Origin of the sequence: Haloarcula sp. KBTZ06 (assembly GCF_048595605.1) — an archaeon.
In the GTDB taxonomy this organism is placed as follows: Archaea; Halobacteriota; Halobacteria; order Halobacteriales; family Haloarculaceae; genus Haloarcula; species Haloarcula hispanica.
Window position 1 is genome coordinate 115,344 of record NZ_CP184339.1, and the last position, 54,695, is coordinate 170,038.

61 protein-coding genes and 1 pseudogene (2 of these 62 cut by a window edge) are annotated in these 54,695 nt (G+C 62.0%); 34 read left to right on the forward strand and 28 right to left on the reverse strand.

What is annotated here, in order from left to right:
- On the forward strand, positions 1-856 hold the 3' portion of the coding sequence (locus ACNO8S_RS17110) for a TrkH family potassium uptake protein (protein ID WP_014031104.1). It extends 704 nt beyond the left edge of the window; the window shows 856 of its 1,560 coding nt (coding positions 705-1,560); its start codon lies beyond the left edge, outside the window; the stop codon is at positions 854-856.
- 205 nt (positions 857-1,061) lie between these two features.
- On the opposite strand, the gene ACNO8S_RS17115 is transcribed toward ACNO8S_RS17110, so the two are convergent.
- From ACNO8S_RS17115 to ACNO8S_RS17140, 6 genes are all read right to left on the reverse strand, one after another.
- Positions 1,062-2,072, reverse strand: coding sequence for a hypothetical protein (locus ACNO8S_RS17115; protein ID WP_420182971.1), 1,011 nt, complete (start codon positions 2,070-2,072; stop codon positions 1,062-1,064).
- Positions 2,073-2,189: 117 nt separating this feature from the next.
- Positions 2,190-2,849 carry a cytochrome c biogenesis protein CcdA gene (locus ACNO8S_RS17120; protein ID WP_420182972.1) on the reverse strand — a complete coding sequence of 220 codons (660 nt, stop codon included), beginning with the start codon at positions 2,847-2,849 and terminating at the stop codon, positions 2,190-2,192.
- 1 nt (position 2,850) lies between these two features.
- Complete coding sequence (locus ACNO8S_RS17125) at positions 2,851-3,378, reverse strand: TlpA family protein disulfide reductase (protein WP_050007886.1); 528 nt, start codon at positions 3,376-3,378, stop codon at positions 2,851-2,853.
- A complete protein-coding gene (locus ACNO8S_RS17130; RefSeq protein ID WP_420182973.1) occupies positions 3,375-4,052 on the reverse strand; it encodes an SCO family protein in 678 nt (225 codons plus the stop codon). Before ACNO8S_RS17130 ends, ACNO8S_RS17125 begins: the two co-directional genes overlap by 4 nt.
- Before the next feature lie 440 nt (positions 4,053-4,492).
- Complete coding sequence (locus ACNO8S_RS17135; RefSeq protein WP_008311884.1) at positions 4,493-5,221, reverse strand: universal stress protein; 729 nt, start codon at positions 5,219-5,221, stop codon at positions 4,493-4,495.
- A 2-nt stretch (positions 5,222-5,223) separates the two neighbouring features.
- The gene (locus tag ACNO8S_RS17140) at positions 5,224-6,654 is read right to left on the reverse strand and encodes an APC family permease (protein ID WP_420182974.1); all 1,431 of its coding nucleotides are present in this window, start codon (positions 6,652-6,654) and stop codon (positions 5,224-5,226) included.
- 170 nt (positions 6,655-6,824) lie between these two features.
- Here ACNO8S_RS17140 and ACNO8S_RS17145 point away from each other — a divergent pair, with 170 nt between their 5' ends.
- The gene (locus ACNO8S_RS17145; RefSeq protein ID WP_420182975.1) at positions 6,825-8,066 is read left to right on the forward strand and encodes an inorganic phosphate transporter; all 1,242 of its coding nucleotides are present in this window, start codon (positions 6,825-6,827) and stop codon (positions 8,064-8,066) included.
- 80 nt (positions 8,067-8,146) lie between these two features.
- Here ACNO8S_RS17145 and ACNO8S_RS17150 read toward each other — a convergent pair whose 3' ends face one another.
- Entirely contained in the window at positions 8,147-9,772 is a 1,626-nt protein-coding gene (locus tag ACNO8S_RS17150; protein WP_420182976.1) for a potassium channel family protein, read from the reverse strand.
- 102 nt (positions 9,773-9,874) lie between these two features.
- On the opposite strand from ACNO8S_RS17150, the gene ACNO8S_RS17155 reads away from it, so the two are divergent.
- Positions 9,875-9,997, forward strand: coding sequence for a hypothetical protein (locus ACNO8S_RS17155; RefSeq protein ID WP_255355560.1), 123 nt, complete (start codon positions 9,875-9,877; stop codon positions 9,995-9,997).
- A 66-nt stretch (positions 9,998-10,063) separates the two neighbouring features.
- Here the strand turns inward: ACNO8S_RS17155 and ACNO8S_RS17160 are convergent, their stop codons facing one another.
- Positions 10,064-10,237 (reverse strand): hypothetical protein, encoded by a 174-nt coding sequence (locus ACNO8S_RS17160; RefSeq protein ID WP_014031096.1) that lies wholly within the window; start codon positions 10,235-10,237, stop codon positions 10,064-10,066.
- Between the two features lie 188 nt (positions 10,238-10,425).
- On the reverse strand, positions 10,426-11,628 hold the full coding sequence (locus ACNO8S_RS17165) for a PQQ-dependent sugar dehydrogenase (RefSeq protein ID WP_050038344.1): 1,203 nt from the start codon (positions 11,626-11,628) through the stop codon (positions 10,426-10,428).
- 157 nt (positions 11,629-11,785) lie between these two features.
- On the opposite strand from ACNO8S_RS17165, the gene ACNO8S_RS17170 reads away from it, so the two are divergent.
- A complete protein-coding gene (locus ACNO8S_RS17170; protein ID WP_151104181.1) occupies positions 11,786-12,460 on the forward strand; it encodes a ribonuclease HI family protein in 675 nt (224 codons plus the stop codon).
- Between the two features lie 121 nt (positions 12,461-12,581).
- On the forward strand, positions 12,582-13,655 hold the full coding sequence (locus tag ACNO8S_RS17175) for an NAD(P)/FAD-dependent oxidoreductase (protein ID WP_050007604.1): 1,074 nt from the start codon (positions 12,582-12,584) through the stop codon (positions 13,653-13,655).
- Positions 13,656-13,720: 65 nt separating this feature from the next.
- On the opposite strand, the gene ACNO8S_RS17180 is transcribed toward ACNO8S_RS17175, so the two are convergent.
- Positions 13,721-14,146 carry a ribbon-helix-helix domain-containing protein gene (locus tag ACNO8S_RS17180; protein ID WP_014031092.1) on the reverse strand — a complete coding sequence of 142 codons (426 nt, stop codon included), beginning with the start codon at positions 14,144-14,146 and terminating at the stop codon, positions 13,721-13,723.
- 231 nt (positions 14,147-14,377) lie between these two features.
- Here ACNO8S_RS17180 and ACNO8S_RS17185 point away from each other — a divergent pair, with 231 nt between their 5' ends.
- The 3 genes from ACNO8S_RS17185 to ACNO8S_RS17195 all read left to right on the forward strand — a co-directional run bounded on the left by ACNO8S_RS17185 (position 14,378) and on the right by ACNO8S_RS17195 (position 16,940).
- Positions 14,378-15,733, forward strand: a complete 1,356-nt coding sequence (locus ACNO8S_RS17185; RefSeq protein WP_420182977.1) for a sulfatase-like hydrolase/transferase — start codon at positions 14,378-14,380, stop codon at positions 15,731-15,733.
- Positions 15,734-15,853: 120 nt separating this feature from the next.
- Complete coding sequence (locus ACNO8S_RS17190; RefSeq protein WP_050038346.1) at positions 15,854-16,288, forward strand: universal stress protein; 435 nt, start codon at positions 15,854-15,856, stop codon at positions 16,286-16,288.
- A 454-nt stretch (positions 16,289-16,742) separates the two neighbouring features.
- Entirely contained in the window at positions 16,743-16,940 is a 198-nt protein-coding gene (locus ACNO8S_RS17195; protein ID WP_014031089.1) for a heavy-metal-associated domain-containing protein, read from the forward strand.
- Positions 16,941-17,049: 109 nt separating this feature from the next.
- Here ACNO8S_RS17195 and ACNO8S_RS17200 read toward each other — a convergent pair whose 3' ends face one another.
- Complete coding sequence (locus tag ACNO8S_RS17200) at positions 17,050-17,313, reverse strand: MTH865 family protein (protein WP_420182978.1); 264 nt, start codon at positions 17,311-17,313, stop codon at positions 17,050-17,052.
- Between the two features lie 61 nt (positions 17,314-17,374).
- On the reverse strand, positions 17,375-17,587 hold the full coding sequence (locus ACNO8S_RS17205; protein ID WP_008311863.1) for a hypothetical protein: 213 nt from the start codon (positions 17,585-17,587) through the stop codon (positions 17,375-17,377).
- A 230-nt stretch (positions 17,588-17,817) separates the two neighbouring features.
- On the opposite strand from ACNO8S_RS17205, the gene ACNO8S_RS17210 reads away from it, so the two are divergent.
- A complete protein-coding gene (locus ACNO8S_RS17210) occupies positions 17,818-19,008 on the forward strand; it encodes a PQQ-binding-like beta-propeller repeat protein (RefSeq protein ID WP_420183003.1) in 1,191 nt (396 codons plus the stop codon).
- Positions 19,009-19,257: 249 nt separating this feature from the next.
- Positions 19,258-19,641: a hypothetical protein gene (locus ACNO8S_RS17215; RefSeq protein WP_044952865.1), complete on the forward strand. Its 384-nt coding sequence runs from the start codon at positions 19,258-19,260 to the stop codon at positions 19,639-19,641.
- Positions 19,642-19,682: 41 nt separating this feature from the next.
- Here ACNO8S_RS17215 and ACNO8S_RS17220 read toward each other — a convergent pair whose 3' ends face one another.
- Together ACNO8S_RS17220 and ACNO8S_RS17225 are read right to left on the reverse strand one after the other, a co-directional pair.
- Positions 19,683-20,981 (reverse strand): DUF6498-containing protein, encoded by a 1,299-nt coding sequence (locus tag ACNO8S_RS17220; protein WP_064289089.1) that lies wholly within the window; start codon positions 20,979-20,981, stop codon positions 19,683-19,685.
- Between the two features lie 319 nt (positions 20,982-21,300).
- Positions 21,301-22,068 (reverse strand): SHOCT domain-containing protein, encoded by a 768-nt coding sequence (locus tag ACNO8S_RS17225; RefSeq protein ID WP_420182979.1) that lies wholly within the window; start codon positions 22,066-22,068, stop codon positions 21,301-21,303.
- On the opposite strand from ACNO8S_RS17225, the pseudogene ACNO8S_RS17230 reads away from it, so the two are divergent.
- Positions 22,043-22,237 (forward strand): annotated as a pseudogene (locus ACNO8S_RS17230) (DUF393 domain-containing protein); the annotation flags it as partial. The gene ACNO8S_RS17225 and the pseudogene ACNO8S_RS17230 overlap by 26 nt on opposite strands.
- 893 nt (positions 22,238-23,130) lie before the next feature.
- Positions 23,131-23,889, forward strand: a complete 759-nt coding sequence (locus tag ACNO8S_RS17235) for a creatininase family protein (RefSeq protein WP_044952791.1) — start codon at positions 23,131-23,133, stop codon at positions 23,887-23,889.
- Positions 23,890-24,143: 254 nt separating this feature from the next.
- Here the strand turns inward: ACNO8S_RS17235 and ACNO8S_RS17240 are convergent, their stop codons facing one another.
- The 7 genes from ACNO8S_RS17240 to ACNO8S_RS17270 form a co-directional block, all read right to left on the reverse strand.
- The gene (locus ACNO8S_RS17240; protein ID WP_129756328.1) at positions 24,144-24,587 is read right to left on the reverse strand and encodes a MaoC family dehydratase; all 444 of its coding nucleotides are present in this window, start codon (positions 24,585-24,587) and stop codon (positions 24,144-24,146) included.
- Between the two features lie 207 nt (positions 24,588-24,794).
- The gene (locus tag ACNO8S_RS17245) at positions 24,795-26,210 is read right to left on the reverse strand and encodes a sodium-dependent transporter (protein ID WP_420182980.1); all 1,416 of its coding nucleotides are present in this window, start codon (positions 26,208-26,210) and stop codon (positions 24,795-24,797) included.
- 173 nt (positions 26,211-26,383) lie between these two features.
- Positions 26,384-27,082 carry an ABC transporter ATP-binding protein gene (locus ACNO8S_RS17250; protein WP_151147564.1) on the reverse strand — a complete coding sequence of 233 codons (699 nt, stop codon included), beginning with the start codon at positions 27,080-27,082 and terminating at the stop codon, positions 26,384-26,386.
- Positions 27,082-27,888: an ABC transporter ATP-binding protein gene (locus ACNO8S_RS17255; protein WP_420182981.1), complete on the reverse strand. Its 807-nt coding sequence runs from the start codon at positions 27,886-27,888 to the stop codon at positions 27,082-27,084. The genes ACNO8S_RS17250 and ACNO8S_RS17255 overlap by 1 nt, the downstream gene beginning before the upstream one ends.
- Positions 27,888-29,042 (reverse strand): urea ABC transporter, permease protein UrtC, encoded by a 1,155-nt coding sequence (urtC, locus tag ACNO8S_RS17260; protein ID WP_420182982.1) that lies wholly within the window; start codon positions 29,040-29,042, stop codon positions 27,888-27,890. The genes ACNO8S_RS17255 and urtC overlap by 1 nt, the downstream gene beginning before the upstream one ends.
- The gene (gene urtB / locus ACNO8S_RS17265; protein WP_014031074.1) at positions 29,043-29,981 is read right to left on the reverse strand and encodes an urea ABC transporter, permease protein UrtB; all 939 of its coding nucleotides are present in this window, start codon (positions 29,979-29,981) and stop codon (positions 29,043-29,045) included. It abuts the gene before it with no gap.
- 2 nt (positions 29,982-29,983) lie between these two features.
- Entirely contained in the window at positions 29,984-31,291 is a 1,308-nt protein-coding gene (locus tag ACNO8S_RS17270) for an urea ABC transporter substrate-binding protein (protein WP_420182983.1), read from the reverse strand.
- A gap of 633 nt (positions 31,292-31,924) precedes the next feature.
- Between ACNO8S_RS17270 and ACNO8S_RS17275 the strand changes: the two genes are divergently transcribed.
- The 7 genes from ACNO8S_RS17275 to ACNO8S_RS17305 are packed head-to-tail and all read left to right on the forward strand — an operon-like array spanning position 31,925 to position 37,204.
- Positions 31,925-32,329, forward strand: coding sequence for an urease subunit beta (locus tag ACNO8S_RS17275; protein WP_064289084.1), 405 nt, complete (start codon positions 31,925-31,927; stop codon positions 32,327-32,329).
- Positions 32,326-34,032, forward strand: a complete 1,707-nt coding sequence (ureC, locus tag ACNO8S_RS17280; RefSeq protein WP_420182984.1) for an urease subunit alpha — start codon at positions 32,326-32,328, stop codon at positions 34,030-34,032. Before ACNO8S_RS17275 ends, ureC begins: the two co-directional genes overlap by 4 nt.
- The gene (locus tag ACNO8S_RS17285; RefSeq protein WP_014031070.1) at positions 34,029-34,415 is read left to right on the forward strand and encodes an urease subunit gamma; all 387 of its coding nucleotides are present in this window, start codon (positions 34,029-34,031) and stop codon (positions 34,413-34,415) included. Before ureC ends, ACNO8S_RS17285 begins: the two co-directional genes overlap by 4 nt.
- Positions 34,412-35,035, forward strand: a complete 624-nt coding sequence (ureG, locus tag ACNO8S_RS17290; RefSeq protein ID WP_050038356.1) for an urease accessory protein UreG — start codon at positions 34,412-34,414, stop codon at positions 35,033-35,035. The genes ACNO8S_RS17285 and ureG overlap by 4 nt, the downstream gene beginning before the upstream one ends.
- Positions 35,035-35,934: an urease accessory protein UreD gene (locus ACNO8S_RS17295; RefSeq protein ID WP_420182985.1), complete on the forward strand. Its 900-nt coding sequence runs from the start codon at positions 35,035-35,037 to the stop codon at positions 35,932-35,934. Before ureG ends, ACNO8S_RS17295 begins: the two co-directional genes overlap by 1 nt.
- Positions 35,934-36,518, forward strand: a complete 585-nt coding sequence (locus ACNO8S_RS17300; protein ID WP_151147542.1) for an urease accessory protein UreE — start codon at positions 35,934-35,936, stop codon at positions 36,516-36,518. The genes ACNO8S_RS17295 and ACNO8S_RS17300 overlap by 1 nt, the downstream gene beginning before the upstream one ends.
- Complete coding sequence (locus tag ACNO8S_RS17305; protein WP_014031066.1) at positions 36,515-37,204, forward strand: urease accessory protein UreF; 690 nt, start codon at positions 36,515-36,517, stop codon at positions 37,202-37,204. Before ACNO8S_RS17300 ends, ACNO8S_RS17305 begins: the two co-directional genes overlap by 4 nt.
- A gap of 91 nt (positions 37,205-37,295) precedes the next feature.
- Here the strand turns inward: ACNO8S_RS17305 and ACNO8S_RS17310 are convergent, their stop codons facing one another.
- Both ACNO8S_RS17310 and ACNO8S_RS17315 read right to left on the reverse strand, forming a co-directional pair.
- On the reverse strand, positions 37,296-37,856 hold the full coding sequence (locus ACNO8S_RS17310; RefSeq protein WP_420182986.1) for a class I SAM-dependent methyltransferase: 561 nt from the start codon (positions 37,854-37,856) through the stop codon (positions 37,296-37,298).
- Position 37,857: 1 nt separating this feature from the next.
- Complete coding sequence (locus tag ACNO8S_RS17315; protein WP_014031064.1) at positions 37,858-38,298, reverse strand: DUF302 domain-containing protein; 441 nt, start codon at positions 38,296-38,298, stop codon at positions 37,858-37,860.
- A 455-nt stretch (positions 38,299-38,753) separates the two neighbouring features.
- On the opposite strand from ACNO8S_RS17315, the gene trxA (ACNO8S_RS17320) reads away from it, so the two are divergent.
- From trxA (ACNO8S_RS17320) to ACNO8S_RS17350, 7 genes are all read left to right on the forward strand, one after another.
- Entirely contained in the window at positions 38,754-39,167 is a 414-nt protein-coding gene (gene trxA, locus ACNO8S_RS17320; RefSeq protein ID WP_014031063.1) for a thioredoxin, read from the forward strand.
- A 265-nt stretch (positions 39,168-39,432) separates the two neighbouring features.
- A complete protein-coding gene (locus tag ACNO8S_RS17325) occupies positions 39,433-40,683 on the forward strand; it encodes a M20 family metallopeptidase (RefSeq protein WP_191449099.1) in 1,251 nt (416 codons plus the stop codon).
- A gap of 94 nt (positions 40,684-40,777) precedes the next feature.
- The gene (locus tag ACNO8S_RS17330) at positions 40,778-40,996 is read left to right on the forward strand and encodes a YgaP family membrane protein (protein ID WP_008311830.1); all 219 of its coding nucleotides are present in this window, start codon (positions 40,778-40,780) and stop codon (positions 40,994-40,996) included.
- 2 nt (positions 40,997-40,998) lie between these two features.
- Positions 40,999-41,592: a class I SAM-dependent methyltransferase gene (locus tag ACNO8S_RS17335; RefSeq protein ID WP_420182987.1), complete on the forward strand. Its 594-nt coding sequence runs from the start codon at positions 40,999-41,001 to the stop codon at positions 41,590-41,592.
- Between the two features lie 147 nt (positions 41,593-41,739).
- The gene (locus ACNO8S_RS17340; RefSeq protein ID WP_420182988.1) at positions 41,740-41,976 is read left to right on the forward strand and encodes a sulfurtransferase TusA family protein; all 237 of its coding nucleotides are present in this window, start codon (positions 41,740-41,742) and stop codon (positions 41,974-41,976) included.
- Positions 41,973-43,118 (forward strand): NAD(P)/FAD-dependent oxidoreductase, encoded by a 1,146-nt coding sequence (locus tag ACNO8S_RS17345; RefSeq protein ID WP_420182989.1) that lies wholly within the window; start codon positions 41,973-41,975, stop codon positions 43,116-43,118. The genes ACNO8S_RS17340 and ACNO8S_RS17345 overlap by 4 nt, the downstream gene beginning before the upstream one ends.
- Positions 43,119-43,120: 2 nt before the next feature.
- Positions 43,121-43,747, forward strand: coding sequence for a DUF1641 domain-containing protein (locus ACNO8S_RS17350; RefSeq protein WP_151104196.1), 627 nt, complete (start codon positions 43,121-43,123; stop codon positions 43,745-43,747).
- Positions 43,748-43,783: 36 nt separating this feature from the next.
- Here the strand turns inward: ACNO8S_RS17350 and ACNO8S_RS17355 are convergent, their stop codons facing one another.
- The gene (locus ACNO8S_RS17355; RefSeq protein WP_050038361.1) at positions 43,784-44,356 is read right to left on the reverse strand and encodes a DsrE/DsrF/DrsH-like family protein; all 573 of its coding nucleotides are present in this window, start codon (positions 44,354-44,356) and stop codon (positions 43,784-43,786) included.
- A gap of 2 nt (positions 44,357-44,358) precedes the next feature.
- Positions 44,359-44,604, reverse strand: a complete 246-nt coding sequence (locus ACNO8S_RS17360) for a sulfurtransferase TusA family protein (protein ID WP_014031056.1) — start codon at positions 44,602-44,604, stop codon at positions 44,359-44,361.
- Positions 44,605-44,852: 248 nt separating this feature from the next.
- Between ACNO8S_RS17360 and ACNO8S_RS17365 the strand changes: the two genes are divergently transcribed.
- From ACNO8S_RS17365 to ACNO8S_RS17400, 8 genes are all read left to right on the forward strand, one after another.
- Positions 44,853-46,094 (forward strand): MBL fold metallo-hydrolase, encoded by a 1,242-nt coding sequence (locus tag ACNO8S_RS17365; RefSeq protein WP_420182990.1) that lies wholly within the window; start codon positions 44,853-44,855, stop codon positions 46,092-46,094.
- 8 nt (positions 46,095-46,102) lie between these two features.
- Positions 46,103-46,594, forward strand: coding sequence for a YeeE/YedE family protein (locus ACNO8S_RS17370; RefSeq protein WP_014031054.1), 492 nt, complete (start codon positions 46,103-46,105; stop codon positions 46,592-46,594).
- A 67-nt stretch (positions 46,595-46,661) separates the two neighbouring features.
- Positions 46,662-47,123: a YeeE/YedE family protein gene (locus ACNO8S_RS17375; RefSeq protein WP_014031053.1), complete on the forward strand. Its 462-nt coding sequence runs from the start codon at positions 46,662-46,664 to the stop codon at positions 47,121-47,123.
- 143 nt (positions 47,124-47,266) lie between these two features.
- Positions 47,267-47,671, forward strand: coding sequence for a helix-turn-helix domain-containing protein (locus tag ACNO8S_RS17380; RefSeq protein ID WP_014031052.1), 405 nt, complete (start codon positions 47,267-47,269; stop codon positions 47,669-47,671).
- Positions 47,672-47,833: 162 nt separating this feature from the next.
- On the forward strand, positions 47,834-48,193 hold the full coding sequence (trxA, locus tag ACNO8S_RS17385) for a thioredoxin (RefSeq protein WP_420182991.1): 360 nt from the start codon (positions 47,834-47,836) through the stop codon (positions 48,191-48,193).
- 141 nt (positions 48,194-48,334) lie between these two features.
- On the forward strand, positions 48,335-48,691 hold the full coding sequence (locus ACNO8S_RS17390) for a DsrE family protein (protein WP_014031050.1): 357 nt from the start codon (positions 48,335-48,337) through the stop codon (positions 48,689-48,691).
- Positions 48,692-48,841: 150 nt separating this feature from the next.
- Entirely contained in the window at positions 48,842-49,627 is a 786-nt protein-coding gene (locus ACNO8S_RS17395) for a TSUP family transporter (protein ID WP_420182992.1), read from the forward strand.
- A gap of 180 nt (positions 49,628-49,807) precedes the next feature.
- Positions 49,808-51,232, forward strand: coding sequence for an FAD-dependent oxidoreductase (locus ACNO8S_RS17400; protein ID WP_014031048.1), 1,425 nt, complete (start codon positions 49,808-49,810; stop codon positions 51,230-51,232).
- A gap of 162 nt (positions 51,233-51,394) precedes the next feature.
- On the opposite strand, the gene ACNO8S_RS17405 is transcribed toward ACNO8S_RS17400, so the two are convergent.
- From ACNO8S_RS17405 to ACNO8S_RS17415, 3 genes are all read right to left on the reverse strand, one after another.
- Positions 51,395-53,980 (reverse strand): calcium-translocating P-type ATPase, PMCA-type, encoded by a 2,586-nt coding sequence (locus ACNO8S_RS17405; protein ID WP_420182993.1) that lies wholly within the window; start codon positions 53,978-53,980, stop codon positions 51,395-51,397.
- Positions 53,981-54,069: 89 nt separating this feature from the next.
- A complete protein-coding gene (locus ACNO8S_RS17410; RefSeq protein ID WP_014031046.1) occupies positions 54,070-54,504 on the reverse strand; it encodes a pyridoxamine 5'-phosphate oxidase family protein in 435 nt (144 codons plus the stop codon).
- A 126-nt stretch (positions 54,505-54,630) separates the two neighbouring features.
- Positions 54,631-54,695, reverse strand: the end of a protein-coding gene (locus ACNO8S_RS17415) for a universal stress protein (protein ID WP_420182994.1). Its footprint extends 838 nt past the window's final position; 65 of the gene's 903 nt are visible here — the last part of the coding sequence; its start codon lies beyond the right edge, outside the window; its stop codon occupies positions 54,631-54,633.

Sequence of the window (54,695 nt, forward strand, 5' to 3'; positions counted from 1 at the left end):
GATGACCGGTATTGCGACGGGCGGCTTCTCCGTTCACTCGGCGTCGATTGGCTTCTACGACAGCCCGTTGATCGAGTACGCGACGGTGCCCGTCATGGTCGCGGGTAGTATCGCCTTCCCCATCCACTATCTGATCTTCAAAGGCGAAATACGGAACCTGTACGCCGACTTACAGACCCGGTGGGTGTTTATCTGGTTTACCGCTGGCTCCCTCGTCCTGACGGGGATTCTATACGCGAACGGTCAGTACGCGACACTCGAAGAGACGTTCAGGGTTGCGCTGTTCCAGTTCGTCTCCGCGACCTCAAACACCGGCTTCGGAAGCGCGTCAATCGGCGGCGGGACCGAGCAGGTATGGAGTGCGGGCGCGACACTGTGGGCCTGTCTCGGGATGCTCACTGGCGGTGCAGCAGGGTCGACAGTCAGCGGCCTCAAGCTCATCCGAGTGGTAACATTAGTCAAGGGGACCGTCTGGCAGATACAGGACGTGTTCCGCCCGCAAACCGCTATCAAGTACTTGCAGATCGGCGAGCGCCGTCTCAGCGAAGAACAGGCACAGCGCGAGTACACCGAAGCGACGGTCGTGTTCATCCTCTGGATTACGTTCCTCGTCATCGGTGTCGCGGTCCTGCTCCGCGTTCTCTCACCGGCTCACCCACTCGAATACGTCATTTTCGACGTGATGAGCGCACAGAGCAACGTCGGCCTCAGCAGTGGGATCACCGGCCCAGATATGCCCGACACTGCGAAGGCCATGCTGATACTCAATATGTGGGTCGGACGGCTCGAAATCATTCCCATCGCCGTGCTGATCGGGTCGGTCCTGCAGCGCCTCGATCTGTACCGACGAGGGTGATTGCTGTTTTGCGTTTCGGGTGTTGGTCATAGCTGATCTGAAGCCGTGATCTGGAATAGAACGCTAACGCACACCGACTCCTGTCCAGACGACCCCGACCTCCTCATCGAAGGTGCTGTCGAGGCTGGTGTGTTGGAACAAGAGCGATTCGCTGCACAGGTATATGGGGTGAATACCTCGAGGGGTTTCAGCCGCCGACCGCAAGTCAGGGTGTCACGATCAGACTAAACCGATAGACTGTGCCCTGGTATTCGGCGACGACACCCCGGAAGTCGACTCGGTCGTCGTAGCTGTCTATCGGCTGGAGGTCACCGGCGATGCCGAGCGCGTCCAAAACCTCGGCGAGTCCGTCGGAGGGCGGTGCGCCCTCTTCGTAGCGGCGAGGCTCCTCGCTGATCGCGTCGTCTATCACGCCACGAGCGGATTCCGAGAGGTCCAGTGAACTCAGATCGAGTTCCAGAATCGCCGTTCGTGCGTACTCCTGGAACGCTTCGCGATTGTTCGTGATTTCGTCGAGAGTGTACGTCCATTCTGGGACGGTTACCGTCCGCTGCTCTGTGACGGGGCGAAAGTATTCGTCTTCGTACTCGATGTAATCGAACGGTGGCGACGGGACGAGCTCACTGGCTTCGGCGTCAAGATGGTGGTGATATTCGACGGCCTGCAGGTTTTCGAATTGAGGCTCGCCGAGAAACCCATCGTTGCCCGCGTAGACTGCGTCGAGCGCTGCCTCAAGGACGCGTTTGTCCTGTGTCGAGCGGTCGAAGGGGGTGCGTTCGACCGTGGCGTCGTCTGGCGGTGTCTCGTCAGTCCGTGTGACTGCGAAATGCCAGCGTTCCCGTTCGAGATGCTGTTCCTCGCTGATTTGTACTTGATAGAAGATCCCGTCCCGCCGGAGGAACGTTGGGCGCGGTCGCGTGTCTTTGCCCCATCGGTCTCGTCCGACGAGCGGCCACTGTTGGACGGTGACACTGCCGGTGTCGAACAGTTCGGACGTATACTGCTGTTTCGTCTCGGCAGTAAAGTCGACCCTGGTGGTCGCATCAATTGTGGTTGGGTCGGGCCAGAGATACGGCCGTCCGATTGACGAGAGGTCCTGTTCGGTGGCGATGAGCGCGTAGTTGTCGAGACTGCCGGGATTGAGACAACCGGCGGTCGCGGTGATGACCCCAGACGCGCCGATGAGTCGGAGGGCGTGGCGGCGGGAACAACGCATTGCTGTGCCGAAATAGTTAATATATCGATAAATTGCTTGTGGTGTAAATCTGCGTGTCCCCGTGTGAATGCCACACGAATCCTCGTTGGAGAGGAGCCAGTCACCACTCGATTGAACCTACAACACGCCGAGTTCGAACACTGCGAGGTAAATCTGTCCGCCGCCGGCGAGTATCATCACGACGGCTGCGAGCTGGTGCAGTCGTTGCAGGTGCGTGCCCGCGGTGCGCCAGAGTCCGATGCCAACACCCGCAAGGAGTGTCACGCCTACAAGCGGAAGGGCGACCCCGAGCGCGTACACCGCCAGTACGAGAACGCTTGTCCGGGCTGGCAACGCGAGTGCCTGGGCCACCACACCGAAGAACAGCGGGACGACACAGCCCGCCGCAGCGACCGCGTACACAGCCCCAAACACACCGAATCCGGTTACCGACGCCGGTCGCTGCGGCAGCGGGACGCGGAGTTCGGGCTCGCGATTCAGGAGCATCGCGACGCCGAACGCGATCAGACCGAGTCCGATCACCGGTTCGAGCATCGGGAGTGCGTTTTTCAGTGGCTGCCCGAGTACGAGGACGAGCAGCGCGACGAGGGTAAGCGCAAGGAGTGCCCCACCAGCAGCGGCGGTGGCAGGTGGTAGCATACCGACATCTCGGTCGCTCTCGTTCATGTAGTACCCGATATACCCCGGGAGCAGCGGGAACGCACACGGCGCGAAAAACGTCGTGATGCCTGCGCCCGCGGCGAACGTGAGTGTCCCGAGTACGGCAACTCCGGTCATCTCACACCAGTGCGTCGAGTTCGTCTCGAAGCGTCCCTTCCCCGGCGAGTCCGCTGTGGCCGAACTGGACGGTCCCGCTCTCGTCAGTAATCGCGATGTACGGGAGTCCGTCCGCCCCGAGTGCCGCCAGCAACTCGCTTCCGGGGTCGAGGCCGACAGTCCAGACACCGCCGTTCCGGTTCCACCACGCGCTGATGTCAGCCCTCGTCAGTGTCTCGCTGGGCCGCTCGTTCGTCACTGAGACGAACGACACGTCAGTGTACTCGGGCTGCATCGCGTTTAGTATCCGGAGTTGGTCGTCACAGGGCGCACACCACGTAGCGAAGAGGTCGATCACCGTGACAGTTCCCGGGGTCGGCACGGCTGTCTCGCCTGCCGACGAGCCGTGTGCATCTAGCGTCTCCACGCGGATCGGAAGCTGTTCTGTGTTCCCGGTCTGGCTACCCGACAGCCCGTTCTGGGCAACCCATAGACTCCCACCGGTGAGACCGAGCCCTGCCATCGCTGCCACGACCTGTCGGCGGTTCACGCGTTTCTCACCGTGTTCAGGTCGGAAATGATGGTTTCTTCGTCCGGCGACTTCGAGCGGTAGGCACGCTCGACGAACCCATCAGCGTTGACCAGGAGCGTCAGTGCTGTGTGCGTGAACATGTACATATCCATGTCCTCAGGTTCGGTTCGCTGGAACACAACCCCGAACTGTTCCTGTATGACATCCTTGGCTCGCTGCTTCGACGCTGGCCGAAGGAACTGCCAGTTCTCGCTATCGACGTCGACGTTCATCTCGTCCGCGTACGCCCCGAGTCGTTCTGCAGTGTCACGAGCGGGGTCGAAGGTCATCGGGAGGAACCGGACCGCATCAGCGTAGCCGTTGTTCTGTGCGTGGCTCTGAATGTTCCGCTGGGTCGAGATGAGAACGGGGCACACGGTCTGGCAGTGGCTGTAAAAAAACGTGAGGAGGGCTGGGGTTTCAACGTCGCGCAGTCGAATCTCTGTGGATTCGGCCGGCGCAGGGACACTCACGTCCGGAATCTGCTCGCCCCACGCAGGATACGGAACGTCGCTGCTCTCGAACTCGCGGTCGGGCTCTTCGAGGATGACATCGGGGTTCGAATCCCCGAAGCGACCACCACCGAGACACCCGGCGACTCCAACAATCGTTCCAACCGCACCGGTCGATTTGAGAACCGTCCGTCGGCGCATACGCAGTAGTTGTGCCCTCGGATATTTGGCTAATCTGGTGTGACTGTCGTAAACCCTCTCTCGCCTGCTATCGCATTATTTCGGGCTGTGAGAGTGGTAAGACCACAGCGCAGTGACAGAGACGTTTTCCGGACCCGGTCGGGCTCCGGAGGCCTGGGGCGGCCCTCGTATTAGCAGTATGTATCACAGCGTACAAGCGGCTGTGTACCACCTGCAGCCTGGCCCGCTCTACCCATGGTTCACAGTCCGTCCTGAAGGGTCTGGCCGTTCGCTGTGTGCCGTCGCCAGCGTCTCCGGATTCCCACTGAAGCAGTACGTCGTCCCCGTTGTACCGTGGGATGACAGGAGCGTGAGCGTGGCAGGCGTCTATCCGTGGTCGGTGGTGAACTGAACCCGGGAGGGCTATCATGCACCAACGACCACCCAGCCGACTGGCTGAGTTACTCGTCCTCCGGAGCGGGTTCGCGCTGGACCACGAACACCGGTCCGAGAAATCGCTCGGCGATCTGGTCGGCAGGCATCCCGAACACGAACGTCGCCAGGGACGGGTCGGTTTCACCCATGACGACCGTATCGAACGAGTCAGCTATGTCTGCAATCGCGTCGAGGGGATCCTGGTCGCGGTCGATCCGTGTCTCGATAGTCGACGGGTCCATTCCGAACTCCACCAGTCGGTCCGTCATTCCACCGAGGAGTGTCTGGATGTCGTCGTCCGTCGTGTCTTCGTCGGCAACGTGATACAACGTCACGTCGGCGTCCATCTCTCCGAACACACTCGCGACGACACGGGCGAGGCGGTCAACCCCGATGGCCCCGCGGACTGGGACCAGCACGTCTTCGACCGGCCCCGTCGCGTTCGGAACGAGGACAGCCATGCAGTCGTGCTCAGCGATCATGCGGTCGATGGTCTTCTGGCCGTCGTGGGTGAACACGAGCCGCCGCTCGACAGTGGCTCCGGCCTCCTCGAACATCTCTTCGTAGTCGTCGAGCCGTTCCGTGGCCCGGTCCTCGAACTGCATCCGCGCCTGACCGGGAGCAGTCTGTTCCGGGATAACGTGATACCCCAGCAAGACGACGTGGGCATGGGCGAGGAGTTCGGGGACACCTTCGGGGACCGATTCCCCTTCGAGCACGCGGAGCGGAACGAGTATTGATGGTCGGTCCGTCATAATCAGATGTCTCCTTTGAGTGTCACGTCCCCAGCGTAATAACGGTACCAGAGATACGAGGCGAGCATGACTACGATGCCGATACCGATTGACGCGGGCTGCATGAAGACGATCAGTCCGAAACTCGCGAGCGCGCCCACGACCGGGACCACCGGATAGCCCGGCACCTGATAGCTTGGCGAGTACCACTCCGGGTTCCGACGGCGCAACACGATCAGGGCGATACACATCAGCCCGTACATAATCAGGTGGAGGAACGAGGCGACCTCAGCCAGGAGTTCGACCCGGCCAGTCGCGACAAGGACGAGGATCGGGCCGCCAGCGGAGAGCAGTGCGACGTGTGGTGTGCCGTAGCGGAGGTTGACCTCGCTCGCCTTTCTGGGGAGCAACGCATCACGGCTCAGAGCGTACACTGCCCGCGAGGCACTGAGAATCGACGCGTTCGCGCTCGAAAACGTCGCCAACAGCCCGGCACCCAGGATCGCGACCGCACCGGGCAACCCGAGGAAGTCACGGGCGACTTCGACCATCGCAGTCTCCCCGAACTCCCCCAGCCGATCAGCACCGAACGCGCTGGTCGCGACGAAAATCGTGACAACATAAAAGACGGTGACGATCAGGACCGAGCCGACCATCGCCAGCGGGAGGTTCCGACCCGGCTGCTTGATTTCACCCGCGACAGTTGCGACCTGGGCGAACCCCAGATACGACGTGAACACGAGCGCAGCGGTCGTCAACACTGGGAGGTACCCTTTCGAGAAGAACTGCTCCGGCACGGTGCCGCCACCGAATACGCCAACAGCGTCGAGGACACCGTAGGAAAGGAAGCCCGTGAGTACGACGAGGAGAACCCCGACCACCACGTTCTGAATCTTCGCGGTGTTTTCCGTGCCGCCGATACTCAATGCAGTCAGTGCGGCCCCGAACAACAGCCCGATGCCGATGACCGGACTGTACGGGAGCACGACGTTGAGCTCGGCGAACACGGCGCTCGCGTAGTGACCGAGCCCGACCAGATAGAACGCCGAGGCGAACATCAGGCCCAGCCACAGCCCGAGGCCGACGATTGCGCCGTAGGCCGTCCCCATCCCCCGCGAGATGAAGTAGTAGCCGCCACCACTTCGGGGCATCGCCGTGGCGAGTTCGGAGGTCGGCAGCGCCACAAGCAACGCGATCAGGCCGCCGATCGCAAAGGAGAGCGTGGCTGCGAGCCCAGCGTTGGCGGCCGCCAGCCCTGGAAACACGAAGATCCCGGCACCGATCATCGTCCCGATTCCGATTGCCAGCCCACCAACGAGCCCGATAGTCCGTTCGAGTTCGACGTCGTCGTCGTGGACGACCGCGTCGTCGGTGACGGATTCCGGCTCCTCGGCGGGTGCCTCACCGGCGACGTTCTCGCCCCCCGGTTCGACGTCGACAGGCTGGTCAGTCATATGACAGGGATAGTTTCACCTATCGGATAAAACCGCCGACGAAATGTGTGACCAACGCCGTGGGTAGCACTGGTCGGCAGCCTCGTGACAAGATGAAACCTCTCAGCACCGAAGACAGATGAACAGGCCATTATGGCTGTATCCGAAATGGTCCGTAGAGGATCATATTCATGGTCTCGGTGCTTCTCGTCCTCGGCTTACTCGTCGCCGGGTTCGTGGGATTCAACATCGGCGGTTCGTCAACAGGCGTCGCGTTCGGGCCGGCTGTCGGGAGCAAGCTGGTCAGAAAGGTAACAGCGGCGGCACTGTTCAGCGTGTTCGCGTTCATCGGAGCGTGGACAGTCGGCCGCAACGTCATCGTCACGATGAGCGAGGGGATCGTACCGGCCGCACAGTTCACCCCGGTAGCCGGTGTCGGCGTCCTGTTTTTCACTGGCCTCTCGCTGCTGGTTTCAAACATCTATGGCGTCCCTGCCTCGACATCAATGACGGCAGTGGGGGCAATCGTGGGGCTCGGACTCGCGACGGGATCGCTCAACGAGGCGTTGATGTTTACAATCGTCTCCGCGTGGATCGTCGCCCCGCTCATCGGACTCGTCATCGGGGCGGCCATCGGTCGGTACGCCTATCCGCAACTCGAAGCTCGACTGTCGTTTACGCGCCTCGAACGGCAGTTGGTACAGATCGACCGGTCGGGCCGGTTCCCCCGCCTCCGCCTCAACAGAAACGCGTCCCCCCGTGACCTCATCGGGTCGGCGCTGGTGTTGGCCATCGCCTGTTACATGGGTTTCAGCGCGGGGGCCTCGAACGCTGCGAACGCAGTCGCCCCGCTGGTCGGCAACGGGGCCGTCAGTATCGACCAGGGAGTGCTCCTCGCGGTCGCAGCCATCAGCCTCGGTGGGTTCACCATCGCCAGACGCACTCTCGCAACCGTCGGCGACGGCATTACTGACCTACCGATTCTGGCAGCCCTCATTGTCTCCTCCGTCGGTGCGACGATCATCACCGTCCTCTCGTACTACGGCATTCCGGCGAGCCTCGCGGTGAGCACGACCTGTTGTATCATCGGTCTAGGGTGGGGCCGGGCAAGTCGCGCTGTCACGCTTACGGAACTCGCGACGCCACCGTCCGAGTCCAAGCCGGGGCCGAATCTCAGTACCGGCGCGCTCGCCGCCCCATCGACCAAGGATGAGAAGCCAGCGGGTCCAACTGTGGGCGAACTCGCAGCCGGAGAGTCCCCTATCCCCGAGACGTCTCCATCAGTCCCAGCCATTGGCGAGGAGGACATCGAGGAACTGACCGCCGAGAACCTGTTCGATCCGGCAGCGACGAGCCGGATCGTCATTCTCTGGGTCCTCACGCCGTCGCTGTCTGTCGTCGGATCGTACCTCCTCTTCGCTCTCCTGCTGTGAGCCGGTCATCCGACCGGCCCCGTCGGTGATTTGGGAAGTACTTGGACCCAGGGGCCGCCCTCGGTCCGCAGGGGAGCCCGTCAGACGAATGTCGACTGGAACCGACTGATGTTCTCGTCGATTCCGGCGACGATGAGTTCATCCCCGGATTCGATCACGAACGACGCGTCAGGGTTCGTGATGACACGCCCCTCCCGTTCGGCAGCGACGACGGTACAGCCGGTCCGGTTACGGATGTCGGCATCAGCGAGCGATTTGCCGACAGCGTCCGTGACTGTCGTTCGAATGAGTTTCAGTTGCGTTCCCGGGGAGAGGATTTCCTCGTCGAGTACGATTGACGCGAGCATCCGCCCGCTGACGGCGGCGAGCGAGAGCACGTAGTCGGCACCGGCGCGGTACAGTTTCGACACGTTTTCGTGCTCGTTCGCTCGGGCGATGATTTCTATCCGGGGGTTCAGTTCACGAATCGCGAACGTCGCGAAGATAGCAGCCGTGTCGTCCGGCAACGCGAGGACGACAGTGCCGGCGTCCATAATGTCCGCCTTACGGAGGACATCGCGGTCCGTCGCATCGCCGACCACGTCGACCGTCGGGTGGTCCTCGGGGTCAATGGTTGTGTATTCGAACCCGGCATCTGTGAGCGAGCTCGTGACGGACCGTCCAACGACACCCATCCCCGCGATGACGACGTCTCCCCGACGGTGCCGGCCCTCGAACAGCGTCATCTCCTTCAACTGGTCGAGTTCCGTCTCTCGCCCGGTCGCAACGAGCACACTTCGGGCGTCAAATCGGACATCCGGCGGGGGTGGACTGTGGAAATTCCCCCGAACCCACACCCCGATGATGGCGGCACCTGTCCGCTCGAAGATACCGCTCTCGGCGATGGTCTGGCCGATCAGTTCGCTGCCGCTCTGGAGCGGGAACTCCGCGATGTCGAAGTCCTGGTCGATTTCGACGCCTTCGATAGCTTCGGGGTCGAACGTGCCGATGGCTTTGCCCGCGAGCTGTTCGCCCAGTATTCGCTTGGGCGAGAGGACATGATCGGCCCCGGCGAACCGATGGTAGTCCGCGGTGGTCGGATCTTCAGTCAGGCTGACCGTCCGTACCTCGGAATCGACCTCCCGAGCCGAGAGGAGGACGCTCGGGTTGGTTTCGTCGTCGACGTTTGCGATCAGGGCGTCGGCGTGCTCGAGTCGGGCACGCTTGAGGGCCGCGTCCGACTCCGGATCTCCGGACATAACCGTATACCCTGCCGCGTGGAGTTCGTCCGCGGCTTCCCGATCCTGCTTGATGATGACGTACTGGACGCCGCGTGCGGTGAGTTCGTCGATGAGAACTTCTTCACGGGGCCCGTAGTTACAGAGGACGACGTGGTCATCGAGCCCACGAACCGAGGCGGGGGCACTGGAGGTGAACGCGTCCTCGAAGAGCGGGACCACGAGCACCGGGAGGGCCGCGAAAATAAGCACGAGTCCCGAGAGTGCCATGAGTGAGACGAGGTAGTTCATCTGCGGGCTCGTCCACGGGGCGTCCCCGCCGTAGCCGACGGTGGTGACTGTTTGAACGACGACCTCTACCGAGCGGTACAACGGCTGGGGCCGCCCCTCCCACGTAGCCATCCCGTAGTTGTAGAGAACCACGAACCCAGAGAGCACGCTGACGACGATGGCGAGATAATAGACGATGAGCCGCGTTCGCCGGTCCATGCTTCGGCATCAGGTGTCAGACCCATAATAGCCACTCCCGAGAGGGAGCGGTTCAATCACCGGTGAGCTGCCAACCGACTCATCATCGAGGCCATGGGGAGTGTGGCACTCGCCGAAAAGGGACTCGAATCGGGCGACCCGATCAAGCCCAAGGAACCGCTCGGTTCCACCGAGGAAGCCGAGACGCCCGCCGACGACTACCCTCACAGGCGTTCATATCGGTAGAGCAGTACAGCCCCGCAAACCGCTCTACCTCATCCTGATACCGGACCCCATGTCGCGTTTCCGATATCAGACGCTATCGGCGGTTTCCGATCCGTCGCTATCCCGCCGTGCGAGTAGGATGCCGGCGATGAAACAGGCAGCCCCCAGCCCGTAGAGGCCATAGCTCAGAGGTGCCGAGACGAGGAACCCTGCGACGATCAGTACTCCGAACGCGGCGTGCAGAATCGCAGTCTGGTTCACAGCCAGTGTAGCGGGTTCAGAAGCAAAAATGGCGCGGTACCGGCCTCGCTGGTCGGGTATGATCGATAGGGATCTGTGGGAGTATGGGACCAGAACGGCCCCGATCACCGTTGGTGCATCGCTCCAACACTAATTCAGATTACGGACACAGGTCGCCAGCCCACACGGTTGTCGCCGAATCACTCGATTCAGGCGGGGCGGAGTCGCACGATAGGTGCGTCAGACGAGTCGATTGCAGCGAGGACGTGTCCGGTTTCGGGCTCGACCACCACGTCGCGGATGCGCCACCCGCGGTCGGCGAGGAGGGGCGTCGCTTCTTCGACTGTTCGCCCATCGACGGTGAACCGGGCGAGATACTGTGAAGCCAGCCCGCCGACGAGCAAGTCGCCGGTCCACTCCGTGAAGGCGTCACCGGTGTAGAACGTCGTGCCGCTGGGCGGGAAGCCACCCAATCCGCAGTCCCACGAATACACTGGTGCAACAACGTCGTCGCGCTCCGCGTGGCTGACGCCGATCGGATCGCCGCTGCCGTAGGTACAGCCCTCGTCGGCGACCGGCCAGCCGTAGTTGGCGCCCCGTTCGACGATGTTGATTTCGTCGCCGTCCTGCTCGCCGAACTCGGTCTGCCAGATGTCGCCGGTATCGGGGTGGACGGTCATCCCCTGGGCGTTGCGGTGGCCGTAGCTGAATATCGAATCGACCGCGTCCGGGTCGTCGGTGAACGGGTTCGCGTCGGGAATCCCACCCGAGGGCGTCAGCCGAAGCGTGGTCCCGAGTTCGTTCGTCCTGTCCTGCGCGACGTGGTCGGGCCCGAAGTCCTTGAACTGTCTGTCGCCGACAGTCACGTACACCAACCCGTCCGGGCCGAACACGACGCGAGACCCGAAGTGCCCGTCAGAGTCGATAAAGGGCTCCGCGACGTGCAGTTGTTCAAACGTCTCGAACTGCGCGTCAGCGGCGTTCAGGCGACCACGGCCCAGATGTGTCGCCGACGCACCGCTGTCGTTGGCTTTCGAATATGTCAGATACACCCAGGCCGGGTCCGGAAAGTCGGGGTGGAGCGCCGCATCGAGCATCCCGCCCTGACCGCTCGCGTACACCGACGGTGCGCCAGTGACAGGCGTAATTGTTCCGTCGGCCGAATCGACCACCACCACGCGGCCGACGCGCTCTGTGACTAGCAACTGTGAGCCGTCGGGCAGCGGCGTGACGCTCCAGGGCGATTCGAGTCCGTCGGCGACGGTCTCGACAGCCGTCTCTGAACCGTCGGCCTGTCCGGAAGCCGTCGCTGTCGCGCCGTCCCCTTGCTGGTCGTCACTGGGGGCACTACAGCCTGCGAGTGTTCCAGCGGCCGTGAGCCCGCTCACAGCGAGGAACGTCCGTCGGTCCATTGTAGCTACAGCTACGGTCGCGGGGCTGTTAACTGCGGTCCCGATTGGTTTATCAGAAACCCGACTCGTCAGTAGCCGGTACTCACGGGACGCATCCTGCCATCCCTCGCCTATCGCGGCGAAGTGTCTTTTAGCCACCCGCAGCTACGCATTATTGATGGACCGTCACAATCAGCCAGCAGGTGAGAGAGAGCGTCTGCCAGCGGAGACGCTCTCGCCGCTGGCGACGCGGGTCGACGAGCTGCTGGCCCTGTATCGATACGAACTCACCCCCGCTATCGATGCGATCAATGCTGCCGTCGCTGGCTACGGTGGCCTGTTCGACCCGGAGACATCCGCCGATGAAATACGGACCGCAATCGACGAGCTTGTTGTATCTGGCCCGCCCCCGTCACAGCAGGGCGCGGCTACTTCCGACGTGTCACAGGTAGTGCTCTATGTGGACGGCAGCGCACACAGTAACGGGCCGGCCGGTGCCGGTGCTGTGATTCAGGCCGATGAGACACCGATTGCCCGACTCGGGCGTCCGGTCGGCTCTCGGACGAACAACAACGTCGCCGAATACGCCGCCCTCCATCTCGGACTGCGGGCACTGGCGACACGGTGTGACCCAGAGACGGTCGAGATACGCATCGATTCGATGACCGTCATCAACCACATCTGGGGTAACAAAGAGAGCACCGTGAAAGCGACGCCGTACAGCACGGCGATCACTGACCACCTGTCGGCGCTGCCCGCCCACGAATGGACGCATCTGGCCGACAGTGATCCGAACCCGGCTGATGCACAGGCGACGGTCGGGGCCGACATCGCAGCCCTCGGCCCTGGGTGAGACAGGGGTGCCAGCGAGCCTGTCGTTCGCGTCGCTCGCGGAGCGTAACACCAGCGTCGAATTGCTGTGTAGATGGCCGCTGTTCTGCTGTTTTTATTCCTCGAGCACGTATTCTGTGTTAATGTACACCGATGGGCGGTACGACTATGACGTGGCCGTGGTCGGCGGCGGGCCGGCCGGGCTGACGAGCGCACTGTACACCACCCGACTGGGGATGGACACGATCGTTATCAACCGCGGTGGCGGCCGCGCCGCGATGATGACCGACACGCACAACGTCATCGGCGTCACCGAGGACGTTTCGGGGAACGAATTCTTAGAAACTGCACGCGAGCAGGTGCAGGATTACGGCGGGACCTACGAGCGGGGCTTCGTCGAATCGGTCGAACCACTCGCCGACGGGAACGAGGACGGGTTCACCGTGACGACGAGCGACGATGAGTTGGCAGTAAAGCGAGTCGTCCTTGCGACCGGGTTCGCCGACGAGCGTCCGGATCCGCCGCTGCCGCGGACCGGGAAAGGGCTGCACTGGTGTCTCCACTGTGACGCGTTCATGTTCGTCGGCGAGCCCGTCTTCGTCATGGGCACCGGCGAAGCCGCGGCCCACGTCGCGATGATTATGCTGAATTACACCGACGACGTGGACATACTGACTCGCGGCGACGAGCCGGAGTGGAGCGACGAGACGCAGACGATGCTCGACAATCACCCGGTCGATATCGTCGATACAGAGCTGTCGGGCAAGCGGACTGACGACGACGGCTGGCTATCGGCCTACGAGTTCGAGGACGGGAGCGTTCGGGAGTACAAGGGCGGCTTCCCGATGCTCGGGTCAGACTATCACGCGGAGCTGGCCGACGAACTGGGACTCGATAGAAACGACGACGGGACGGTAGCCGTCGACGACCACGGCGAGACCAGTATCTCCGGCGTCTACGCCGTCGGAGATCTGACGCCGGGCCACAATCAGATCCCGATCGCGATGGGTGAGGGCGCTGATGCGGGCATCGCGATCCACAAAGACCTCAGGAAGTACCCCCGTTCAGTCGACGACATCAAGTCCGAGGGTGCGGTCGAGGACGTGGACGTTCCCGCGGTCTCCGAAGAACTGTTCGCGACAGCGCTGACGCACGAAGGACACGCCGCCGGGCCACATTCGGAGGCGACGCCAGAAGCCCGCGCTGACGACGACTGACGCGCCGTAGAATAGTTCAACCGGAGAGGCGACGAGGGAGCCGAGTACCGGCTCCGGGAAACGACCTATTCGTCTTCGGTTTCGCGCTGTCGGTAGGGTTCGAGCAAGTCGTCAAGGAGCAAACAGCGGGGGTCGGTGACGGGGTACGCAGTGTCGATATACTCCTCTGCCGTCTCGATGTCACCGCGGATCGCGAACTGCCGGACGCGCGCCGCGTTTTCGTAGAAGTTCTCGTTGATCTCCGGCGACATCTCGGCCCCGCTGGAAGCCGGCTGGTGCTGGAAGACCTCTTTCTGTAGCTCGTCGAAATCAACCATCTCGGGCTCGTAGTCCTCGATCTCCGAAAGGACGTACTCGACAGCGAAGCGTTGAAACTCGGACTTGTTCGAGAAGACACCCTCCGCTACCATCTCCTCGACGCAGTCCATCACCGTTTCGGGAAACCGGACCGTCGATTTGACCACGTTGTTGGTATCAGACTGTCGACCCATATAAAATATACTCACGCGAGGCCCGACCCAGTGCGTCTTGAGAGCATAGCGTAGCTCCAGCAGCGACGAACTACCTCGAAGTGGTGAGAATATCGCGAGCGTCTTGTATCGCAGCGAGAGACAAATCAGACGCGTACTGGTAGAAGATCTCGGTGCTGGTCACTGGTGCTGTCGTGAAAGATAGCGGTTACAGAACATACTTTTGCCGTGGATACCTTCTAAAGCCTGACAATGGGTCGCCCGAACGTGTTACTCGTCGTTCTTGATTGTGTCCGTGCGGCGAACACCTCGCTATTGGGTCATCGACGCAGGACCACCCCCTTTCTCGAAGCGTTCGGTCGTGAGGCGTCGGTGTACACGCAGGCACGGACAACCGCGAGCTGGTCGTTGCCGGCCCATACGAGCCTGTTCACCGGAGTTCCGGCGGAGGGCCACACGCTCAAGATTACCGAACGGCTGCAGCCCGGCCAGACGATCTTTGATTTCCTCCACAAGGAAGGATACGAAACTGGCGTATTCACCGAGAACCCGTATCTCACCGTTCATCCATCCGGGCTCAGCGACAGCTTCGAGACCGTCGTCACGGAACGGCCCGATTCAACAGACGTTGACGACCCGTCCGAAACCCGCAACGGTGTCGACGGCTTCTGGTACGCCGACGAGCTGACTGAGTGGGTCGACGAGCAAACTGAGTCCTGGGCCGCGTGCCTCAATCTGATGGACGCGCACATGCCGTACGCGACGCGGGACGCCTACGACGAGTGGGGCGCGGACCTGTACTGGGGAATGCACGACGAACTCCCGATCAAGTGGGAGTGGAGCGTCTACGGAGAGCAACTCCCGCCGGGCGTCGGACAGCTGCTCGAACCGCTGTACGACGGCGCGATTCGACAGACTGACGCTATTCTGGAGCAGGTGATTGGTGACCTGGAAGCACGCGGCGTTTTAGACGACACGCTGGTCGTCATCACGGCGGACCACGGTGACGGATTCGGAGAACCCCCACAGGCCGCCACAGAGCCACCCGCGGTCATGCACGGGATGGGCACGCAGGAGGAACTGTTTCACGTCCCACTCGTCGTCCGAGGACCGGGGCAGACCGAGAGCCGGCGAATCGAGTCCCTGGCGACGCTGTCACGGTTTCCCGATGCCGTTCTGGCCGCCTTTGACGGCGAAAAGGACGACTCCGGATGGTTCGTCGCCCCCGACGGACAGACCACTGCGTACCAGGCACCCCCGACCGGGCAGACGGCAGAGTACGCCGAGCAGTACACTGACGAGCCGGACCGGTTCCAACAGCCGGCGTCGCTCGTGTACCAGAACGGACCCGGTGACACCGTATACAAGCGCGCAGCGTGGGGAGCGGATGAGTACGAAGCGGTCGTGCGGGGCCGGCGGTCCGAGCCCAGCGACGGCACACCTATCGATCGCCCACCGTCAGACGTTGTCGCTGACTCCGCAGAGCAAAGTGAGACACTCGACATCACCGAACTCGCTGCCGGGGAGGACGAAATGGCAGAATACGATATCGATGGCTTCGACGACGTCGACCTCGAGTCGCGGTTGGAGCGACTCGGCTATCTCTAAGTCGGTGCCACGCAGGCCTGCACCGAGCATCGTCCGCCACAATCGTGGTACGGCTGCCGTGTTTGCGATGCCTGAACAGAATCGAAAGGGATGTTTGTGACAACTTGATTTGTACGAACGATGTATAGCGATATTCTCGTTCCAACGGATGGGAGTGCGTCAATGAAGCAGGTACTGGAACACACAATCGATATTGCCGACGGGCGGGACGTCACCGTCCACGCGCTGTATGTCGTCGACGACCGAGCGTTCCTGTCGATGGATGACGAGATGCAGGACGAGGTGCTAGAGAACCTGCGAACGGAGGGCGAAGAGGCCACGTCGGTCGTCCGAGACACGCTGGAACAGGAAGGAATCGAGGTCTCGACGGCTATCCAGCGGGGCAAACCAGCAGACCGCATCGTATCGTACGTTGCTGACGCCGACATCGACCTGATTACGATGGGAACGCAGGCAGACAAGTACGAAAAGAACATGCTCGGGAGCACAGCGCAGAAGGTCGTCACGAAGTCGTCCGTTCCGGTACTCACTGTTGACGTTTCCGAGTCGGACTAGGTGTGTAGTCACACACTGGCCGCAAGCAGTTCTCCGGCGGTAGCGATTGTTACGGGCTCGACGGACCGTGGTGCGACTTGAGCAGGCCAGAACAATCCCATCACCCGTCGCTTAAAAGTTCCAGCAGCCGCGTCGCTCTTGGACTAGACCCGCTGCCAATCGGCTGTGAGAGCTATGGACACGCCTCGGCGGTACTTATTGTCGGTCAGAACCGGATACTGAGATGAGTTCCGCTATCGGCGAGACTGGCCGAGCGCTACTGGGCGTAAATCTGGAACGGTTCGATACTTCTCTGTGTTGAGTATAGATCCAAGTATTGATAATAATCTCATATAGAAGCACTATGTATTGAATTGTTGAAACCAACTATACTTATCCAGATGTCACTATTAGGTGCTGTTCTGGCGGGTAAGTCGTAACCCAGAAGTTCTGCGCATCCTTCGTCAAAACTGCTATGTCTACGACGTTGACCGTCGAAGGGATGAGTTGTGGTCACTGCGAGCAAACCGTCGAGGAGGCCATCGAGGCGCTCGCTGGTGTCCAAGGCGCTGAAGCCGACAAAGACGCCGAGCAGGTGTCTGTCGACGGCGACGTCAGCACAGAACAACTCATCGCCGCTGTGGAGGACGCGGGGTATGACGCAAAGGCCTGAGGCAGTCCCACCGCGAATACTGTTGTAGCTGTTGTCGACACGACTTCGTTAGCTACTGCTAAGTAGCGAATGCCCATCACGCAGTCAAGCGGTGTGAGGAAAGTCCCGCTCAGTCGAACAGCCCTTCTTCCCGAAAGCCGGCCATCAGATCGTCGATAAGGGCTTCAGCTGTCTCGTAGGGATAGTCCTGATACTCGGCGTATTCTGTGCCAAAATCCATCACCCCCACGCTGACGTCCCCTGCTTCGAACGTCGTACTTGGGCCGTCCGGCAGAACTGGCACCAGTTCCATCGGTTCCTCGACAGGGTACTCTGCGCTGGTGAAAACCGCCTCTAATTCCGCTCTAAGCTGCTCGGCAGTGTCGTCTGTCATACCGGTGACTTGGTTGAGAGAGACAAAAGGCTTGTTCTGTGCCAACAGTAGTAGTCGCGCATCACTCGGTGTAGCCGAGGTCGCGGAGGTTTTTCAGGATCTCTTCGTCTTCGACGGCAGTATCGATGGCTTCATCCACGATATCCTGTCGCTGTTGCACTACTTGCAGAAGCTGTCGCGCACTTCTGAGTTTGTATCGGACTTCGGGGTCGTCCACGTCGTCGAAAGCGCCCTCCAGCAGTTCGTCGATTGTGGCGAGTGTCGTTTCGGCCATAGAACCGCTATTGGGAGTGATTTACTAAGTTTTGCTGGATTTGCCCGGGAAGTGAGCCTCGAATAATAGGAGAGAGGGAGTCTCCCACACTGTTGCTCAGAATGTGTGTGAGTCTTCCGGACAACCGAAGGTTGAGGTTCCTGCAGATTGGGATATTGTAATAACATTTTTTATCGAGCTATTGGAACGAGCAGTCGATGCCCTCCAGGTCGCGGCGGACATTCCTCGGAATGGTCGCCACCGGATCAGTCGCCAGCATCGCTGGCTGTTCGTCGTCGTGCCCTGACGACGGCGCACCAGATCCATCGCATACAGTTGAACCGGGAGTCAACAGCGCCGGCTTCGAGACAGTGCCCGACGGCTCGTGGCCGTTGCCGCGGTTCGACACGACGAACACAGGCTATGCGCCGGTCGGGATGGAAACCACGACGCCGTCGGTCAGATGGCACGCAGATATTTCAACATCGTCTGGTGGCGGTGAAACCGCCGGTGCAAGCGCGGGGGTTGTCGCCGACGGAACTGTCGTGCTAACGACAGCGACCGGTGTCGTCGCCCTATCTCTCCGTGACGGCACAGAACAGTGGCGGCGCGATCTCACACCGGCGACAGTTCCGTCAGTGGTCGACATTGGAGACGAACCAGCGCCGCCGGTAATATCCAACAGTCGCGTCTTTCTCGCGACAGCGGACAGTGTCACTGCACTTGAAATTGGAGATGGATCTGTTGCGTGGCGAAACACCGACACGGCCGGGGCAGGCGTTCCGACAGTGACTGATGACGCCCTGTTCGTTCCCACGACTGACGGGGTAGCGAGATTTGCGACCGACGACGGACGCCGGCAGTGGACGGCGACCGCCGACGGGACGAGGCTGGCCGCAGCCGACAGTACCGTCGTCATCGCCGGTGAGAAGATAACGGCAGTGGATGCCGCAGCCGGCGAGGTCCAGTGGGAACACTCAGACCGACCTTCGGGATACCCCGTCGTCTCTGACGGGACCGTTTATGTGAGCGGTACGTACGGCGACCTGATAGGGCGGTCACTCACCGACGGGACCGAGCAGTGGCGTCTCGACGACAGACGGTCACTCGAATTTCCGGTCGTGACGCCCGATAGCGTGTACGCAATCGAGCGCCCCGGTGAGTCATCCAGCGCGACGTTCGCCTTCGACCGCGTCGATAACGGGCCACCGAAGCCCCGGTGGTGCTCCGAAATCAATATCGGTGGCGCGGTGACTGCCGCGGCTGACGACGCTGTGTTCACATTCCAGAGTGACGATGGCCTCACCGCGTTCACCACGCGCCTCGGCGAGGCAGTATGGCAGTATCCGGCCGAGTATCAGGCTGTCTCACTGGCGGTACTCGATGGCGGAATCGTGAGCGTGTCGCCGGACGGAACCGTCGTGGCTCTCGGAGGTGAGTGATCCGCTATGTGGCGTCGCTCATATCGGCTCGCCGGTCCGATCCTCGGTTTGAGTGCAGTCTGTCTGCTCATCACCGCGGTGCCGCTCGAACTCTGGCCGACACCGCGGCCGGGTGATTCGTATGTGTTCAACCCACCGGCGTTTAGCGCAATTTGGGTACAACGGACGCTCAGGCCGGGACTCATCATAAGCGCGAATGCGCTGCTGTTAGTCGGGCTGAGCACAGTACTCAGGCGTGACAGCGCGTCGATGTCTCGCTTGCAGCGCGCGTTCGCATTCGGCGCTCTCTTTGGGACTGGCGGCTGTGTGCTTGGAACGCTGTTGTTCACCACAGCCGGCACAAACGATATCGGGAGAGAAATAACCGCCTTCCTCATCTGGGCTCTTGCGATCCCGTTCGTAATCCTGGGACTCGTCGGCTGGGGCATCGGCTACCTGCGGGCAGACAGTACTCGACTCGGTGCCGCCCTCACTGTCCCACCAGTACTCGCTGTTGCGTACATCGGTCTCTCGATGGCAGGTGTCGACTTCTCACCCGTTGGCAGGCTGCTGTTGATTATCCCGACGAGTGGCATGGCGCTTGTCGTCGGCTACGACCTGTGGACCGACAACACCGTCTCCGAGGAAAGATAACGGGGCCAACGGCGACCTGTTCCAGACAACGAACAGCCGACTCACCCAAGTAACCCAGCCCGACCAGGGATTACCTGTTCTGAACGCTCGGGTTGTCGGTCAAACACCGCGACGACCGAGGCGGCATCGGGTAGATGTGGTAGTATATACTCCCCCTCAGCGTGTTCGATAGTAACCGTCTCTGTTCCGAGCAGCGAATCGAGCGGCGTCTGCTCGACGCGGAGGCCACTTTCCTCCCACGACTCGATGCGCCAGAGTGCCGTGCCGAACAGACAGTCATATGCGACGAGCGCACCAGCGTCAGGGTCAATCCGGTATTCGATTGTCCCGTATCGCAATAGCTGATCGAGACACAGCAGGAGAGCCGGGATGCTAACGCTTGCGAGAACGATCACGGCGACGATGTCCCACGCACTGCCAATTGCAAACAGGACCGCAACGAGCAGCCCCATGCCACCGAGAAACAGGCTTCCTGGGTGATACGGAAACCGGAGGAGGCCGCCGATGACCCGTCCCCAGCAAACTGGACGCACCCGCTCAGGTGCATCAGTGAGCGTCCCGTCGACGGAGCGAGCCTTCGGCGGGGCCGTTTGCCAGCCGTATTCCTCATCGTATGTCTTGAAATAGACGACAAGACGGTCGCTGTAGACGCCCAGGAGGTCGGACGTGAATTTGAAACAGACGACCATGAGTAGCAGTGGCAGTCCGACGACAGTCGGATCAAGACTGCCGAGTTCTGCTTCAGGCCCCTCCGTAGCTGCTGTTATCAGTGCCAGCGTGAGTATGCCGCCGAAAAAGACGGTTACGATCCGAGGTAACAGTCCTCGAAACGCCGTCGTCGAGTTGTGTTTCCGATACTCCCCGTTGTAAAAGTAATTCCGTACCGTTGTGATTCCCGTCAGAACGAAAATCCCGATAGTCGCCAGCAGCACACCAGTTACCGTCTCTGTACTGGGTTCCGGCAGTGGACCGATGAGCAGGCCCCCAGTAAACAACCAAACGACTGCCAGAATTAGAACGGTAATTGGGAGCGCGAGTAGCGTCGTGAGATAGACTCGTAAACCGGTTCGCGGGACGGAGAGGGCGAACTGTCGTTCCGCCAGCGGGCCCATAAGCAAGGTGCTGGTCTCAATATCCGGCGGGCGACCAGCGAACACTGCCCGAACGAGTGCCCAGACCGAGTCGACGCCGAGCTCGAACCAGTACAGAAACAGCAATGCAGCCGCACTCCAGTCAAACAACCCGACGCCAACGACGGGGAGAGAATTCGAGACGATGGTGCTGAGGAGTTCTGTCCGACGGCTATTCTCCGCGTAGAGAACCCGTCTGGTGAAGGGCATTATCCGTGGTGACGGCTAATGGCATATGAACGAAACGATTGCACGGCCAGCAGTGTGCTACGCTACAAGCGGAGTTTCAGTACGCTGGCGACCTCCTGAATCGCGGATAAGACTGGCTACGCACTGCCATCGAATGGATTATAGAACGCTTCGTATGCACTGTTGGTCTCATCAGGGCTTACGTGTCAGAGACAGCAGATACACTCGCATTCCAATTACCGGTCAGAACAGGTCGGTAGCGGTCAGTACAGGCCGTACGCTTGCCAAAGTCTGGGTCCCATCCTGAGCTAACCGCCGGTCTAGTTACACGGAAACTGACTCACCGGCTTTGTTCCGTGTTCAGTTCTGCTGTGGATGGAGAATCAGCGCTGGCCGCACTATCTACTAAATTGTCAAGCGGTGTCGGTTCTGACTGGTCACGCTGATCAGTGTCTTCGGATTGGAGCAGCGTATTCAACCGATGTTCGAATTCCTCGTCAGTGATTGCCCCCGTTGCGTACTGCTTGCGAAGTATGTCGATCGCTGAAGCGGTATCTTCGTCTTCTGTGCCTCGGTCAGTAGTGTTCGATTGCTCACTAAGCGTGTAGAACAGATATATCGAACTCAGAATGAATCCGGACCCAAGGAGGAACGAGATAAACGCACTCGCTGACACATAACTAGGATGGAGGACATAGTTTCCGACTCTGATAAGCCAGCTACTCAGGAATATCACACCGATCACGAAGCCAGATACAGCCAGATTAGCCCGCTTCCGTGGATGTTCGGGAATTAACCGAGCTATCCGATTATACATGACTTCGTTCTGTCCGGGATATCTTTGGAGGACATTCATATCAAAGAACACGTTGTTGATACAAAATGTTTTCTCATACCACCTGATCGACCGGATTGGTGGCGTGACGATAACGGAGACACGCAGCACAGCCAATGTGACAGTGTAACATCTGGACCGTTGCTGGGCGGCGTAACAGTCACTTCGAACGTGCTCTGAACGGTTGACTCGACCGAGTGTGGTCTCCAATCCAACGATATATTCGGCGAGAACCCCTAATATGTGTATGGCCAGATATGGCTCGGTTCTCATTTACGACGGGGAGTGTCCGTACTGCTCGGTGGCTGCGAAAGCCCTCGAACAGGTCGAGGATATCGGTGCCATCTCGTGGTATGAAGAGTCGGCCCAGTCGTTTCTGACGGCCCAGTTCGACGACCCACCGTTCGCGATGGTACTGATCGATCAGCCGGCAAAGCAGGTGTGAGCCGCCAGCGCCGGACCTCTCGGTGTGTGTTGAACCCGACCAAGCCTTTCAGGGTGAGTTGCTGGAGATGTGTCGTGACATACGGTTTCGGGGCCGCAAGGCGTACAGAGATTGGGCTGTCGGGACCGCCGTCGCCTCACAGTCTTCGAGTCCTGCCAGAACCTCGTCGTTTGTTAGTGGGTCAATCGCCATACTACCCATTCGGGCTGGCAAGTAACAAGTTCTGGCACTCCGCTTCTGGTATCCTTCTGGAAGGAATGCAGCGTCGGTATGATGGGGACATACCCTTATTTGATTGAATATATAGAAATTCCCGCTATAATTTTTAATCCTGCTCACCATATAGCAATTAATACACTAGTTACTCATCCTATCCGAATTACTTCCCCAAATATTAAGATAGTCCAACACAATACCGAACTACATGAAGAGGCGGTTGCGAAAAGCGCTGGAAACGATACCTCTCTCACGGGATGATAGCACCACAAACCTTGATGCTTGCACAGAATGTGGTGGGCCCTCACTACCCGGTGCTGGCCGCTGCACTGACTGTTTAGAAGCGTAAAGTCATTCATAGTCCTGACGAGACGAAAGCCGGTTCTTCTATAGTAACAATTGAAACGATGTACACACTGATCGCACTGCCGTCGTGCGATCAGGTGTGCGTTGGTTTTCAATGGCTACTATAGTTACTACCCTCAGCGAAGCGGTTCGTAGACAGTATCATCGCGGTCAATATCGAGCAATGACGGCAATATCCGTGACCGTTCGGTTGCAGATGAAAATAATCAGTACAGAGAGCCGAGCCAGCAACAGATCCGCTGCCGACTGATAGGGAATAGTATCCAGCTTTCGACATATATTTATCCGATAGCTATCATCTCTCAGTGATGGCTTCTCGCAGGTCAGTGTGTCTTGAAGAGATGGTATGGCCGGAGATAGAATCTGCCCTCGACAACGGAACACGGACGGTTATCATCGCTGTCGGCTCGATCGAACAACACGGCCGACACCTGCCACTGAACATGGATACGCTGGACGGGGACGAACTCTCGCGCCGAATGGCGGCCGAAATGGGTGATGCTCTTGCCGCCCCCACAATTCGCCCCGGATGTTCGGGACATCATATGGAATTCCCCGGCACAATAACCGTGCCACCCGAGACATTGATGGATGTCATCCGGTCGTACTGCAGATCCCTCGACACCCATGGCTTCGAACACATCGTTCTCGTCCCGACTCACGGTGGAAACTTCGGGCCGGTCAAAACCGTGGCTCCTGACATTGCACGTGAACTCGAAGCCTCGGTGATCCCGCTCGCTGATCTCGACGAACACATGCAGTTGCTGAATGAGGGTCTCAGCAAGGCCGGTATCGAGTACAAACAGGATGTAATCCACGCCGGGGCCGCCGAAACAGCGATTGTGCTGGCCATCGATGAGGGTCTTGTCAGGACGGAGAATATCGAACCCGGGCCTGAAGGTGACATTTCGCCGGCTCGGCTGCTAAGTGAAGGGTTCAAATCAATCACCGAAAACGGTGTCCTCGGTGATCCGACAGCGGCGACCACCGAGGCCGGAGAAGCGATTATCGAGAACGTCGTCGAGGCGTACGTCGAGGCAGTCGAGACCGAACGCAACGCAGTGTAGTCGAAGGCGTGAGAGTGTGTGTCCACTTTGGCGCTGGCTGAGAGAAGACGGATACCAGCAGGCCTCGCCGATGCATACTAGTTTGTGACTACGACTCGAATACACGTCAACACCTGAGTGCGTACGTGGCAATCTCGCAGGCTGTCTCAGATTGTTCCGGTGGGAGCGATGCCGTCTCAGCTATGGGCCAGAACACGGCTAAAAACGAGCGGTCTCCACGTTACTGGCACGTATCCCACAGCTTGGCTGTGTCGTCACTCGTCGGTCTCGCGGCGGATCATGGCTGTCGCCTCGTATGAAATAACCAGTTCGTCGTCCTGATTCAGTCCTTCGTGCCGGGTGGTGATGTACCCACGACTCGGGTCGCTGTCGGAGGGTCGCTTGTCGATGATTTCGGTTCGTAGTCGTAGCGTGTCACCGGGTTGGAGCGGTTGATGCCAGCGGAGATCGTCGACACCGACGCCAGCCTGTGTTGCCATATCCTCGCTGTTCTGGACGTTGAGACGCATACAGATCGCGGCGGTCTGCCACCCGGAAGCGACTAGCCCGCCGAAGACGGAGTCCTTCGCTGCGTCCGCATCGGTGTGGAACGGTTGCGGGTCGTACTTCTCGCCGAATTCTACGATCTCGGATTTCGACACAGTGTATCCATCGGATTGTCGTACGTCGCCAACCGAAACATCCTCGTAAAGTTTCATACGATCATGCACAGGGTGCACAAACAAAAAACCGGCGCGATCACCGACAGAATGCAGTTCCGTGGGTATGGCAGCAATACCGGATTCAGGAATTATTGCGATGCGTTCGAGAGTCGCTGGCGAACAATATGCAGTAAGCCAAAGCGGCGAACAAACCCTCTCGGTGGTGCCGTGCTCAGAATAGCAGCGGATTCAAGCGCGGCGTACTTAGCTCGAACTCAGTCGGTCGCTCCAGTTTCCGCTCGTAACTGCGACGGCGAGGGCAACAGTGCCGACCACAGCGATAAGCGCTCGGCCGCCGAGTCCCAGCGACATCCCAGCGAGCGACGCGAGCGTGTTCGTCAGCAGGAACAGCACGACGACGGGGAGGACCCAACTGACCGTCAGGAGCCACGGCCTGGCCAACCACCCGAAGCTTTCGGTTCCGGCGCGGAACTCCGCCAGCGCTTCCCCGCGCAGTAGCCAGCCGACGATGACGGTGAACGCGAACAGTCCGACGGTCAACATTAGGTCTGCGAGCGTGCCGGAGACGAACTGGAACACTGGGCTCGTGAGTGCCAGCCCGCTCCCGGTGGCCGCAAGCAGGACCGAGACCAGCACCGTTGCCCGGCGTCGCGGGACGCCGAAGCTATCGACGAGCGTGGCGACCGGCGTTTCGAGCAGGCTGATACCGCTGGTCACCGCGGCCATCAACACGGTCGCGAAAAACGCCGTCGCGACGAGTTCCCCGCCCGGAAGCGTCGCAAAAGCCGTCGCGAGCGCGACGAACAACGCGCCAGGGCCGCCCTGTCCGGGGTCGACACCCTGGGAAAACAGCAGCGGAATGACGACCAAGCCGGCGAGGACACCGATGAACGTGTTCGAGACAGCGATGACCAGCGTATCTCGCGGAAGGGATGCGTTGTCGTCGAGATACGAGGCGTACGTCAGCATTACCCCAGCGCCGAGCGAGAGCGTGAACAGCGCCTGGCCCGCCGCTGGCCCGATAACGCTCAGGAAGTTGGCGGCGAGATACTCGGCGTCGAAGCTGAGATAGAACGCGTAGCCGGCGGCCGTACCCGGCTGGGTGGCCGTCCATACCGCGAGGCCGAGCAGGATTAGCACGACGCCGGGCAGCATCACCTTCGAGACGCGTTCGATACCGTGGCTCACGCCGAAGAAGACGATCCCGGCGACGCTCCCGAGAAACAGCAGGTGAAAGGCGACCGCTTCGAGGCCGAAGCTCATTGCCCCGAAGTACTGCTGGGGCTGCCCGAAGTACGCCCCGACCGGCGAGACCAGGGTGTAGCGAAGGATCCACCCGCCGACGACAGAGTAGAACGAAAGGATGACGAGCGTCGTGAGGACGTTGAACGCGCCCAGCCACGACCCCCAGCGGGAGCCGGTGAGCGAGCGAAGCGCCGCGGTCGGCGTCTGTCGGCCACAGCGTCCGAGGACGAACTCAGCGAGCAGTCCCGGGACGCCGATGCCGACGACGACGAGCAGGTAGACGATGAGGAACGCGCTGCCACCGTTCCCGGCGGTCAGCCACGGGAACCGCCAGATGTTCCCGAGGCCCGCGGCACCGCCGACGGCGGCCAGCACGAAGCCGAGGTTCGATATCCATGAATCACGATCGGACATTCGTGTACACGTCTGTACAGTGGGTACTCAAATCCCTGTTGATTCGGTTGCTTGCCCGTGATTATGAAGTTATCAGATAGACAACAGCCAGGCCCGTATGCCGACTATGCCACAGCAGTCCGTATCGACTGCCAGCACACCAGCCACCTGGCGCGAAAATCCCGTAATCCGCCTCAGACCGCGAGGTACTCCGCAATCGCGTCCTCGTCGGCGATTGTCGACGGACCGAGTTCATCGACGACCGTCCCGCGCTCCATCGCGTAACAGCGGTCGGCCATCTCGCGGATGACCCCGAGGTTCTGCTCGACGAACAGAATCGTCGTCCCGAGGTCCTCGTTAATCGTCTGCATGTCCTGGCTGATTTGGTCAACGATAGATGGCTGGATGCCCTCGCTCGGTTCGTCAAGCAGGAGCAGGTCGGGGTTCGAGACCAGTGCCCGGCCGATGGCAAGCATCTGCTGTTGTCCGCCCGAGAGCGTTCCGGCTTCCTGGCCCGCCCGCTCTTCGAGGACTGGGAAGTAGTCGTATATCTGGTCGTACAGCGTTTCGTCGCTGTCAGACCGGATGGTCTCACCCATTTTGATGTTCTGTTCGACGGTCAGCTTGGGGAACACGTCCCGGCCCTGCGGGATGTAGCCGATACCCGCCCGTGCACGCTCATCGGCGCTCGCGTGGGTCACGTCGGTGCCGTCGTAGCTGATGGTCCCTTCGCTGGGCTCCAGCAAGCCCATCACCGTCTTCAGGAGCGTCGTCTTGCCGACGCCGTTTTTCCCCATCACCCCGACGATTTCTCCCTCCTCGACGGAGAGGTCCACATCCCGCAGTATCGGCGTTGTGTCGTAGGCTGCAGAAACCTCGTCGAGTTCGAGCATCACGACTCACCCCCCAGATATATCCGCTGGACCTCGGGGTCCGACTCTATCTCCTCGATTGGCCCTTCACGGAACACCTCGCCGTTGTGCAGCACAGTCACTTCTTCGGCGATGTTCGCGACGAAGTCGGTGTCGTGTTCGATGACGACGAAGGCGATGCCTTGCTCCTCGTTGAGCCGGGTGATCCGCTCAGCGATGGCTTCGCGCTCGGCCACGTCGAGGCCGGCGACCGGCTCGTCCAACAGGAGGAGGTCGGGTTCGAGCGCGGCGGCCATCCCGATTTCCAGTTGCTGTTGCTGACCGTGTGAGAGCTGGCCGGCATCGACGTCCTCGTAACCGGTGAGCCCCGCGGCCTCGATGGCCTCGGCGACCAGCCGCCGTCGCTCCTCCCCGTCGGCGAACTGCTGAACGGGAAGCCTAACGTTCTCTCTGACACTCAGGTCACCGTAGACGGACGGGACCTGGAATTTCATACTGATCCCGCGTGAGATCCGCTCGTGTGGGTCGAGATCGGTGATGTCGTGGCCGTTGTAGTAGATACTGCCATCGGTCGCCTCGTAGGACCCGGTAATCAGGTTCAGCAGTGTCGACTTGCCAGCGCCGTTGGGACCGATGAGACAACGTAGCTCCCCCTCGGCGACCGAGAAGTCCACGTCGTCCGTGGCGGTGAACCCGCCGAACTGCTTGACGAGGCCGTCGGTCTGTAGCAGCGTCTCTGATCTGTCTCCCGTTGCCAGCTCCGCCGCAGTCTGTCGAACATTCGGTCCGAGCGAATCGATGTCGGATTCGGTTTCAGTATCACTCATTAGTCACTCACCTCACTCGACGCGTCGGGTGCGTCAGCCCCGCCGGCCTCGCCCGGACCGAGCCGGGCGTCGACGATCTGCTGGTGGACCCACGGGACGAACCCGCCGGGGAGCACCAGAATCGTCACCAGCAACAGGGACCCCAGCAGGACCAGCGCCAGCTCTCCGGCCATCGAGATGCGGAGGTATTCGACGCCCAGCGTGGCGACGACGGCCCCGAGCAGGCTCTTTCGGCCGCCGAGGCTCACCCAGATGACCGGCAGCGTCGCGAACAGCAGCGAGAACACGGTCGGATCGATGTAGACGTTCCGTGCGGCGTACAGCACGCCGGAAAGGCCCGCCAGCGCGCCCCCGAGCGTGAACACGACGAACTTGACGCGGGTCACGTTGTAGCCGAACATCTCGGTCCGGTCCTCGTCCTCGCGGACGGCGACCATCACGCGGCCGTAGTCCGAGTTGACCAGGGCGCGCAGCCCGAGGTACGCCCCGACCAGCAACGTCAGCACGAGGTAGTAGAACGGGCTGATCTCGACCGCCCCGATGCCGATTATCCGCATCGGGAACGGGTTGTAGATGAACTGGTAGGACGCCCCGCCGACGCCGAGGGTCAACAGGGGGATGTCCGGCATCCCGTTGAAGCCGCCCAGCGCCGCCTCGCCGATGGCCCACTCGGACCCGGCGGTCTGGGCCATGAACGTGTGCAGCACGATTGTCGAGACGAGCGTGATGATGGTCACGTAGACGTCGCGCACCCCGCCGTAGAACATGAAGTAGCCCAGTATCGCCGCGCTGACGCCACCGCCGACGATGCCGGCGATGACAGCAGCCGTGATACCGCCCGGGGTCGCATAGTTGATCGAGACGACGCCGAACGTGTAGGCCCCGATGCCGAAGAAGACGACCTGGCCGAAGCTCAGCACGCCCGAGTAGCCCCAGACGACCGACAGCGAGAGCCCCAGCAGGGCCAGTACCATGAACAGCGACAGCTGGGACCCGTCGCCGAACAGCGGGTAGACCGCAAGCGCCGCGACGGCGACGAGGAAGCCGACCCAGAACCCCCGCGAGTCGCCGATGGTGTTCGGCCCCTCGAACCGACTGCGGAGCCGACTCGGGAGCGAACTGTTCGCCTCGCCGTGTGCAGTGTCTGTCGACATTTACTCGCTCTCCTGTCTCCGTTTCCGTAGTTGTTCGATGAACCCGGTGATGCCGTCGGGGAGGAACCGCAGCGCGACGAGCGCGGCCACGAGCAACGCGATGCGGCCGATGAACGTCCCGTAGAGGTTCGAGAACACGGCCAGTATCGCCCCGAGGACGCCCCCCGACAGCGCGGTCCCGAGGACGACGCTCGGGCCCCCGACCACGACGGCGACGAACGACTCGACGAGGAACTGGTCCCCGAGCGTCGGCCGCATCGTGACGACCGGCGCGAAGAGCGCGCCCGTCAGTCCCGCCAGTGCCGACCCGATGCCGAACGTCAGCATGTACATGCGCTCGGTGTTGACGCCCATCGCCTGTGCGGTCTCCTTGTCCTGTATCGTCGCCCGGGCGCGCATCCCGAAGTCGGTCCGGGTGAACAGGTAGTAGGTGGCGACGAGCAGCCCGATGCTGACGCCGGCGAGGACGATTCGGTACGTCGAGTAGGAGAACGCACCGTACTCGATGGGGCCAAAGGGCGTCGAGAGGCCGTCGATGGAGTTGCCGTAGGCGATTCGGGTCCCCTGGGTCAGTATCAGGCTGAGCCCGAACGTGGCGACCATCGAGTCGGCCAGCCGGTCGTACAGCGGCTCGATGATGTCACGGCCGAGGGTCCGCTGGCTGACCCAGTTGGGCCACGCCCCGGAGATGATGACCCGCTCGGTCAGAATCCCGAACAGGCCGGTGACCAGGCCGCCGGCGACCATCGCCACGACGAGCGGGAGGCCGAGTTGCGTCACTGCCAGCGTCGCGGTGTAGGCACCGATGAGGATGAACTCCCCGTGCGCCAGGTTGATGACGCCCATGATCCCGAAGATGATGGCCAACCCCGCCGCGGCGAGCACGATGAACGCGAAGCTATCGAGGAACTGTAACGCGAGGTTGATGCCGTTTACCATCCCTATTCGGCCTCCTCGTAGTAGTCGACCGGGGTGTACTGGGTCTGTTCCGGGTTCTCGGGGAGGTTACAGCCGGCCGTCTCCGAGAGGAACGTTTCGGGTATCTGGCGGTTCTCGACGGCTTCGACGTTGTGTTCCTCGTCTGCGCGCATGATCCACATGTGGTGGTCGACGTGGTGGGTCGCACCATCGAGACGGATCGTCTCACCCTCTGGCGCTTCGGGTGCCTCTTCCGTGCCGAGTTCGATCCCCGACTCCAGGGCGTCGATGACTTCCGGCTGTTCGGTGGTGCCGGCCTGCTCGACGGCCTTCTTGTACATGTACGTCGAGAAGTAGTTGGTCTCGGCCTCCTCGTTGAGGTACGGCGCGTCGGGATACATTTCGAAGTACCGGTCGACGAAGCCGCCGTCGCCCGTGTTGCTCTCGGTCGGTACCTCCTCCATGTAGTTGACGCCGGCGTAGATATTGGCCATCGCCGGGGCGTCGAGCCGTCGGTGCTCGTATCCCTGTGCCATCGCCGTTGACGTGCCGATAGGAATGTCGAGGCCGGCCGAGGCCTTCTGTTCGTAGAACGACGTGTGGTTCGCGCCAACGAGCATCGACATCACGAAGTCCGGGTCGGCCTCCTGAATCCGGTTGATGGTCGACCCGAAGGAGGACTCGCTCAGCGGGATGAACTCCTCGCCGAGGACGTTCGCGTCGTTTTCGTTGGCCAGCACCTTCACCCAGTCCGCGGAGAGCTGGCCGAAGTTGTAGTCAGCCGCGATAGTGTAGATGTCCGGGCCGAACTCCTCGACCAGGTACGGGAGGACGATGCCGAGTTGCTGGCGCGCGGTCGGGCCGACCGCGAAGGTGAACTCGTCGCAGACGCCGCCCTCGTACTGGGTGGTGTAGAAGTACAGCTGTTCGTTGCGGTCGATTATCGGCCGGATGGCCTCCCGGGTCGCCGAGGAGTAGCCGGCCCACAGCGCGTCGACGTTCTCCTCGTTGATGGCCGTTCGGGTGAGTTCCTGATAGCGCTGATTGTCCGACTGTGGGTCACGCTGGAACGTCTCTATCTGCATTCCGTCGATACCGCCGTTGGTGTTGATTTCCTCGATAGCGAGCATCGACGCCTTTGCTTTCGGGTCGCCAACGAGGGCGAAGTTCCCGGACTGATCCTCGAGGACGCCGATTTTGAGTGTCTCGGCGCTGCTCGCGGTATCGGTCGAAGTTCCACCTTCACCGGCCGAACAGCCGGCGAGGCCAGTGACGAGTGCGGCCCCGCTCGCGCCGAGGAACTGGCGCCGACTGACAGACGGACGACTCATGCTTTCACCACCAGTTTCTGATTGTTGTTGGAGCTATTATACCCACATTCCTTGTTCATATCTCGTCCTTTGTTCGTGATATCCGAACGTTCGTCCATGATTTCGATCACAGTGTTGCCGTCCGGGAGGGGGAAAATAAGGTTTACCACTCTTATCTTATATTGTCCGCCATACAGTCTGGAGAGTATAAGGTCGTCAAAGGATATGACGAATAGGCATCGAAATCACTAGAATTGGCGTGCAAATTTGCATTATTTAGTAATTTTAGCATGTTTCTAGTCAATGCGGCAAAAATAGAAAATAATGGTATTTTTCCGTCGCAGCGGTTTGTCTTGCCGCAGTCGGCGAGTTTTGTGCTCTTGTCCCTCCAAATCGCCCGTCATATTCTCGCCCGCGCTACAGGAGCCACCTATCGTCGGCACTGCCAGCAGACTGGACGTGAGTCGTGTTGGCTTCGGGAAGTAGGACAATTCGATAGTCGAACCCCTTTATGTAGGGCCGAAACTTTAGCATTTAATCCGGTTCTCGATATAGAGGCGTCACTTGCGCAGAGAGCAATCATTTTAGTATGTGTATTCAAAGAGAAGGGCAGATGATAAACAAACAGTCAGAAATACTCGAGGCGGTGGCGCGATGAGCGATGGACTCGTGCCCGGTGAGGTCATCCCGGGTGAAGGGACAGTGACGCTGAACGAAGGCCGAGAGACGACGGAAGTGACTGTCGGGAACACCGGCGACAGACCCTCGCAAGTCGGGTCGCACTTCCACTTCTTCGAGGCTAATGCGGCCCTGGAGTTCGACCGCGAGGCGGCCATGGGGATGCGGCTGAACATCCCTGCCGGCACGGCTGTCCGGTTCGAACCTGGTGACGAGCAAACGGTCGAACTCGTCGAAATCGGTGGGAAGCGACGCGCCCACGGGATGAACGGACTTGTCAACGGGAGCGTCGACGGCGATACGGGCGACGCGGTCGAACGCATGCGGGCGGCCGGGTTCCGGGACACCGGGGCCGACGGCGACGAGGAGGGAGCGGAGTGACACGCGACATCGACCGCGAGAACTACGCCGAGCTGTACGGGCCAACGACGGGTGACAAGGTCCGCCTGGGTGACACGGAACTGTTCGCCGAAGTCGAGGACGACCTGCGGACCCACGGCGACGAGGCGGTGTTCGGCGGCGGCAAGACGCTCCGCGACGGCCTGGGAATGGCTCCCGGCATCACGCAGGCGGAGGGCGCGCTCGACTGGGTGCTGACGAACGCGACGATAATCGACCCCGTTCTCGGTATCGTCGCCGCCGACATCGGCATCCGGAACGGCGAGATCGCCGGCATCGGGAAGGCCGGGAACCCCGACACGATGGACGGCGTCGACATGGTCGTCGGCCCGTCGACGGACGTCTACCCCGCCGAGGGGAAGATTGCCACCGCTGGCGGCCTCGACATCCACATCCACTTCAACTCCGCACAGCTCCACGAACACGCGCTCTCGGGCGGTATCACGACAATGCTCGGTGGCGGGTACGGCGGCGGCGCGACGACGACCACGACCGGCCCAGAGAACGTCAAACGCTTCCTGCAGGCCGCCGAAGCGTGGCCGGTCAACGTTGGCTTCTACGGGAAGGGCAACGCCTCCGACCCCGGCCCGCTCCGCGAGCAGGTCGAGGCCGGTGCCTGCGGGCTGAAACTCCACGAAGACTGGGGGTCGACGCCCGAGACGATCAACACCTGTCTCGAAGTCGCCGAGGACGAGGACGTGCAGGTGTGTATGCACACGGACACGCTGAACGAAGCCGGATTCCTCGAGAACACGTTCGGTGCCGTCGACGGCCGGACCATGCACCTGTTCCACATCGAGGGCGCGGGCGGCGGCCACGCCCCGGACATCATGGAGATGGTCGGCGAGCCGAACATGCTGCCGTCGTCGACGAACCCCTCGATGCCCTACACCGACAACACGTTCGATGAACATCTGGACATGGTAATGGTGTGTCATCACCTCAACCCCGACGTGCCGGAGGACGTGGCCTTCGCCGAGTCCCGCGTTCGCGCAGAGACAATCGCCGCCGAGGACGTGCTTCACGACATGGGCGCGATATCGATGATGACCTCCGACTCGCAGGCGATGGGCCGGATGGCCGAAGTCATCCCGCGGACGTGGCAGACGGCCTCGAAGATGAAGTCCCAGCGCGGCCCGCTCTCCGAGGACGAGGGGACCGGCGCGGACAACCACCGCATCAAGCGCTACATCGCGAAGTACACCGTCAACCCAGCTATCAGCGCGGGCATCGAGAAGCACGTCGGAACGCTCGAACCCGGCAAGCTCGCCGATATCTGCCTGTGGGACCCTGCGTTCTTCGGCGTCAAGCCGGCGATGACGTTCAAGGGCGGCTTCCCGGTCCACTCGGAGATGGGCGAGGCCAACGGGTCGTTGATGACCTGCGAACCGATTCTCCAGCGGGAACGCGCTGGCGCGGTCGGCAAGGCCAAACACGCCCTCTCGCTGTCGTTCGTCTCGCCGGCGGCCGCCGAGGCCGGCATCGGCGACGAGTACGGACTCGACTCCCGTGTCGTTCCAATCGAGGGCGCTCGCACGCCCGGCAAGGACGACATGGTGTACAACAGCTACTGCCCCGACGACATCGAAGTCGACCCCGAGACCTTCGAGGTCCGGGTCGACGGTGACCACGTCACCTGCGAACCGGCTTCCGAACTCCCACTCGCACAGCGGTACATGCTATGAAACTCACAGCCAAAGAACAGGAACGACTCACGGTCTTCACCGCTGCAGAGGTCGCGCGGCGGCGCAAGGAACGCGGCGTCCCGCTGAATCACCCCGAAGCGGTCGCCTACATCAGCGACTGGTGCATCGAGCGCGGCCGGGACGGCCAGTCGGTCGCCGAAATCCGCTCCGGCGCGTCAAAGCTGCTCGGCCGCGAAGACGTGATGGACGGCGTCCCGGAGATGATCGACATGATTCAGGTCGAGCCGGTGTTCCCCGACGGTACGAAACTCGTCACGGTTCACGACCCGATTCGCTCCGACAGTGTCGGGTCGGCCGACGACGATGCACCTGAGGGAGAGACGGCGACCAATGGCGGAGACTCAGCGGGGACAGACGAATGAGCCTCACACACCGCGACGTGGCGACGGTCGGTATCGGCGGCCCGGTCGGCTCCGGAAAGACCTCGCTGCTGACCGCGCTCGTCCCGAAACTGCGCGAACAGGGCCTGGACGTGGGCGTCATCGCCAACGACATCCTCACCCAGGAGGACGCCGACGTCCTGCGCGAACGCTTCGCTGGGGTCGTCCCGGAGGACCTCGTCGCCGGCGTCGAAACAGGCGCGTGCCCGCATACGGGCATCCGCGAGGACCCGTCGATGAACCTCCAGCAGATCGACTCGTTCCTGGCTGACCACCCGGAACTTGACCTGGTGCTGGTCGAGAGCGGCGGCGACAACCTCGCGGCGACGTTCAACCCCGAACTCGCCGACTACTCGCTGTACGTCATCTCGGTCGCGGAGGGGGAAGACATCCCTCGAAAGCGCGGGCCGGGAGTGGTCGATTGTGACCTGCTCGTCATCAACAAGACGGACCTCGCGCCCCACGTCGGCGTCGACCTCGACGTGATGGAGCGGGACGCCGACGAGGTCCGGGACGGGCCGGTCGTCTTCACCAACTGTAAGGACGAGACGAACATCGACGAGGTGCTGTCACACGTCCGCGAGGGGGTGCTGTTCGCCTGATGGCCGCCGACGCGCCCCATCCGGCGTTCGAGGTGTATGCGACCGAGGCCGTGCCACAGGCCGCCGTAGGGTCGCCGGGGAAAGACGGCGTGCTCGAACTGACCTTCGAGCGGACGGCCGACGGGACGACCCTGGTCCACGACTACGCGACGGTCCCGTTCCACATCTCGGGGACGCTGGGGCACGACCCCCATCCCGACGCCAACACCGTCTTCGTCCAGTCGCCGACCGGCGGCGTCGCCCAGGGTGACCGCCACGACGTGTCGATAACTGTCGGAGACGAGGCTGTCGCTCACGTCTCGACTCAGAGCTCGACGAAAGTCCAGACGATGACGTGTAACTACGCCGCCGCCGACACGACCCTCAGCGTCGGCGCCGGCGGCCACCTGGATTACGTGCCGGAGCCGACGATACTCCACGCCGATTCAAGATACGTGCAGGAGATGACGGTAGACCTGTCGCCCGGCGCAACCGCCGTCGTCAGTGACGTAGTTGTCCCTGGACGCCTCGCTCGGGGCGAGCGCTTCGACTTCGAGCGATATCTCTCCCGCGTGCGCGGGACCGGGCCTGACGGACTCTTGTTCGAGGACGCAACTCATCTGACGCCGGAAGACAGGGACCCGACAGTACCCGGCGTTCTCGGCGAGTTCACCGTCTACGGGACGACGTTCGTCCTCGCGCCGGACCACGACGAATCCGAACTGAGTGACGCGCTACATGCGGCCGTCACCGACGACGAGGCCCGGGCCGGTGCGACAGCGCTCCCCAACGGGGCCGGCGTCGCGGTCCGTGCTCTGGGCGACCGGGCCGAGACCGTCCAGGCGACGCTCCACGCCGCGTGGGACCACGCCAGACGGGAGTTGCTGGGCTCGCCTGCACCGTCGGGGAGGAAGTACTGATGCTGGTCGCAGACACCCGTCTCGGCCACCGCGACGACGATGCTATCGCCGAGACCGTGGATGCGTCGGACCACGCAACAGTCGTGCTCTCGGACACCGAGCGCCAGCGCTCGCGGGTCCGCACCGAGACGACAGACGGCCGGGACCTCGGTATCGTTGTCGCCCGCGACCTCGCGGACGGCGACGTGCTGGAAGCCGAGGACGGGACACTAGTCGTCGTCGAACTCGCCGCAATCGAGGCCCTCGTGCTCGATTTCGCCGACAGCGAGGTGTCACCGACCGCGGCGCTGGAACTCGGGCACGCAGTCGGGAACAGACACTGGAACCTCGCAGTCCGCGGGCGAGAGGCCCTGTTTCCCGTGACCGACTCGAAGGAACGGAAGGAGACGACTGTCGCCGAACTGCTCCCCGGGGACGTGCCGACGCGGTACGAGCACGTTCCGCCGACGACGTTCGACGATGACAGGGTCGGTCACACCCACGGCGACGGGACCGGCACGCACGACGGCGGCGGCCACAGTCACGGCGGTGCGGGCCACGCCCACGACCACGGCGTCCGGACTATCGATGGGGGCGACCAATGAGCGACGCCGCAGCGCTCGAATCGTTCCGGCTCGCGGACTCGTTCCTCCCGGTCGGGACCTACACCGTCTCCTACGGACTGGAACAGTTCATTCAGGACGACCGGGTCGAAGACGCGGCAGACCTCGAAGCGCTCCTGTCGACGTACCTCCGCCAGCAAGTCGGACCCGCCGAACTCGTCGCGCTCCGGGCTGCACACGCCGCCGCAGCCGATGGGAATTTCGAAGCGGTCTGTCGGGCCGACCGGCGGCTTTCGGCCGTGACGCTGGCCGCGGAGTTCCGCGAGAGCGCCCAGCAGTCCGGCGACCGACTGCTCTCGCTTCAGACAGAACTGTGTGAGGAGGCGCTGCTGGACCGCTACGCCGAACGCGTCGACGCCGACGAAGCGCCCGGCAACTACGCCGTGGTGCTCGGCGTTGCGACAGCCCTGGCCGATGTGGCTGTCCGTGACGCCTGCTTGCTGTGCTGTCACGGGTTCGTCACCGGACTGTTGGGGGCAGCCCAGCGCCTCCTCTCGCTCGGCCACACGGACGCCCAGCGAATCCTGGATGACCTACAGCCGGTGATGACGGCCGCAGTCGACGATAGCGCGGATCAGGGGATAGACGAGATGACACCGTTCGCACCGCTGGTGGATGTGCTGGCCGCCGAGCACGAACGTGCGGAGCGGCGGCTGTTCGCCAGTTAACGGCCGACCCACGACGGCGGAATCCCTTGACCCGGAGGGTCCGAGTTGCACTCGGCCAGAGCAGAAATGACGTGACCGGTAGCCAGTTCTGTTATTCGGCACTCGCAACGAGCAGGAACGTCTCCGGTCGCACCGCCTCGAACTCGATTGTGAATCCGTGCTGGCGGAGCGCGTCCGTTGCCTCAGTAGCGGAAAACCGCTCGTCGACGGGCGGGCCGTTGCGACCACTGCCGGAGGCCGCCCAATCGGCGATGGCGAACGTCCCGCCTGAGTTGAGCACCCGTGCGACCTCGTTCAGCGCCCCGTCGCTAGCGAATTCGTGGTACGTCATCGTCGAGAACGCCCCGTCGAGACTGCCGGTATCGAACGGGAGGTCGTCGACCGCACTCGTCACGAGGTCGACGTTGTCAGGGACGCCTTTCTCCCGATAGTAGTCGTGCATCGCTTCCTGGATGTCGACAGCGTACACTGATTCGACGGCCGGTGCGATGTCGTCGGTGTAGAACCCGGTCCCGCTCCCGAGGTCCGCGACCGTCTCGTCACTCTCGGGTGAGAGCGCCCAGTGCAACTCTTCTGCAGAGAGTGAGCGGTACCGTTGCTGAGCGTCTTCGAGTTTGTCGGCCCGGCCGGCGTCGAACGTGTGATACCCCATGTTAGAGGTTCCGGAACGCCTCGTCGACGATTTCGCCGGTGTCGGCGACGATGTCCGCCATCTCCTCGTTGTCGGGAGCCATCCCGACGAGGCGGGCGATTCGCATAATCGAGACGTGATAGACGCGCTGTTGTCCGGGTTCTTCCTCCCAGATGACGACGTTACAGGCCATGAGCGCACCGAGTTTGTTGTCTGTCGCATCGAGAGCGCGGTCAGCGACTTCGGGGTTACAGGCCCCCAACACGTAGTAGGGGTCACGGTCCGCATCGATCTTCTCGTTGAGCATTTCGGAGGGCGAGAACTCGACGGGGACACCGAACCCGGCGTCGGTGAACACGTCTCGGACGTGTTCGATGGCGTCTTCGTGGCTCATTTCGAGCGTCGCCTGTTGTTCGCCGATGTCTTCGGGGTCGATCTGGCTCGGGTCGATTGGGAGTACCATTCGTGTGTTGTATTGTGCCTACAGAGCAAAGTCTCTTCGGATACGGTGTCGAAAGGACGGAGAGAATTTTCGAGTACCGGATCGAGAAGTGGGGTCGCCACTCGTCGATATTGCAACCGTAGCTCGTCGGCGGAGTATGTCTTGTTATGTGGTACGTCGGAATCGATGTGGCTATCAAATGGCTAGTAAAGTACGCCATTACCGACCACTTCCACGGGTACTGAGGCAATTCTACCTGTGAACCCCACACGATAGGCCACACCGACTTGTTGTCATATATGAGACTGGCCGGCCCCGGTTACCGTTTGAGAGAACCGACGGCTGTGACGCCGAGGGTGAGAATCGACTGCTGGTCAGATCACACTCTTGACTTTCGTATAGACTCCCGCAGTGCAACCCAGTATTGCAAAGGATGTACAAAACAAATAAGTCGATCCGGTCCGAATGTCGGAGTGATGACTGACGAGCTAGAGGAGATCAGACGACAAAAACTGGACGAGCTTCGTACCCGGGGTGAGTCGGGTAGTACCAACGAATCTGAATCAGGAGACCCCTCTGAGCCGATTACGGTCGATGGAAAAGCCGAGTTGTCCGACACGACTACCGATCACGACGTGGTTCTGGTCGACTTCTACGCCGACTGGTGTGGGCCGTGCCAAATGCTCGAACCCGTCGTCGAAACCGTCGCGGCCGAGACCGCCGCGACAGTGGCGAAAATCGACGTCGACGCGAACCAGGAGCTCGCCGCCGAGTACGGCGTTCGAGGAGTCCCGACGCTGCTTCTGTTTGCCGACGGGGAGCCGGTCGAGCGACTCGTCGGAATGCAGGACGAATCACAACTGCGTGCCGTAATCGAAAAGTACGCGTGATTCGGGCGGTAGCGAGTTTCCCTGAGAGAAACGGAGGCAAATCCCGTCTTACAAGCGTGGGGGACTCGTAGCGGTTCATCTGGACTCCGTTCTGTAGTCGTTTCTCTCCACGGCCGGGCTCCACGTATAATACTACACAGTATTGTAATATCTGCGAAATACTTTTGCGCACACTGATTCTATTATAAGATATGACGTTGGTTTTCACCCACCCAGAAACGGCCTGGACGACAGCAAAGGACGTTAACGGTATATTCGGCCACACATGAGTCCCGCTGTTCCCCTCACCTACGTTCGAGACCGCCGCGAGGAACTGGTCACACTCGCCCTTGACCTCCTGGCGATAGACACGTCGAACCCGCCCGGGGATACGCGTGCGATTGTGACCGAGATCGAGGGATTCCTCGACCCGCTGCCGGTCGACGTCAAGCGGTTCGCAGTCGACCCGGCGAAGCCGAACCTCCTCGTTGGGATTCCCGGTGAGTCGGACCGAACGCTGCTGTACAACGGGCATCTCGATACGGTTCCCTTCGAGGCCGACGCATGGACTCACGCTCCGCTCGGCGAGCGCGTCGAAGACCGCGTGTATGGCCGCGGCGCGACCGATATGAAAGGTGCCGTGGCATCGATGCTGCTTGCCATCCAGGCTTTCGCCGCAACCGACGCTGAACCGCCTGTCACGCTCCTGTTTGCCTTCGTGAGCGACGAGGAAGTGGGCGGTGACGCCGGCCTTCCCGCACTGTTGGAGTCCGGGAAACTCGACGCGGACGCGTGCGTGATCGGCGAACCGACCTGCGAGGCGGGCCGTCACTCCGTCACGGTTGCTGACCGGGGCAGCATCTGGTTGACACTCGAAGCCAGCGGCGAGGGGGCCCACGGTTCCCGGCCGATGCTGGGCATCAACGCGGTCGACCGACTCTACGACGCCGTCGAGACGCTGCGGGACCGCTTTGGTTCTAGACGACTCGATATCGCCCCCGAAGTGGAACCGATCGTCGACGAGTCGGTCGAATACTACGCCCCGTCGCTGGGCGAGGATGTCGCTCATGATCTGTTCCGGTACCCCTCTATCAACCTCGGTGTTCTCGAAGGCGGCGATGCGATAAACAGCGTCCCGCAGTCCGCCCGCGCCGAAATCGATATCCGACTGACCGCCAGGGTGGAGACGCCCGACGTGCTCTCGGAGATCCGGTCCTGTGTCACCGGCTGTGAGGGGATTACGATTACCGATGTCTCCTGGAGCGTCGGGACTGTCGAGGAGTCCGACAGCCCGCTCGTCGAAGCGGTCACGTCGACGGCGGCGGACGTCACAGGTGAACGCGTCTTCCGACGGAGTGCCACGGGCGGCGGCGATGCCAAGACGCTCCGGAACGCGGGCATTCCGACCGTCGAGTTTGCGCTCGGGACCGATACCGTCCACACCCCCGACGAGTACGTCCCGGTCGATGTGCTCGTCGACAATGCAGCCGTCTACACGAGACTGCCGGCAGTGTGGGCGTCACAGACAGCACCGTAGCAGTCCGTTGCGGTGTGATTTTGTCGGCGCGACTGCTCTGGTGGCCGCCGTGCATCGAGTAAGACTTAGGTAGATGTATTGCGTATTTGTGGGTATGGAGAACAATATTGGAGCGACTGATAGACTGACCCGCATCGCTGTTGGCCTCGTGCTGGCAGTTGCTGGACTGGCGACGCTCGGCGGTCTGCTGGGCTTCGGAACGACGGTCGGCGCGGTCGCGACACTGCTTGGTGTCGTCCTCGTCGCGACTGGCCTCGTCCGGATGTGCCTCCTGTACCGACTGCTGGGTATCGACACGTCGGGTTCCCGCTAGGGATGGACCGGTTCCAGAACACCGGCCAGCCCGACTGGGACTGGTGGGGCAAACTCTGGCCGACGCCCGGCGCGACGCTCCGGACACTCGGTGTCGCGTCCGGCGAGTCAGTCGCCGAGGTCGGCTGTGGAAGCGGGTACTTTGCGCTCCCAGCCGCCCGCATCGTCGAGCCCGAGCCGGTGTACGCGCTCGATCTGGATGCGGCCCTCCTCGACGAACTCGAAGATCTCGCCGACCAACAGGAGATCGAGAACGTCGTCCCAATCCACGGCGATGCTCGGAACCTGCCTTCGGCGCTCACTGCCCGCGTCGACACGCTCATGATAGCAAACACGTTGCACGGCGTCGACGACCAGTCCGGCTTTATCCGACAGGCCTTCCGGGCGATTGAGGCTGGCGGGAGCCTACTCGTCGTAAACTGGCACGACCGTCCGCGCGAAACCACGACCGTTGCGGGCGAACCGCGGGGGCCACCGACAGCGCTTCGGATGACACCCGAGGAAACCGAGGACGCAGTGCTCTCAGTGTCGGAGTTCAGGCGTGATCGGCAGGTCGAACTGCCGCCGTACCACTACGCCCTCGTGTTCACCCGATAGAGATAGCGGCGCGCTCCCGGCGGTTCCGTACTCGCCGTACGATCGATACGCTTGCTCCACTGCGCCGGACTCATCTGTTTTCACAATCTTGGAATTTACGCACAATACTAATACAGGTGAGCCCCAACTAACTCCTGTGAGACTCCCATGACTGACATCGAACCCGACGAAACCGTCGACGCCCGAGGCGCGGCCTGTCCCGGTCCGCTGATGGACCTCATCGGACAGATCCGAGATGCCGAAGCCGGTGACGTGGTTCGGCTCCTGAGCGACACCGACCAGTCGCTCACCGACGTTCCGGAGTGGGCCGAAGAGGCCGGGAACGAACTGCTCGCCGTCGAGGAACTCGACGAACACAACGCGTTCTACGTGGAGAAAGCATGACCGAGCACGTCGTCATCGTCGGTGGTGGGACCGGTGGCACCGTCCTCGCGAACGACCTCGTCGACCGACTGGACGCCGAACTTGCCGCCGGTGACGTCCGCATCACGCTGATTAACGACGGGCCCGACCACGTATACAAGCCGGTCTGGCTGTACGTGCCGTTCGGACAACGCGAACCGGACGACGGTCGGCGACCGCTCGACGAGCTCGTCGGCGATGCCGTCGACCTTCGAATCGACCGCGTGACCGAAATCGACACCGAAGCCCAGCGACTACGGTTCAGCGGCACCGCTCCGGCAGTCGACTACGACTACCTCGTGCTGGCGACCGGGTCGACGCTAGAGCCCGAACGGATACCCGGCCTCGCGGACGGTGGGCACGATTACTACAGCGAGTCGGGCTCGACCGCCCTCCGTGACGAACTGCTTGGGTTCACCGAGGGGCACCTCGTGTTGAGCGTCATCGGGTCGCCCCACATGTGCCCGGCGGCACCACTGGAGTTCGTCTTCATGGCCGACGACTGGCTCCGCGAGCGCGGGCTCCGCGACGACGTCGACATCACCTACACATACCCGATCCAGCGCGTCCACGGCAACCCCCATATCGCCGAATGGGCCCGACCGATTATGGACGAACGCGGCATCGAGGTCGAGACGTTCTTCAACGCCGAGGAAGTCGACCCGGATTCGGAGACGCTCACCTCGATGGAGGGGACCGACCTCGACTACGACCTCCTCGTGACGATTCCGCCCCACGGCGGTATCGACCTCATCGAAGAGGCGGGGCTCGGCGACGACGGCTGGGTCGACGTCGACAAGCACACGCTCGAAGCCGAAGCCGCCGAGAACGTCTACGCGCTCGGCGATACCGCCGATACCGGCGTCCCGAACGCTGGGAGCGTCGCCCACTACCAGGCCGGCGTCGTCGGGCAGCGCCTCGCCAGTGAAATCCGCGGCCGTCCGGCAACAGCGACCTACGACGGGAAGACGCTGTGTTTCATCGAAACGGGGATGGACGCGGCGTCGTTCGTCGAGTTCGACTACGAGAACCAGCCGTCGCCAGCGCCGCCCTCTGAGAAACTCCACTGGTCGAAGCTGGCGTACAACGAGTCCTACTGGCTCACCGCACGGGGGTTGCTCTGACCATGTCCGGGGAACAGGTCTCCGAGCAGACCGACCTCGAAGCGGCAATCCAGCAGAACCCCGAGGCCGTCGCAGAGTTCGTCGAACACCTCGACGCCGTCAACGAGTTGCTGGACGTGCTCTCGCTGGGCGAGAGTGCGCTCTCCGACGAGATGGTGCGTGAGCTCTCGGCCACCGGCTCGACGCTCGCCGAGTCCGCAGACGGGCTTGCGACCGACGAGACCGTCGCCCTGGCCGAGACCGTCGGTGAGAACGGCGACGAGTTGCAGGACGCGCTCGAAACCCTGCTCGTGCTCCAGCGAAGCGGCACGCTCGACGAACTAGCCGAGCTCGCTGAAGTCGGATCGCTGGCAACCGCTGCGCTCGACGACGAAATGGTCACGTCGCTGGCTGGCACCGGTGCCGCGCTCGGCGAAGTCGCACAGACGGCAGCAGACGACGACACCCGCGACGGTATCGAGACGCTACTGGCGGGCCTCGGTGAAGCGGAGCGCGAACCGGCCGAGCCGGTCGGCCCCGTCGGATTGCTTCGCGGGCTACGCGACCCGGACGTTCAGTACGGGCTCGGCTACTTGCTGGCGCTTGCCGGCGCAGTCGGCCGTGAGCGCGCCGAGGAAAAGACAGAATAGTTGTCTGCCGCAGCTAGCTGTGCGCGATTGGTCGTTTCAGACAAGAAGTTGGATGTCGGCGTCGGCCATGTCCTGCAGCGCTGTCGCAGCGCCGACACCGGTGGTAACGCCGTCGTAGAAGTCGGCCTCGTCGTAATCCATCAGGTCGATGGTCATCTGGCAGGCCTGGAACTCCACGCCCATATCGAGGCTCGTCTCCAGCAGCTCCTCAATCGTCGCGGTGTCGTTGTTCGCGATGCGCTTTTCCATCATCTTCGTCGTTACGCGGTCCATGCCGGGAATCGCGGCGACCGCGTTCGGCATCGGCATATTCGGATTCCCGACGGAGCTCAGTTTGAGGTTCTTCGAGCGTTCCTCGTGGAGGATGTCTAGCCCCCAGAACGTGTGGAAGACAGTCACCTCGTACCCGAACGCAGCGGCGGTGCTGGCGAGGATGAGCGGGGGGTACGCCATGTCGAGCGTGCCCTTCGTCGCAATGATGCTCATCTTCTTCGTGTCGTCCTCGCTCGTGGCCTCCGCGAGCGCGTCTTCCAGTTCGTCGACGCGGGCGGCCAGCTCCGCACGCGAGGGCGTGTCGTCGGACGCCGCGTCTGGTGTGTCCGTGCTCATCGTTACTCCGTCTTGCGGACGTAGTGCTTGTACACGTCGTCGCCCTCCTCCTGGTCGACGAGTTCGACGCCCTCAGTACCGGCCGCCCAACCGTCGATGTCGCTCATGCTGCCCGGGTCGGTCGCTAGTACTTCGAGGACGTCACCCTCGGCGAGGTCGTCGGTAGCCGACTTCGTCTTCACCACTGGCATGGGACACGATGCACCTTTCACGTCGAGCGTCTCCGCGATATCGAATTCAGCGTTCATTGGTTATTCGCTCCGTTGAGTTGTCTTGGAGCTAACGCACAATACCGCCCGGTCAAGTAAAAGATTGTCGATTCTTGTGAGTTTAGCAAACAACTACTCACCTAATTTCCGGCCTCAAATGCCCTATTATGCTAATTCAGGCCATATTTTATTTACTCGTGGGTCTGTTTGGCCGATAGTATTGTTTAGAATGTGGATTACTATGCAAATGCTTTTGTGCGTCCGCCCGGTAGAAACGAGTGCACAAAATGAACGCTGACGACTTTCCGACGCCAGACGTCGACGTGGAAACGACCGATCCGGAATCGCTCAAAGACCGCATTGACGCTGGTGAAGACGTGACGCTTCTCGACGCGCGTATGCAATCAGACTACGACGAGTGGCGCATCGACGGCGAAAACGTCACCTCGCTCAACATCCCGTACTTCGAGTTCCTTGAGGACGACATCGACGGCGACGTCCTCGCTCAGATCCCCGACGACCACGAAGTGACCGTCCTGTGTGCGAAAGGCGGCGCAAGCGAGTACGTCGCGGGCACGCTCGCAGAACACGGCTACGACGTCAACCATCTCGAAGACGGCATGAACGGGTGGGCGAGCATCTACGAGGCCGTCGAGGTCGAACGCTACGACGGCGCCGGCACACTCCTGCAGTACCAGCGCCCGTCCTCCGGCTGTCTGGCCTATCTCCTTTACGACGACGGCGAAGCCGCCATCATCGACCCGCTGCGGGCGTTCACCGACCGCTACCTCGACGACGCCGCCGACCTCGGCGTCGACCTGCAGTACGCACTCGATACGCACATCCACGCCGACCACATCTCCGGCGTTCGCGACCTCGACGCAGAAGGCGTCGAGGGCGTCATTCCAGAGGCCGCCGTCGACCGCGGCGTCACCTACGCCGCGGAGCAAGGCTCCACGGGCCCTGCCTCGCAAGCTCGGCAGGACACCGACGACCTGACGACTGCCGAAGACGGCGACACGTTTCAGGTCGGCGACGCGACTATCGAGACAGTCTCCACGCCCGGCCACACGACCGGGATGACCTCCTATCTCGTCGACGGGAGCCTGCTCGCGACCGGTGATGGGCTCTTCATCGAGAGCGTCGCTCGCCCCGACCTCGAAGAGGGCGACGAGGGCGCGCCCGAAGCCGCGCGTATGCTCTACGAGTCCCTTCAAGAGCGCGTGCTGACCCTGCCCGACGACACGCTGATTGGCGGCGCGCACTTCAGCGACGCGGCCGAACCCGCAGAGGACAGTACATTTACCGCCCCAATCAGTGCGCTCGTCGAAGAGATGGACGCACTCACCGTGGACGAGGACGCGTTCGTCGAGCTCGTCCTCTCGGATATGCCGCCACGGCCGGCCAACTACGAGGAGATCATCGCGACGAACCTCGGGAAGAACGCCGTCGACGACGAGGAAGCGTTCACGCTGGAACTCGGGCCGAATAACTGCGCCGCTAGCCAGGAATCCCTTGCGGGTGACTAACGACGCCAATGGTGATTGAGGCACTCCCACTGCAGGCAACCGCCGAACTGTTTCCGAACGGCATCAGTCGCTACGCCGTCGGTGGCTTGCTGGTGGGGCTTGGGACTGTCGTCATCTACCTCGGAACCGGCATCAGCGCCGGCGCGAGCACGTTTCTGGAGTCGACGCTGTCGTACGTCTCGGACCGGTCCCGGTTCCAGCAGTATGTCAGCTCCCGTGACTGGCGTGTCGTGTTCACGCTCGGCATTATCCTCGGGGCGGCCGTGTACGCGGTCGTCTATCAGGGCGGCGCGTGGACCACGGACGTCCAGCCGTGGCGACTCCTCCTCGGCGGGGTATTCGTCGGTATCGGGACGCGCGTCGGCAAGGGCTGTACGTCAGGCCACGGCGTCTGTGGCGTCGGCTCCGCGTCGAAAACGTCGATAGCCGGCGTCCTGACGTTCCTCGCCGTCGCCATCATCACTGCACAACTGGTTTCGGCACTGGGGGTGAGTCCGTGAGCTGCGAGACACGAGCGGAACGAGAGTCTCGAAGCGAGCGACCGGGAGCGGCCGGAGGGAACGACACATGAGTGACGACCGCCACCCCGCGTTCATGCCGCTGATTCTCGTCGGCGGGCTCATCTTCGGGTTCGGACTCGCGTACAGCCACATGGCGCGCCCGGAAGTCGTTCTGGATTTCCTCCAGTTCGAGGACTTCGGGCTGGTGTTCGTGATGTTCGGCGGCGCTGCCGTGACAGGGGTGGCCTTCGTTCTCGGACCCCGCCTCCTCGGCCGCGCGCCGCTGACCGGCGACACCTTCGAACGGCGTCTGAAGTCCTTCGACCGGAACGTCCTGGTCGGCGGTGCCATCTTCGGCGTCGGGTGGGGACTGTCCGGTATCTGTCCGGGGGCCGCCTACGCGAGCCTCGGTATCGGCAACGTCACCATCCTCTGGGCGCTCGCCGGGATGTTTCTCGGCGCATATCTCCAAGGCTACTGGCGAACCCGGAGCGAGACCAGCGATACAGCCGCGACGGGCGCAGACTAACAGTTCGCAGGCATGTGTGTCGGCTGTGAGGTGAACGGCCTTGACCACCCATCCGAGGGCAGTTTTTGCCGGATCGTGCGTGCATTTGTGCGAACCGTACACAAGTCTTATATCTGGGTAGTAACTACAGAGAGGTGATAACGATGCCAGATTCGATGTCTGAACAACTCCGCCGGGATATGCAGTGTGAGGGACTGTTGGAATGCTTCCACGGACTCAAAGAACTCGACAAGGAGTGCTTTCGGGCGCTCGTCGAGGCCGAGGAACCACTGACCGTCGACGAACTCGCCGAGGCAGTCGACCGCGAGCGCTCGACCGCGTATCGCGCCGTCCAGCGACTCCTCCAGACGGGCTTTATCGAGAAAGACCAGATCAACTACGACCAGGGCGGCTACTACCACGTCTACTCGCCGACGGATCCGTCCCAGATAGCAGACGAGATGCAGCGCATGCTCAACGACTGGTACGCGAAGATGGGCCAACTGATTCAGGAGTTCGAGAACAAGTACGAACAGTCCGAGTCCTCGGCCCCGACTGTCGAAAGCTAACGCCGCCGTCTTCTCTCTATTACACGCTGTCGCTCACGAGCCGAGCCGATTTCTGCGCCTGCACGAATAGACATCCCGCTACCATTGGCTTGCGAAGAGTATTTCATAGTATTGTATATTTTGTGCAAACTCTTATTTGTCGCTGCCGCGTACAGTCTATTGATGGCAACTGATACTGCATCCGACGCCGAGACGACCGCGACGGACGAACCGCTTCACATCGACGGAACGGACCATCTCGACGATGTCGTCGACAAGCACGACGTCGTCCTCACGGACTTCTATGCCGACTGGTGTGGCCCGTGCCAGATGCTCGAACCGACCGTCGAGACGCTGGCCGCAGAGACCACCGCGACCGTCGCCAAAGTCGATGTCGACGCTAACCAGCAACTCGCACAGTCCTACGGCGTCCGTGGCGTTCCAACACTCATCCTGTTCGCCGATGGCGAGCAAGTAGAGGAAGTCGTCGGCCTCGAAGGAGAAGAAGCGCTCCGATCGCTCATCGAATCCTACGCTGAATAAGGCCATATCTGTAGACGACACCCCGTATATCGACTTATTCACTGCCCGGGTGGCACTGGTTAATAAACACTTGGTGCGAGTTCAGCGCCGTCGCACGCACCCACTCATAATATATTAGCGAGAGCGCTATTACGCCACGTAATGACGAAAGCAGCCGTCATCATCCTCGCAGGGACAGAGGGACACGAGAATCTCGGCCGACTCGCAAACGGCCTCGAAGCAGCAACGGAGTTCGCGGAAAACGACGAGGACGACCTCGAACTCATCTTCGACGGGGCCGGAACACAGTGGATTCCGGAACTCGAAGACGAGGACAGCGACTACCATGAACTGTACCAGACCGTCAAAGAGGATACGGCCGTCTGTGACTACTGTTCCGGTGCATTCGGCGTCGAAGACGCCGTCGCCGACTCCGGACTCGTCACGCTGGACGAGCACGACGGCCACCCGAGCATTCGCTCGCTCGTCGACGACGACTACGAAGTTATCACGTTCTGATCCCGACAGCGGGGCGGTCACGTTCGACCCCACTGTAGTGAAACACGACGCGGCTTTATCCAGGGCCGTGTGAGTACTTCACAAGAACCACTGCCCAGCCCGAAGTCGGTTACGGGCCGCTGTGGGCGTCGCACAGGACCCTGATACCATATGATTCTGCCAGTCTCGTGGACGATGGTCGTGATAATGACGGCTATCGTCCTCGTCGCCGGGGCGACAAACGGGCTTGCTGGCTTCGGCTTCGCTGTTGTCGGGACGATGGCGCTTGCAACGGTCATCGACCCGGCGACCGCCGTCGTGTTCATGATTCTCCCCATTCTCGCGGTGAACGTTTCGCTGGTTCGGGACCTCTCACGGCGTGAACTGCGTACCTGTAGCCAGCGGTTCGGACCGCTCATCGCTGCGGCGCTTGTCGGGACTGTTGTCGGGATGGCTGTACTCGACAGGCTCCCGGAAGCGCCGCTCCGTGTCGGACTCGGCCTGCTGACCCTGGGGTTTGTGGCGACCGCCCAGCAGCGGGTGCCGCTTCCCGGATGGGTGTCAGTGGGCAACAGCGACCTCGGGAAGACACCGCTTGCGATGGTCGGCATCGGCGGCGTTTCGGGGGCGCTGTTCGGCGGAACGAACGTCGGCGTCCAGCTCGTCGCGTATCTCCGGAGTTTCGACCTCTCGCACAGCGTGTTCGTCGGCGTCGTCGCGCTGGTGTTTCTGGGACTCAGCGTCACGCGGGTCGCTTTTGCCGGCGTCTTCGGGCTCTATCCCAACGCGGTTGTCGCTGGAACGTCCGTTCTCGCAGCCGTGCCGGCCGTTGCCGGTGTCGCAGTCGGGAAGCGGCTCAGAACCGCTGTCAGTGACCGGGTCCGTCGAGCCGCCGTGCTAGCCTTACTATCGATTATCGGCTTCAGACTGGTCGCCAGTGGCCTTGGAGTCGTGTGAAAGTTGGCTCAGCATGTCCTCAACCACGTTCAGCCGTAGATGGTGGTGACGGTCGACCTTGGAGAGGGGACAGACCGACTGGCTGGTTCGAATCCGTCCCGAACACAATCGCTTCCAGTAGCCCACGCAGTTACCCGAACCTCACGCAATCATTAGTACCGCAGCGATACGAGGGTCTGTATGACGGACCCGTTCGTAGTCATCGGTGGCGACGCGGCCGGACTGAGCGCCGCGAGCAAGTTCACCCGAGAGGCACCGGACCGTGACGTGATCGTCTTCGAGAAAGGCGAGTGGGTATCCTATGCCCACTGCGGGACGCCGTATTACGTGAAGGGGACCGTCGAGCGGCTGACGGACCTTCTCTCGCTGTCGCCCGAGCAGGCGTCTGAGCGCGGTATCGACCTCCGCCGGAACCACGAAGTCGTCGGCGTCGACACCGACGCAGAAACGGTCACCGTCGCACAAGACGGCGAGACGTTCAGCCAGCCATACGGCGACCTGCTGGTCGCGACGGGCGCACACGCGGTGACCGGGCCGATACCGGGGGCGGAACTCGACGGCGCGTTCACGATGCACGGGCTCGATTCGGCCGCCGCGGTCCGCGCTGCGCTGTCCGAACCCGGCGACTCTACCGTCGACACGAGCATCGAGTACGTCGATACAGCACTCGTCGAGAAGTACGCCGACTGGGAGCCACCGGAGCGAGTCGCTATCGTCGGCGGCGGCTACGTCGGCGTGGAAATGGCCGAAGCGTTCCGGGCCCACGATGTCGAAACGCACCTCTTCCAGCGGTCAGGCCACCTCCTGCCGCCGTTCGGGGAAGCAGTGGGCGAGCGCGTTGCCGATCACCTCCGGGAACAGGGCGTGACACTGCATCTGAACACCGCCGTCGAGGAACTCGTCGGCGACGAAGGCGGGCGCGTCGCGTCGGTTGTACACGGCGACGGCAATACCGATGTGGACCTCGCGCTTGTCGGTATCGGCATCAAGCCGAACACCGCCCTCGTCGAAGACACACCGGTCGAACTCGGGGCCTCCGGTGCGATAGCGGTCGACGAGTACGGTGCGACGAGCGTTGACGGCGTCTACGCCGCCGGAGACTGCGCCGAGGACACCCACGCCGTTACCGGCGAGCCCGACTGGGTCCCGCTCGGACTGACCGCAAACCGGGCCGGTCGCGGGATCGGACAGACTGTGGCGGGCGACCCGTCGCCCGTCGGCGACATCGCCGGAACGGCCGTCGTCAAAGCGTTCGACCTCGAATGCGGTCGCGTCGGCCTCCTCGACCACGAACAGGCCAGCGCCGCCGGCTTCGACCCGGTGTCGAAGACAGTCACGGCTGGTTCTCGGTCGGGGTACTACCCCGGCGGCGACGATACCGACGTGACGCTCGTCGCCGACCGGGAGAGCGGTCGCCTGCTGGGCGGCGCAATCGTCGGGGCAGACCGGGCGGCGATACGTATCGACACGCTTGCGACGGCCATCGAGGCGGACATGACCATCGACGAGCTCGAACGACTGGACCTGGCGTACGCACCGCCGTTCAGCCCCGTCTGGGACCCGGTGCTGGTCGCCGCCAAAGTGCTCAACGGACAACTGGATTGAGAGCGGTACGGTAGACGGCTTTTCGAGAGGAGCGGCCCAACGATAGCCAATCACTCCGGGGCAAAGGGCCGCCCGGTCACCGTCTGCAGGCGCACGCCTGGCGGAATCGGCAACGAGATGTGGAAACCCAGACCGAACGGCCGGTGCTACCGGATCGGAGCGTCACAGGCGTTTCACACCGCTGGCGACAGCGAGGTACAGTGGCAGGGCGAGTAAGAGGACGCCACCGATCAGCCCCCAGTCGGTGAGTCCGAGCGGGACCGTCCCGAAGTAGACGTTGAGAGGGGTGTATAGCACAGCGAGTTGCAGGAGTATCGACCCGCCTACTGCGGACGCCAGCCACCGATTCGACAGCGTCGGTGTCTCGCGGAGCCAGCGGATCACGTACAGTTTCTCGAATTCGAGGAACACGAACCCGGTGAATATCATCGTCATCGCGTACGGCGTGACTGCGGGTGCGCCGGCAAGCGTGACCAGTAGCAGGCCGAGCATCACAGTTGTCGAGATGACGCCTGTACCCCCGATAAGCGCGAGCATATCGTGGTCGACGATGCCGCGATCCGGGTCTCTGGGCGGTCGCTGCATCACGTCATCGCTTTTGGGGTCGGCCCCGAGCGCAAGCGCTGGCAGACCATCGGTCAGTAGATTGATCCACAGCAACTGGACCGCCGGCAGGACGAGGTAGCCAAACAGTGAGGCGATAAAGACGATGGCGACTTCGGCCACGTTGGCACTCAGCAGGTAACCGACGAACTTCCAGACGTTGTCGAAGATCGCCCGCCCGCGCTCGATCGCCCGTTCAATCGTCGCGTAGTTATCATCCAGCAGGATAACGTCGCTGGCCTGTTTGGCCACGTCAGTTCCGCGGACGCCCATCGCGACGCCGATGTCGGCGTTTTTCAGCGCCGGTGCGTCGTTGACCCCGTCGCCCGTCATTGCGACGGTGTGGCCGTTCGCCTGTAACGCCTGCAGGATCCGGACCTTGTGCTCCGGAGACGTGCGTGCGAACACGTCGACTGTCTCGACGCGGTCTCGGAGCGCTTCTTCGGAGCATTCCTCGACGTCGCGGCCTTCCATCACGCGCTGCCCCAGGCCGAGTTCTCCGGCGATGGCCGCGGCGGTCCGGACGTTGTCGCCGGTTACCATCTTCACGGCCACGCCTGCACGCTCGGTCGCCGCAATCGCGTCGGCGACCTCCTCGCGGGCCGGGTCGATCATGCCGACCAACCCGGCGAAGATCAGGTCGGCACTGACATCGTCGGCCTCGCCAGTGGTGTCGTTCCGTTCTACCACGGAGGTATCTTCCGTGTACGCCACTGCGAGCACCCTGAGCGCGTCGTCAGCGAACGCACCGACCTGCTCTCTGATCTGCTCGGCTCTGTCGGGCGTCAGGTCCGCCGGGCCGGTATCGGTGAGGACGCGAGAGCACTTCGAGAGGATTACTTCGGGTGCGCCTTTTACGTAGACCGTGTCGTCGTGGACAGTACCCATCCACTTGCGCTCGGATGAGAACGGGATCTCATCCGTTCTGGGATGCTCTTCGCGGAGGCGTTCCACATCGATTCCGCACTCGTCAGCCGCCATGACGATGGCCTGCTCCGTCGGGTCCCCCGCTTCGAGCGTCGCATCGCTACACAGTGTCCCGGCGCGGAGCACCGTGGCAACGCGGTCCGGCAGGGGTTCCCCCTCTATTTCGTCACTGTCGACGACAGCGTCGTTGACCCAGATCCGACTGACTGACATTCGCCCCTCGGTCAGCGTCCCGGTCTTGTCGGTGCAGATGACATCGACGGAGCCCAGCGCCTCGACGGCGGGCAAGCGCCGCACGAGAGCGTTCTCGTCGGCCATTTTCCGGACACCGAGGGCCAGCGTTAGCGTCACAACCGCTGGCAGTCCCTCGGGGACCGCGGCCACAGCGAGTGAAATCGCGGTGAGTGCCGCCTGTACCAGTTCGGTCCCCCGGAAGACGAGGAGTGGAACCACGAGGGCAGCAAGTACCATCACGCCGACGCCGAGCGTCCGGCCCAGCGTGTCGAGTTCAGTCTGTAGCGGTGTGTCAGTTTCCTCCGTTCCTGCGAGTTGGCGGGCGATGGCTCCGACCTCAGTGTCCATCCCAGTCGCCGTGAGGACGGCAGCGCCCGAGCCGCGCGTGACGTTCGTTCCCTTGTACACCATCGGTTCTCGCTCCGCGAGCGGCGCGTCGGCGTCGACCGGGTCGGTTCCCTTCGAGACCGGCGTACTCTCTCCAGTGAGCGCCGCTTCGTCGACCTCCAGAGACAGACAGTCGATCAGTCGACCGTCGGCCGGAACGACGTCGCCACTTTCCAGTTCGATAACGTCGCCCGGAACGAGTTCGGTCGCGTCGACCTCGACGGACTGCCCATCGCGTCTGACTGTCGCGGTTGGGGCGGTCAGTTCCCGCAAGGATTCGAGCGTCCCCTCTGCGCGGTAGTCCTGGACGAAGCCGAACAGGCCGTTCCCGACCACGATCACGGCTATCAGGACTGCGTCGACAGCGTGTCCCGCCCACACGGACAGTATCGCGGCCGCAACGAGAACCCAGATAAGGGCGCTGTCGAACTGGGCGATAGCGATGTCGAGTGGTGTCCGTTTGCTCCCCTGCGTGATCTCGTTCTCGCCATGTCTGTCACGCCGCGTTCGGGCTTCCGACGCCGACAGCCCATCAGACTCGCTGTCGAGCCCCGAAATGACGTCGGCAGTCGGTTGTGTGTGGGCGGCTTCGGACATGGAGGGTGATCTGCCGCTATGTTGATATGAGTTCCCTTATCCAGTACAGTGGTTCTTCTTCGAGTCGGTACTGCGGAGAACCGTCCGCCCTAGGATTCGGTCCGTCCGGTTAGCTCATTCGGTACGAGACGGTAGAATTCGAAGTCAACCTCGCGGAGGGGGCGTTCGAAGATGTCGACCATGGGCATATCGACGTGTTCCAGTCCTTCCAGTGTTTCCGTCTCGATTCCCTCCCGTTCGACGTCTTCGAGCCGACCGTTCGCGACCACGCTTTGCCATCCCGAATCCGTCTCGTCATAAGTCACGAACGTCGCCGCGCGGTCGTCGAGTTCGCCCTTCGACCGCTCTACACCGACCGCTAGCCGGAAGTAAAATGTGGTGGTGGGCGCGTCGTACCCGTACGAAACCGGGACTGAATGCGGGGGCGCGTCGCCGGCGGCGAGCGAAAGGATGCCCGTCCCCCCGTTGTCCAGAAACGCGTCCCGTTCCTCGTCCGTCATCGTAACCGGGTTGTCCGCAGCCATAGGTAGTGTCACGACAGGAACAGTAATAAGTGCATGGTCGTGTCGGTCTGACTGCCGCCTCGCCGGGGACACGACGGGCCCCGCACGCAGTCCGACGCTGACAGACAGGAAGACGCGTGCCTGTCTTCAGGCTTCGTCACCGCGCTGGTCTCGGGCGTTGACTGCGAGGACAGGCATATCGGCGTGTCTGA

Excerpts from the sequence above, each read along its gene's own strand:
- ACNO8S_RS17115 (WP_420182971.1), bottom strand. The coding sequence starts at position 2,072 with ATGCGTTGTTCCCGCCGCCACGCCCTCCGACTCATCGGCGCGTCTGGG.
- ACNO8S_RS17120 (WP_420182972.1), bottom strand. The coding sequence starts at position 2,849 with ATGACCGGAGTTGCCGTACTCGGGACACTCACGTTCGCCGCGGGCGCA.
- ACNO8S_RS17130 (WP_420182973.1), bottom strand. The coding sequence starts at position 4,052 with ATGCGCCGACGGACGGTTCTCAAATCGACCGGTGCGGTTGGAACGATT.
- ACNO8S_RS17135 (WP_008311884.1), bottom strand. The coding sequence starts at position 5,221 with ATGACGGACCGACCATCAATACTCGTTCCGCTCCGCGTGCTCGAAGGG.
- ACNO8S_RS17140 (WP_420182974.1), bottom strand. The coding sequence starts at position 6,654 with ATGACTGACCAGCCTGTCGACGTCGAACCGGGGGGCGAGAACGTCGCC.
- ACNO8S_RS17145 (WP_420182975.1), top strand. The coding sequence starts at position 6,825 with ATGGTCTCGGTGCTTCTCGTCCTCGGCTTACTCGTCGCCGGGTTCGTG.
- ACNO8S_RS17150 (WP_420182976.1), bottom strand. The coding sequence starts at position 9,772 with ATGGACCGGCGAACGCGGCTCATCGTCTATTATCTCGCCATCGTCGTC.
- ACNO8S_RS17165 (WP_050038344.1), bottom strand. The coding sequence starts at position 11,628 with ATGGACCGACGGACGTTCCTCGCTGTGAGCGGGCTCACGGCCGCTGGA.
- ACNO8S_RS17170 (WP_151104181.1), top strand. The coding sequence starts at position 11,786 with ATGGACCGTCACAATCAGCCAGCAGGTGAGAGAGAGCGTCTGCCAGCG.
- ACNO8S_RS17175 (WP_050007604.1), top strand. The coding sequence starts at position 12,582 with ATGTACACCGATGGGCGGTACGACTATGACGTGGCCGTGGTCGGCGGC.
- ACNO8S_RS17180 (WP_014031092.1), bottom strand. The coding sequence starts at position 14,146 with ATGGGTCGACAGTCTGATACCAACAACGTGGTCAAATCGACGGTCCGG.
- ACNO8S_RS17185 (WP_420182977.1), top strand. The coding sequence starts at position 14,378 with ATGGGTCGCCCGAACGTGTTACTCGTCGTTCTTGATTGTGTCCGTGCG.
- ACNO8S_RS17190 (WP_050038346.1), top strand. The coding sequence starts at position 15,854 with ATGTATAGCGATATTCTCGTTCCAACGGATGGGAGTGCGTCAATGAAG.
- ACNO8S_RS17195 (WP_014031089.1), top strand. The coding sequence starts at position 16,743 with ATGTCTACGACGTTGACCGTCGAAGGGATGAGTTGTGGTCACTGCGAG.
- ACNO8S_RS17200 (WP_420182978.1), bottom strand. The coding sequence starts at position 17,313 with ATGACAGACGACACTGCCGAGCAGCTTAGAGCGGAATTAGAGGCGGTT.
- ACNO8S_RS17205 (WP_008311863.1), bottom strand. The coding sequence starts at position 17,587 with ATGGCCGAAACGACACTCGCCACAATCGACGAACTGCTGGAGGGCGCT.
- ACNO8S_RS17210 (WP_420183003.1), top strand. The coding sequence starts at position 17,818 with ATGGTCGCCACCGGATCAGTCGCCAGCATCGCTGGCTGTTCGTCGTCG.
- ACNO8S_RS17215 (WP_044952865.1), top strand. The coding sequence starts at position 19,258 with ATGTCTCGCTTGCAGCGCGCGTTCGCATTCGGCGCTCTCTTTGGGACT.
- ACNO8S_RS17220 (WP_064289089.1), bottom strand. The coding sequence starts at position 20,981 with ATGCCCTTCACCAGACGGGTTCTCTACGCGGAGAATAGCCGTCGGACA.
- ACNO8S_RS17225 (WP_420182979.1), bottom strand. The coding sequence starts at position 22,068 with ATGAGAACCGAGCCATATCTGGCCATACACATATTAGGGGTTCTCGCC.
- ACNO8S_RS17235 (WP_044952791.1), top strand. The coding sequence starts at position 23,131 with ATGGCTTCTCGCAGGTCAGTGTGTCTTGAAGAGATGGTATGGCCGGAG.
- ACNO8S_RS17240 (WP_129756328.1), bottom strand. The coding sequence starts at position 24,587 with ATGAAACTTTACGAGGATGTTTCGGTTGGCGACGTACGACAATCCGAT.
- ACNO8S_RS17245 (WP_420182980.1), bottom strand. The coding sequence starts at position 26,210 with ATGTCCGATCGTGATTCATGGATATCGAACCTCGGCTTCGTGCTGGCC.
- ACNO8S_RS17250 (WP_151147564.1), bottom strand. The coding sequence starts at position 27,082 with ATGCTCGAACTCGACGAGGTTTCTGCAGCCTACGACACAACGCCGATA.
- ACNO8S_RS17255 (WP_420182981.1), bottom strand. The coding sequence starts at position 27,888 with ATGAGTGATACTGAAACCGAATCCGACATCGATTCGCTCGGACCGAAT.
- urtC (WP_420182982.1), bottom strand. The coding sequence starts at position 29,042 with ATGTCGACAGACACTGCACACGGCGAGGCGAACAGTTCGCTCCCGAGT.
- urtB (WP_014031074.1), bottom strand. The coding sequence starts at position 29,981 with ATGGTAAACGGCATCAACCTCGCGTTACAGTTCCTCGATAGCTTCGCG.
- ACNO8S_RS17270 (WP_420182983.1), bottom strand. The coding sequence starts at position 31,291 with ATGAGTCGTCCGTCTGTCAGTCGGCGCCAGTTCCTCGGCGCGAGCGGG.
- ACNO8S_RS17275 (WP_064289084.1), top strand. The coding sequence starts at position 31,925 with ATGAGCGATGGACTCGTGCCCGGTGAGGTCATCCCGGGTGAAGGGACA.
- ACNO8S_RS17285 (WP_014031070.1), top strand. The coding sequence starts at position 34,029 with ATGAAACTCACAGCCAAAGAACAGGAACGACTCACGGTCTTCACCGCT.
- ureG (WP_050038356.1), top strand. The coding sequence starts at position 34,412 with ATGAGCCTCACACACCGCGACGTGGCGACGGTCGGTATCGGCGGCCCG.
- ACNO8S_RS17295 (WP_420182985.1), top strand. The coding sequence starts at position 35,035 with ATGGCCGCCGACGCGCCCCATCCGGCGTTCGAGGTGTATGCGACCGAG.
- ACNO8S_RS17300 (WP_151147542.1), top strand. The coding sequence starts at position 35,934 with ATGCTGGTCGCAGACACCCGTCTCGGCCACCGCGACGACGATGCTATC.
- ACNO8S_RS17305 (WP_014031066.1), top strand. The coding sequence starts at position 36,515 with ATGAGCGACGCCGCAGCGCTCGAATCGTTCCGGCTCGCGGACTCGTTC.
- ACNO8S_RS17310 (WP_420182986.1), bottom strand. The coding sequence starts at position 37,856 with ATGGGGTATCACACGTTCGACGCCGGCCGGGCCGACAAACTCGAAGAC.
- ACNO8S_RS17315 (WP_014031064.1), bottom strand. The coding sequence starts at position 38,298 with ATGGTACTCCCAATCGACCCGAGCCAGATCGACCCCGAAGACATCGGC.
- trxA (WP_014031063.1), top strand. The coding sequence starts at position 38,754 with ATGACTGACGAGCTAGAGGAGATCAGACGACAAAAACTGGACGAGCTT.
- ACNO8S_RS17325 (WP_191449099.1), top strand. The coding sequence starts at position 39,433 with ATGAGTCCCGCTGTTCCCCTCACCTACGTTCGAGACCGCCGCGAGGAA.
- ACNO8S_RS17330 (WP_008311830.1), top strand. The coding sequence starts at position 40,778 with ATGGAGAACAATATTGGAGCGACTGATAGACTGACCCGCATCGCTGTT.
- ACNO8S_RS17335 (WP_420182987.1), top strand. The coding sequence starts at position 40,999 with ATGGACCGGTTCCAGAACACCGGCCAGCCCGACTGGGACTGGTGGGGC.
- ACNO8S_RS17340 (WP_420182988.1), top strand. The coding sequence starts at position 41,740 with ATGACTGACATCGAACCCGACGAAACCGTCGACGCCCGAGGCGCGGCC.
- ACNO8S_RS17345 (WP_420182989.1), top strand. The coding sequence starts at position 41,973 with ATGACCGAGCACGTCGTCATCGTCGGTGGTGGGACCGGTGGCACCGTC.
- ACNO8S_RS17350 (WP_151104196.1), top strand. The coding sequence starts at position 43,121 with ATGTCCGGGGAACAGGTCTCCGAGCAGACCGACCTCGAAGCGGCAATC.
- ACNO8S_RS17355 (WP_050038361.1), bottom strand. The coding sequence starts at position 44,356 with ATGAGCACGGACACACCAGACGCGGCGTCCGACGACACGCCCTCGCGT.
- ACNO8S_RS17360 (WP_014031056.1), bottom strand. The coding sequence starts at position 44,604 with ATGAACGCTGAATTCGATATCGCGGAGACGCTCGACGTGAAAGGTGCA.
- ACNO8S_RS17365 (WP_420182990.1), top strand. The coding sequence starts at position 44,853 with ATGAACGCTGACGACTTTCCGACGCCAGACGTCGACGTGGAAACGACC.
- ACNO8S_RS17370 (WP_014031054.1), top strand. The coding sequence starts at position 46,103 with ATGGTGATTGAGGCACTCCCACTGCAGGCAACCGCCGAACTGTTTCCG.
- ACNO8S_RS17375 (WP_014031053.1), top strand. The coding sequence starts at position 46,662 with ATGAGTGACGACCGCCACCCCGCGTTCATGCCGCTGATTCTCGTCGGC.
- ACNO8S_RS17380 (WP_014031052.1), top strand. The coding sequence starts at position 47,267 with ATGCCAGATTCGATGTCTGAACAACTCCGCCGGGATATGCAGTGTGAG.
- trxA (WP_420182991.1), top strand. The coding sequence starts at position 47,834 with ATGGCAACTGATACTGCATCCGACGCCGAGACGACCGCGACGGACGAA.
- ACNO8S_RS17390 (WP_014031050.1), top strand. The coding sequence starts at position 48,335 with ATGACGAAAGCAGCCGTCATCATCCTCGCAGGGACAGAGGGACACGAG.
- ACNO8S_RS17395 (WP_420182992.1), top strand. The coding sequence starts at position 48,842 with ATGATTCTGCCAGTCTCGTGGACGATGGTCGTGATAATGACGGCTATC.
- ACNO8S_RS17400 (WP_014031048.1), top strand. The coding sequence starts at position 49,808 with ATGACGGACCCGTTCGTAGTCATCGGTGGCGACGCGGCCGGACTGAGC.
- ACNO8S_RS17405 (WP_420182993.1), bottom strand. The coding sequence starts at position 53,980 with ATGTCCGAAGCCGCCCACACACAACCGACTGCCGACGTCATTTCGGGG.
- ACNO8S_RS17410 (WP_014031046.1), bottom strand. The coding sequence starts at position 54,504 with ATGGCTGCGGACAACCCGGTTACGATGACGGACGAGGAACGGGACGCG.